The 56,255-nt window shown below is 74.1% G+C and carries 52 protein-coding genes (1 of these 52 running past the window's edge); 40 read left to right on the top strand and 12 right to left on the bottom strand.

The genetic code is table 11. From position 1 onward, the window contains the following. Together ACWGB8_RS05095 and ACWGB8_RS05090 are read left to right on the top strand one after the other, a co-directional pair. A protein-coding gene (locus ACWGB8_RS05095; RefSeq protein ID WP_452210375.1) for an alpha/beta fold hydrolase crosses the window boundary here: on the top strand, positions 1–2,242 show its 3' portion. It extends 527 nt beyond the left edge of the window; the window shows 2,242 of its 2,769 coding nt (coding positions 528–2,769); its start codon lies beyond the left edge, outside the window; it ends in the stop codon at positions 2,240–2,242. Beyond that, positions 2,239–3,096 carry an ABC transporter permease gene (locus ACWGB8_RS05090; protein WP_452210373.1) on the top strand — a complete coding sequence of 286 codons (858 nt, stop codon included), beginning with the start codon at positions 2,239–2,241 and terminating at the stop codon, positions 3,094–3,096. Before ACWGB8_RS05095 ends, ACWGB8_RS05090 begins: the two co-directional genes overlap by 4 nt. A gap of 40 nt (positions 3,097–3,136) precedes the next feature. Here the strand turns inward: ACWGB8_RS05090 and ACWGB8_RS05085 are convergent, their stop codons facing one another. After that, positions 3,137–4,795 (bottom strand): alkaline phosphatase D family protein, encoded by a 1,659-nt coding sequence (locus ACWGB8_RS05085; protein WP_452210428.1) that lies wholly within the window; start codon positions 4,793–4,795, stop codon positions 3,137–3,139. Between the two features lie 255 nt (positions 4,796–5,050). Here ACWGB8_RS05085 and ACWGB8_RS05080 point away from each other — a divergent pair, with 255 nt between their 5' ends. Then, the gene (locus ACWGB8_RS05080; RefSeq protein WP_452210371.1) at positions 5,051–5,632 is read left to right on the top strand and encodes a dienelactone hydrolase family protein; all 582 of its coding nucleotides are present in this window, start codon (positions 5,051–5,053) and stop codon (positions 5,630–5,632) included. Positions 5,633–5,672: 40 nt separating this feature from the next. Here ACWGB8_RS05080 and ACWGB8_RS05075 read toward each other — a convergent pair whose 3' ends face one another. Beyond that, complete coding sequence (locus ACWGB8_RS05075; protein ID WP_452210369.1) at positions 5,673–6,845, bottom strand: winged helix DNA-binding domain-containing protein; 1,173 nt, start codon at positions 6,843–6,845, stop codon at positions 5,673–5,675. A gap of 148 nt (positions 6,846–6,993) precedes the next feature. Between ACWGB8_RS05075 and ACWGB8_RS05070 the strand changes: the two genes are divergently transcribed. Beyond that, complete coding sequence (locus ACWGB8_RS05070) at positions 6,994–7,854, top strand: hypothetical protein (protein ID WP_452210367.1); 861 nt, start codon at positions 6,994–6,996, stop codon at positions 7,852–7,854. 19 nt (positions 7,855–7,873) lie between these two features. On the opposite strand, the gene ACWGB8_RS05065 is transcribed toward ACWGB8_RS05070, so the two are convergent. After that, complete coding sequence (locus ACWGB8_RS05065; protein ID WP_452210365.1) at positions 7,874–9,214, bottom strand: DUF2252 domain-containing protein; 1,341 nt, start codon at positions 9,212–9,214, stop codon at positions 7,874–7,876. 176 nt (positions 9,215–9,390) lie between these two features. On the opposite strand from ACWGB8_RS05065, the gene dnaE reads away from it, so the two are divergent. Beyond that, positions 9,391–12,924, top strand: coding sequence for a DNA polymerase III subunit alpha (gene dnaE, locus ACWGB8_RS05060; protein WP_452210363.1), 3,534 nt, complete (start codon positions 9,391–9,393; stop codon positions 12,922–12,924). Positions 12,925–13,027: 103 nt separating this feature from the next. Here dnaE and ACWGB8_RS05055 read toward each other — a convergent pair whose 3' ends face one another. Next, the gene (locus tag ACWGB8_RS05055; RefSeq protein WP_452210362.1) at positions 13,028–13,915 is read right to left on the bottom strand and encodes a LysR family transcriptional regulator; all 888 of its coding nucleotides are present in this window, start codon (positions 13,913–13,915) and stop codon (positions 13,028–13,030) included. A gap of 71 nt (positions 13,916–13,986) precedes the next feature. Between ACWGB8_RS05055 and ACWGB8_RS05050 the strand changes: the two genes are divergently transcribed. The 6 genes from ACWGB8_RS05050 (at position 13,987) to ACWGB8_RS05025 (ending at position 20,325) form a co-directional block, all read left to right on the top strand. Further along, on the top strand, positions 13,987–14,877 hold the full coding sequence (locus ACWGB8_RS05050; RefSeq protein WP_452210360.1) for a dihydrodipicolinate synthase family protein: 891 nt from the start codon (positions 13,987–13,989) through the stop codon (positions 14,875–14,877). A 112-nt stretch (positions 14,878–14,989) separates the two neighbouring features. Beyond that, the gene (locus ACWGB8_RS05045) at positions 14,990–16,018 is read left to right on the top strand and encodes an aspartate-semialdehyde dehydrogenase (protein WP_452210358.1); all 1,029 of its coding nucleotides are present in this window, start codon (positions 14,990–14,992) and stop codon (positions 16,016–16,018) included. 244 nt (positions 16,019–16,262) lie between these two features. Beyond that, complete coding sequence (locus ACWGB8_RS05040; RefSeq protein WP_452210356.1) at positions 16,263–17,477, top strand: NYN domain-containing protein; 1,215 nt, start codon at positions 16,263–16,265, stop codon at positions 17,475–17,477. 70 nt (positions 17,478–17,547) lie between these two features. Next, positions 17,548–18,546 (top strand): ABC transporter ATP-binding protein, encoded by a 999-nt coding sequence (locus tag ACWGB8_RS05035; RefSeq protein ID WP_452210355.1) that lies wholly within the window; start codon positions 17,548–17,550, stop codon positions 18,544–18,546. 52 nt (positions 18,547–18,598) lie between these two features. After that, entirely contained in the window at positions 18,599–19,414 is an 816-nt protein-coding gene (locus tag ACWGB8_RS05030) for an ABC transporter permease (protein WP_452210353.1), read from the top strand. A 74-nt stretch (positions 19,415–19,488) separates the two neighbouring features. Next, positions 19,489–20,325: a hypothetical protein gene (locus tag ACWGB8_RS05025; RefSeq protein ID WP_452210351.1), complete on the top strand. Its 837-nt coding sequence runs from the start codon at positions 19,489–19,491 to the stop codon at positions 20,323–20,325. On the opposite strand, the gene ybaK is transcribed toward ACWGB8_RS05025, so the two are convergent. From ybaK to ACWGB8_RS05010, 3 genes are all read right to left on the bottom strand, one after another. Further along, positions 20,326–20,820, bottom strand: a complete 495-nt coding sequence (ybaK, locus tag ACWGB8_RS05020; RefSeq protein ID WP_452210349.1) for a Cys-tRNA(Pro) deacylase — start codon at positions 20,818–20,820, stop codon at positions 20,326–20,328. A gap of 62 nt (positions 20,821–20,882) precedes the next feature. Continuing rightward, positions 20,883–21,611 (bottom strand): LON peptidase substrate-binding domain-containing protein, encoded by a 729-nt coding sequence (locus ACWGB8_RS05015; protein ID WP_452210348.1) that lies wholly within the window; start codon positions 21,609–21,611, stop codon positions 20,883–20,885. Between the two features lie 45 nt (positions 21,612–21,656). Next, positions 21,657–23,285, bottom strand: a complete 1,629-nt coding sequence (locus tag ACWGB8_RS05010) for an oxidoreductase (RefSeq protein WP_452210346.1) — start codon at positions 23,283–23,285, stop codon at positions 21,657–21,659. A gap of 98 nt (positions 23,286–23,383) precedes the next feature. Between ACWGB8_RS05010 and hisD the strand changes: the two genes are divergently transcribed. The 8 genes from hisD to hisF are packed head-to-tail and all read left to right on the top strand — an operon-like array spanning position 23,384 to position 29,133. Beyond that, on the top strand, positions 23,384–24,691 hold the full coding sequence (gene hisD, locus ACWGB8_RS05005) for a histidinol dehydrogenase (protein ID WP_452210344.1): 1,308 nt from the start codon (positions 23,384–23,386) through the stop codon (positions 24,689–24,691). Further along, positions 24,688–25,788 (top strand): histidinol-phosphate transaminase, encoded by a 1,101-nt coding sequence (locus ACWGB8_RS05000; RefSeq protein ID WP_452210342.1) that lies wholly within the window; start codon positions 24,688–24,690, stop codon positions 25,786–25,788. The genes hisD and ACWGB8_RS05000 overlap by 4 nt, the downstream gene beginning before the upstream one ends. A 6-nt stretch (positions 25,789–25,794) precedes the next feature. Beyond that, a complete protein-coding gene (gene hisB, locus ACWGB8_RS04995) occupies positions 25,795–26,388 on the top strand; it encodes an imidazoleglycerol-phosphate dehydratase HisB (protein ID WP_452210340.1) in 594 nt (197 codons plus the stop codon). Beyond that, positions 26,388–26,531 carry a hypothetical protein gene (locus tag ACWGB8_RS04990; RefSeq protein ID WP_452210338.1) on the top strand — a complete coding sequence of 48 codons (144 nt, stop codon included), beginning with the start codon at positions 26,388–26,390 and terminating at the stop codon, positions 26,529–26,531. Before hisB ends, ACWGB8_RS04990 begins: the two co-directional genes overlap by 1 nt. A 13-nt stretch (positions 26,532–26,544) precedes the next feature. Beyond that, the gene (gene hisH / locus ACWGB8_RS04985; protein WP_452210336.1) at positions 26,545–27,180 is read left to right on the top strand and encodes an imidazole glycerol phosphate synthase subunit HisH; all 636 of its coding nucleotides are present in this window, start codon (positions 26,545–26,547) and stop codon (positions 27,178–27,180) included. Between the two features lie 23 nt (positions 27,181–27,203). Next, positions 27,204–27,929, top strand: coding sequence for a bifunctional 1-(5-phosphoribosyl)-5-((5-phosphoribosylamino)methylideneamino)imidazole-4-carboxamide isomerase/phosphoribosylanthranilate isomerase PriA (gene priA / locus ACWGB8_RS04980; protein WP_452210335.1), 726 nt, complete (start codon positions 27,204–27,206; stop codon positions 27,927–27,929). Further along, on the top strand, positions 27,926–28,366 hold the full coding sequence (locus tag ACWGB8_RS04975; protein WP_452210333.1) for a Rid family hydrolase: 441 nt from the start codon (positions 27,926–27,928) through the stop codon (positions 28,364–28,366). The genes priA and ACWGB8_RS04975 overlap by 4 nt, the downstream gene beginning before the upstream one ends. After that, entirely contained in the window at positions 28,363–29,133 is a 771-nt protein-coding gene (gene hisF / locus ACWGB8_RS04970) for an imidazole glycerol phosphate synthase subunit HisF (RefSeq protein WP_452210332.1), read from the top strand. The genes ACWGB8_RS04975 and hisF overlap by 4 nt, the downstream gene beginning before the upstream one ends. A gap of 51 nt (positions 29,134–29,184) precedes the next feature. On the opposite strand, the gene ACWGB8_RS04965 is transcribed toward hisF, so the two are convergent. From ACWGB8_RS04965 to ACWGB8_RS04955, 3 genes are all read right to left on the bottom strand, one after another. Beyond that, positions 29,185–29,970 (bottom strand): VOC family protein, encoded by a 786-nt coding sequence (locus ACWGB8_RS04965; protein ID WP_452210331.1) that lies wholly within the window; start codon positions 29,968–29,970, stop codon positions 29,185–29,187. Positions 29,971–30,100: 130 nt separating this feature from the next. Next, complete coding sequence (locus tag ACWGB8_RS04960; protein ID WP_452210329.1) at positions 30,101–30,736, bottom strand: TIGR03085 family metal-binding protein; 636 nt, start codon at positions 30,734–30,736, stop codon at positions 30,101–30,103. Between the two features lie 64 nt (positions 30,737–30,800). Continuing rightward, positions 30,801–31,373, bottom strand: a complete 573-nt coding sequence (locus tag ACWGB8_RS04955) for a hypothetical protein (protein ID WP_452210328.1) — start codon at positions 31,371–31,373, stop codon at positions 30,801–30,803. 140 nt (positions 31,374–31,513) lie between these two features. On the opposite strand from ACWGB8_RS04955, the gene ACWGB8_RS04950 reads away from it, so the two are divergent. The 18 genes from ACWGB8_RS04950 (at position 31,514) to ACWGB8_RS04865 (ending at position 50,001) form a co-directional block, all read left to right on the top strand. Beyond that, positions 31,514–31,981 (top strand): hypothetical protein, encoded by a 468-nt coding sequence (locus tag ACWGB8_RS04950; protein ID WP_452210326.1) that lies wholly within the window; start codon positions 31,514–31,516, stop codon positions 31,979–31,981. An 88-nt stretch (positions 31,982–32,069) separates the two neighbouring features. Continuing rightward, complete coding sequence (gene hisI, locus ACWGB8_RS04945; RefSeq protein ID WP_452210325.1) at positions 32,070–32,441, top strand: phosphoribosyl-AMP cyclohydrolase; 372 nt, start codon at positions 32,070–32,072, stop codon at positions 32,439–32,441. 39 nt (positions 32,442–32,480) lie between these two features. After that, a complete protein-coding gene (locus ACWGB8_RS04940) occupies positions 32,481–34,001 on the top strand; it encodes an anthranilate synthase component I (protein WP_452210323.1) in 1,521 nt (506 codons plus the stop codon). A gap of 33 nt (positions 34,002–34,034) precedes the next feature. Beyond that, positions 34,035–34,517 (top strand): hypothetical protein, encoded by a 483-nt coding sequence (locus ACWGB8_RS04935; RefSeq protein WP_452210321.1) that lies wholly within the window; start codon positions 34,035–34,037, stop codon positions 34,515–34,517. 32 nt (positions 34,518–34,549) lie between these two features. Next, the gene (locus ACWGB8_RS04930) at positions 34,550–35,212 is read left to right on the top strand and encodes a TIGR02234 family membrane protein (RefSeq protein ID WP_452210319.1); all 663 of its coding nucleotides are present in this window, start codon (positions 34,550–34,552) and stop codon (positions 35,210–35,212) included. Positions 35,213–35,357: 145 nt separating this feature from the next. Then, positions 35,358–35,603, top strand: coding sequence for an HGxxPAAW family protein (locus ACWGB8_RS04925; RefSeq protein ID WP_452210318.1), 246 nt, complete (start codon positions 35,358–35,360; stop codon positions 35,601–35,603). A 107-nt stretch (positions 35,604–35,710) separates the two neighbouring features. Further along, positions 35,711–36,151 (top strand): DUF2752 domain-containing protein, encoded by a 441-nt coding sequence (locus ACWGB8_RS04920; protein ID WP_452210316.1) that lies wholly within the window; start codon positions 35,711–35,713, stop codon positions 36,149–36,151. Between the two features lie 249 nt (positions 36,152–36,400). Beyond that, positions 36,401–37,207, top strand: coding sequence for an indole-3-glycerol phosphate synthase TrpC (gene trpC, locus ACWGB8_RS04915; RefSeq protein ID WP_452210315.1), 807 nt, complete (start codon positions 36,401–36,403; stop codon positions 37,205–37,207). Between the two features lie 10 nt (positions 37,208–37,217). Then, positions 37,218–37,370 (top strand): tryptophan biosynthesis modulator TrpM, encoded by a 153-nt coding sequence (trpM, locus tag ACWGB8_RS04910; protein WP_452210313.1) that lies wholly within the window; start codon positions 37,218–37,220, stop codon positions 37,368–37,370. 47 nt (positions 37,371–37,417) lie between these two features. Beyond that, on the top strand, positions 37,418–38,656 hold the full coding sequence (gene trpB / locus ACWGB8_RS04905) for a tryptophan synthase subunit beta (RefSeq protein WP_452210426.1): 1,239 nt from the start codon (positions 37,418–37,420) through the stop codon (positions 38,654–38,656). 2 nt (positions 38,657–38,658) lie between these two features. Next, entirely contained in the window at positions 38,659–39,468 is an 810-nt protein-coding gene (trpA, locus tag ACWGB8_RS04900; protein WP_452210311.1) for a tryptophan synthase subunit alpha, read from the top strand. A gap of 202 nt (positions 39,469–39,670) precedes the next feature. After that, positions 39,671–39,946 carry a hypothetical protein gene (locus ACWGB8_RS04895; protein ID WP_452210309.1) on the top strand — a complete coding sequence of 92 codons (276 nt, stop codon included), beginning with the start codon at positions 39,671–39,673 and terminating at the stop codon, positions 39,944–39,946. A 125-nt stretch (positions 39,947–40,071) separates the two neighbouring features. Next, positions 40,072–40,560, top strand: coding sequence for a MauE/DoxX family redox-associated membrane protein (locus ACWGB8_RS04890; protein ID WP_452210307.1), 489 nt, complete (start codon positions 40,072–40,074; stop codon positions 40,558–40,560). A 50-nt stretch (positions 40,561–40,610) separates the two neighbouring features. Then, positions 40,611–41,486, top strand: a complete 876-nt coding sequence (locus tag ACWGB8_RS04885; protein ID WP_452210305.1) for a DsbA family protein — start codon at positions 40,611–40,613, stop codon at positions 41,484–41,486. A gap of 168 nt (positions 41,487–41,654) precedes the next feature. After that, positions 41,655–42,599 carry a prolipoprotein diacylglyceryl transferase gene (gene lgt, locus ACWGB8_RS04880; RefSeq protein ID WP_452210303.1) on the top strand — a complete coding sequence of 315 codons (945 nt, stop codon included), beginning with the start codon at positions 41,655–41,657 and terminating at the stop codon, positions 42,597–42,599. A 248-nt stretch (positions 42,600–42,847) separates the two neighbouring features. Next, complete coding sequence (locus tag ACWGB8_RS04875) at positions 42,848–43,540, top strand: VIT1/CCC1 transporter family protein (protein ID WP_452210425.1); 693 nt, start codon at positions 42,848–42,850, stop codon at positions 43,538–43,540. A gap of 406 nt (positions 43,541–43,946) precedes the next feature. Further along, positions 43,947–48,548 carry a glutamate synthase large subunit gene (gene gltB, locus ACWGB8_RS04870; RefSeq protein ID WP_452210423.1) on the top strand — a complete coding sequence of 1,534 codons (4,602 nt, stop codon included), beginning with the start codon at positions 43,947–43,949 and terminating at the stop codon, positions 48,546–48,548. Then, the gene (locus ACWGB8_RS04865; RefSeq protein WP_452210301.1) at positions 48,541–50,001 is read left to right on the top strand and encodes a glutamate synthase subunit beta; all 1,461 of its coding nucleotides are present in this window, start codon (positions 48,541–48,543) and stop codon (positions 49,999–50,001) included. Before gltB ends, ACWGB8_RS04865 begins: the two co-directional genes overlap by 8 nt. Positions 50,002–50,171: 170 nt before the next feature. Here the strand turns inward: ACWGB8_RS04865 and ACWGB8_RS04860 are convergent, their stop codons facing one another. Further along, entirely contained in the window at positions 50,172–51,146 is a 975-nt protein-coding gene (locus ACWGB8_RS04860) for an ArsR/SmtB family transcription factor (protein WP_452210299.1), read from the bottom strand. A 98-nt stretch (positions 51,147–51,244) separates the two neighbouring features. Here ACWGB8_RS04860 and ACWGB8_RS04855 point away from each other — a divergent pair, with 98 nt between their 5' ends. The 3 genes from ACWGB8_RS04855 (at position 51,245) to ACWGB8_RS04845 (ending at position 55,005) form a co-directional block, all read left to right on the top strand. Then, positions 51,245–52,507, top strand: coding sequence for an MFS transporter (locus tag ACWGB8_RS04855; protein WP_452210298.1), 1,263 nt, complete (start codon positions 51,245–51,247; stop codon positions 52,505–52,507). A gap of 78 nt (positions 52,508–52,585) precedes the next feature. Next, entirely contained in the window at positions 52,586–53,452 is an 867-nt protein-coding gene (locus ACWGB8_RS04850; protein WP_452210297.1) for a helix-turn-helix domain-containing protein, read from the top strand. Positions 53,453–53,547: 95 nt separating this feature from the next. Then, entirely contained in the window at positions 53,548–55,005 is a 1,458-nt protein-coding gene (locus tag ACWGB8_RS04845) for an aldehyde dehydrogenase family protein (protein ID WP_452210295.1), read from the top strand. An 80-nt stretch (positions 55,006–55,085) separates the two neighbouring features. Here ACWGB8_RS04845 and ACWGB8_RS04840 read toward each other — a convergent pair whose 3' ends face one another. Beyond that, positions 55,086–56,000 carry a hypothetical protein gene (locus ACWGB8_RS04840; protein ID WP_452210293.1) on the bottom strand — a complete coding sequence of 305 codons (915 nt, stop codon included), beginning with the start codon at positions 55,998–56,000 and terminating at the stop codon, positions 55,086–55,088. Positions 56,001–56,255 lie beyond the last annotated feature (255 nt).

Below are 56,255 nucleotides of genomic sequence, written 5' to 3'. Positions count from 1 at the left end.
CCACGACCCCCGGATCGACGCGGTGGCCACCCAGGTGACCTGGTGGAACCTGGCCGACGCGCTGTTCCCGCAGGGGGTGCGCGACTCGGGCGCCGCCGACGGGGTGTTCAAGAAGCTGTGGGCCGGGATCTTCTTCACCACCGGCTCGGCCGGCGACCTGGCCGCCCCCGCCGGCGGGCCCGCGAAGGAGCGCCGGCCGGACGAGCCGGTCGGCTGCGGGCGCTTCCTGGCGAGCCTCTGCGCGATGTACGACCGGGTCGCCACCAACGGGCACGCCGACCCGGAGGCGCTCGCTCTGCTGGAGCGCTCCAGCCCGTCCTCGGTGGCCGGGCGGCTGAAGACGCCGACCCTGGTCGTCCAGGGGCAGCAGGACTCGCTCTTCCCGCTCGACCACGGCGACGCCATCGCCCGCGCGGTGGCGGCCAACGGCGCGCCGGTCGCGGTGGACTGGTTCGCCGGCGGGCACGACGGCGGCACCGACACCAGCGAGCGGGTCGACGCCCGGATCACCGGCTGGTTCGACCGGTACCTGAAGCACGGCGGCGCCGACACCGGACCGGCGTTCCGGGTCACCCGCACCGGCGGGCTGGACTCCACCGGCTTCCAGGCCGTGCTGCGCGGCGCCTCCGCCGACGCCTACCCCGGGCTCGGCGGCACCGGCAGCCGTACGGTCGAGCTGGCCGGCGCCGAGCAGTCCTTCGCCAACCCGCCCGGCGGGGCCCCGCCCAACATCTCGGCACTGCCCGGCATCGGCGGCGCGCTCAGCCAGGCGTCCTCGCTCGGCGTGGGCCTCTCGATGGACTTCCCCGGCCAGTACGCGGGCTTCGACTCCGCGCCGCTGGACACCCCGCTGCACCTCACCGGGCAGCCCTCGGTGGCCGTCAGGGTCCGCGCCGACCGGCCGGACGCGGTGCTCTTCGCCAAGCTCTACGACCTCGGGCCGGACGGCAAGCAGAGCCTGCCGCAGCAGCTGGTCGCCCCGCTGCGGGTGACCGGCGCGGACGGCCCCGAGGGGCGGACCGTCACCGTGGCGCTGCCCGCGGTCGACCACACCTTCCCGGCCGGGCACCGGCTGCGCCTGGTGCTGGCGAGCACCGACCTCGGGTACGCCTCGCCGGCCGAGCCCGCCGACTACACGGTGGCGGTGGCCGGACCGGTGACCCTGCCGACCGTGGACGCCCTGGTCACCGAGGCCGCGCCGCTGCCCGCCCGGACGTGGCTGCTGCCGCTGCTGGGCCTCGCGGTGGCGGCCGGCCTGCTGCTGGCCGGCCGCCGGCGGCGGGTGCGCGGACCGGCCTTCGACCCGGCGCTCGCCGAGGTGCCGCTGCAGATCACCGGGCTGAGCAAGCGCTACCGGGGCGCCGCCGACCGGTACGCCGTCCGGGAGCTGGGCTTCCGGGTGGAGCGCGGGCAGGTGCTCGGCCTGCTCGGGCCCAACGGCGCCGGCAAGACCACCACGCTGCGGATGCTGATGGGCCTGATCCGGCCGGACGCCGGGGAGATCCGGATCTTCGGGCACGCGGTGCGGGCGGGTGCGCCGGTGCTCTCCCGGGTCGGCGCCTTCGTCGAGGGCGCGGGCTTCCTGCCGCACCTGACCGGCCGGGCCAACCTGCAGCTGTACTGGCAGGCCACCGGCCGCCCCGCGGAGGACTCGCACCTGGACGAGGCGCTCGCGATCGCCGACCTCGGCGAGGCGCTGGACCGCGCGGTGCGCACCTACTCGCAGGGCATGCGCCAGCGGCTGGCGATCGCCCAGGCCATGCTGGGGATGCCGGACCTGCTGATCCTGGACGAGCCGACCAACGGGCTCGACCCGCCGCAGATCCGCGAGATGCGCGAGGTGATGATCCGGTACGCGGCCGCCGGACGGACCGTCATCGTCTCCAGCCACCTGCTCTCCGAGGTCGAGCAGAGCTGCACCGACCTGGTGGTGATGGACCGCGGCCGGCTGGTCACCACCGGCGCGGTGGCCGAGATCGTCGGTGCGGGCGACCTGCTGTTCGTCGGCACGGCCGACTCGTACGGCGCCGAGGAGCTGGCCGCCGCGGCGGACAAGGCGGCCGGGCTGCCCGGCGTCGGGTCGGCGGAGGCCGTGGACGGCGGGCTGCTGGTGCGGCTCGACGGGCTGGCGGCGGACCGGCTGATCGCCGAACTGGTGCGCCTGGGCGTGCCGGTCCGGCAGGCCGGGCCGCACCGCCGGCTGGAGGACGCGTTCCTGTCACTGATCGGAGGTCCGGCGTGAGTGCCGTGCTGTCGCCCGACCACGCCGCGGGCTACGCGCCCGGGCGGACGCTGCCGCTGCGGATCGAGGCGGTGCGCCAACTGAAGCGCCGACGCACCCTGGTGGTCGGCGGGGCGCTGGCCGCCCTGCCGTTCCTCATCCTGGCGGCGTTCCAGATCGGCGGCAGCCCCGGGCGGGAGGGCCGGACCAGCTTCATCGAGCTGGCCACCGCCTCCGGGCTGAACTTCGCCACCACCATGCTCTTCATGGGGACCGGCTTCCTGCTGGTGATCCCGGTCGCGCTGTTCTGCGGGGACACCGTGGCCTCCGAGGCGAGCTGGTCCTCGCTGCGCTACCTGCTGGCCGCGCCGGTGCCCCGGGCCCGGCTGCTGGCCCGCAAGTTCGCGGTCGGGCTGGCCTTCTCGGCGGCGGCGATCGTGCTGCTGCCGGCCGTCGGCCTGGTGGTGGGCACCGTCGCGTACGGCTGGGGCGACCTCAAGCTGCCGGCCGGGGCGACCCTGCCGGCCGGCGAGGCGCTGCCCCGGCTGGCGGTCGCGGTGGCGTTCGTCTTCCTGAGCCAGCTGGTGATCGCGGCGCTGGCGTTCTGGCTCTCCACGGCGACCGACGCGCCGCTCGGAGCCGTCGGCGGGGCGGTGTTCGCCTCGATCGTCACCGGGGTGCTGGACGCCGTCACCGCGCTCGGCGACCTGCGCGCCTGGCTGCCCGCGCACTGGCAGTACTCCTGGGCGGACGCCCTGCAGCCGCAGCCCGAGTGGGGCGGCATGCTGCAGGGCGTCTCGCTGTCCTTCTCCTACGCCGTGGTGCTGCTGGCGCTGGCCTTCCGGGGGTTCGCCCGCAAGGACGTGGTGTCCTGAGGGCGGGCCCGGCGGGCCGGGCCGGGCCTACTCCGCGGGCCTACTTCACCGGGGCGTCGGCCCGCTCGATCTGCTGCGTGCCGGACTTGGTCCGGTACGAGCGGGCCCACTTGCTGGTGGCGTCCTTTCGGGTGCGGTCGGAGATGACGTAGTAGTCCATCTGGGTCCGGGCCGGGGTGATGTCCAGGACGCCGTAGCCGTGCGAGTCCAGGTCGATCCACTTGATGTGCGGGTTGGCGGTCCGCAGGGCGGCGGTGGCGGCCAGCGACACCGTCTGCGGCGCGACCTTGAGGATGTCGTCGATGTTGTCGGAGGTCACCGAGGTGACCACGAACTCGGTCGCCAGGCTGTCGGAGAGCGGGTAGGTGGCGGCCTCCTCCGGCACCTCTGCGGCCCAGGCCGAGTGGATGTCGCCGGTCAGGAAGACGGTGTTGCGGATGCCCTGCGACTTGAGGTGGCCGAGGATCTCGCGGCGGTCCTTGGTGTAGCCGTCCCACTGGTCGGTGTTGACGGCCAGGCCCTCCTCGGGCAGGCCGAGCATCTTGGACAGCGGGCGCAGCAGGTAGCCGGGCAGCGAGAAGAGGGCGACCGGGGAGATCATCACCTCGTTGCCGATCAGCTTCCAGGTGGTGTCGGAGGCCGACAGTCCGGCCTTCAGCCAGTCGAGCTGGGCCCGGCCGGTGAGGGTGCGGTCCGCCGAGTCGACGTCCCCGTTGCCGGTCTTGACCTGCTGCGAGCGGAACGAGCGCAGGTCGAGCAGGTGCAGGTCGGCCAGCTTGCCGTAGCGCAGGCGGCGGAAGGTGGTGCCGGCGATCGACGGGCGGACCGGCATCCACTCGAAGTAGGCCTGCTTGGCGGCGGCCATCCGGGCGGCCCAGTCGCCCTCGGTGCCGGGGGTGTGGTTGCCGGCGCCGCCGGACCAGGCGTCGTCGGCGAACTCGTGGTCGTCCCAGACGGCGATCACCGGGAGCTGGGCGTGCAGGGTCTGCAGGTCCTCGTCCGTCTTGTACCGGCCGTGCCGGATCCGGTAGTCGGCGAGGGTGGTGATCTCGTGGGCCGGGGCGTGCGGGCGCACGACCGAGCCGCGGGCGCAGTACTCGCCGGTCTTGTACTCGTAGATGTAGTCGCCCAGGAAGAGCAGGGCGTCCAGGTCGCCGCGGGCCGCCAGGTGGCGGTAGGCGGAGAACCAGCCGGCCTCCCAGTTGGCGCAGGAGGCCACGCCGAAGCGCAGCCGGTCGACGGCGGCGTCGGTGGCCGGGGTGGTGCGGGTCCGGGCGACCGGCGAGGTGGTCGCGCCCGCGGTGAAGCGGTACCAGTACGAGGTGTCCGGGGCCAGGCCGCGGACGTCGGCCTTGACGGTGTGGTCGGTGGCGGCGGTCGCGGTGACCGTGCCGGAGGCGACCACGTCGGCGAAGCCCTTGTCGGTGGCGAGCTGCCAGAGCACCTCGGTGTCGGGGCCGGCGCCGGAGCCGGGGACGGCCTCCGGGGTGGGGGTCACCCGGGTCCAGAGCAGGATGCCGTCGGGCAGCGGGTCGCCGGAGGCGACGCCGTGGAGGAACTGCGGGGCCGATCCGGCAGCGGCGGCGGCCGGTCCGGCGAGGGTGAGCGGGAGGGCGGCGGCACCGGCGGCTATCGCGGTGGCCTTCAGCACCTGGCGGCGGGCGGGGCCGGCCGGGACGGCGGCCGGGGAATCGGTCATGTCATCGACAAGATCAGTCACGGCGGACAGGCTACCGGTCGGTAAGGGGGTGCTGTGTACGTTGAACTGACTGTTCGTCGAGGCGTTACCCCCGCCTTCCGGCGGGGATCGGGACCGGGGCGCCCTCCACCGGGCCGACCTGCGGCGTTGCGGCGGCGCGCAGGACGGGGAGCGGACGGGTGCGAGCGGGCGTTGTCGGTCCGGTGGGGGAGGATGGGGGGTTGACCGACCGTCCGCCGCTCCGAAGGGACCCCCGTGGCCCAGATCCTCCTCCTCCACTCCGTGTACGGCCTGCGCCCGGGGGTGCACGCCGCCGCCGACCGGCTGCGCGCGGCCGGCCACACCGTCCACACCCCCGACCTGTTCGACGGGCGGACCTTCGACGACGTCGAGGAGGGCATGGCGTACAAGGAGGAGCTCGGCTCGGACGAACTGCTCCGCCGCGCGGTCGCCGCGGCGGCCCCGCTGCTCACCCCCGGCAGCCCGCTGGTCTACGCCGGACTCTCGCTCGGGGCGGCGCTCGCCCAGAACCTCGCCCTCGCCGACGAGCACGCCCGCGGCCTGCTGCTCCTGCACGGCACCTCGGACCTGCGCGAGGACGCGGCCACCTCGATCGCCGTCCAGCTGCACATCGCCGACCCGGACCCGTTCGAGTCCGAGGACTGGCTGAACGCCTGGTACCTGAACATGCGCAAGGCCGGGGCCGACGTCGAGGTCCACCGCTACCGGGGGGCCGGGCACGTGTACACCGACCCGGACCTCGCCGACTACGACCGGGAGGCGGCCGAGCTGACCTGGACGCTGGCGCTGGAGTTCCTGGCGGAGCTGGACGGCTGACGCGCCGTCCGGCGGCCGCCCCCGGACGGCGGGAAGGGGCTCAGGCGTGCGGCCCGACCGCGACCCTGCCGATCGTCAGCTCCGGCCGGGCCTGCAGCACTTCGCCGACCCGGGTGGCCTGGTCGGCCAGCTCGTGCTGCCGGGCCCGGCTCAGGCGGGCCAGCGGCTCCACGGTGACCTCCAGCCGGCGGCCCGCCCGCCGGTGGTGCCAGACCCCGGCCACCGTGCCGTCGACCAGCAGCACCGGGAAGTTGCCGGCCTGGCCGCGGGAGAGCGCCCGGTCGGCGGCCGACCCGGGGAACAGCAGCTCACGGGGGTGGCAGCCGACGGTGTACGCGTCGAAGTAGGGCAGCAGGCGGACCCCGGTCGGGCCGCCCCCGGCCGGCGGCTCCGGGAGCTCGTCGCCGGCGTTCACCCAGGCCGGGGTCCCGTCGAGGTCGACCTGCCGGAGGTCGTCGGCGCAGCGCTCGAAGAGCTGCCGGGCCCAAACGGCGGGGGCGGCCAGCCAGCGGGCGACGTGCTCGGGGGTGGCCGGGCCGTAGGCGTGCAGGTAGCGGCGCAGCAGGGCGGCGCAGGCCGGGTCGGGGTCGGCGGGGGCGAAGCCCGGGACCAGCAGCCGCGGGGCGGTGTAGGTGGCCCGGCGGGCCCGGTCCGGGCCGAAGCAGAGGGCGCCCCGGGCCGCGGCGAGCGGGAGGGCCTGGCGCCAGCGCGGCCACATGCCCTGGAAGGCGGGCATCACCGGGTCGCCCGCCCACGGGCCGGTCGCGGCGACCACCTGCTCGCCCAGCTCCTCGGCGGTCAGCGGGGTGCCGGCCGCGGTCAGGGCCGCGTCGATCGCGGCGATCACCTGCTCGGTCTGCTCCCCGGTCATCCGCATCCGCTCGGGCACCGCCCCGCGGGCGGTCGGCACGGCGCCCAGCGCGCCGGTCCACAGGGCAAGACCGGCGGCGGGGAGCAGGTGCACGGTGCCGCGCGGGCCGAAGGTCTTCACCAGACTGCCGTCCCGGAGCGCCGCGCGGACGTCCTCCCGGGTGCCGGTCGCCGTCCGCAGTGCGAGGGACAGCTCGGCCGCGGACATCACCTGGGCGTGCGCCCCGCAGATCGCGCCGGCCACCTCGGCTGGTGCGGCGAACGCGGCGGGGGCGGCCAGCCTGTGCCGGGCGAGCCGGCGGGCGCAGACCTGCGCCCAGGTGAGGCGTGGCAGCTCGGTCATCGGGGGGGCACCTCCGCGCGGACGGGATCTCGGAAGGCCGACGGTAGTGCCGAAGGCGGCCAGGTGCTGTCCTACTGGGGGAGCCGGGGGAGCCGGGGGAGCCGGGGGAGCCGGGAGAGCCGTGCGGGCCGTGCGGGAGGATGGCGGCATGGTGGAGCGGACGTGGGACCACGCGCCGGCGGGCAGCCTGCCGGGCCTGCTGCAGCGCGGACGGGGGCTGGGCGCGCGGATGGCGGCCGAGGAGCCGGCCGCGGCCGAGCTGGTGTGCGGCTGCATCCGCTGGGAGTGGCGCTGGGACGAGCGGGTGGACCACCGGGCGCTGTACCTGGCGCGGCTGCTCCGGGACCTCGCGCTGCCGCTCGGCCCGGTGGCGGAGCTGCTGGCGGCCGGTGAGGGGCCGCGGCGGCGGGCCGCGGCCGTCCTGGGGCTGCTGGCGCTCGGCGGCGACGGGCCGGCGCAGGAGGCCCGCCGGGCGCTGGACGGGGTCGCCGGGAGCGGTGAGCACCCGGCCGGGGAGGCGGGGCGGCGCTCCCGCCGGACGCCGGTGCACCCGGTGCCCGCGGTGCGCCGTGATGCGGTCGGCACCCCGGCCGGCACCCCGGGCGACGAGCCGGACGGCGTCGGGCGGCTGGTCGCGGAGCTGGAGCGCTGCTGGGTGGCGCAGGAGTGGTGCGGGCCGGACGGGCCGGCCCGCGAGCTGGCGCGCCACGGGGCCGGGGCGGCGGGTGCGGTGTCGCTGCTGCGCCGGTTCTGGCTGTGGACGCCGCACTCGTCCGAGCGGGCGGCCTACCTGGAGGCGCTGGCGGCCGTCGGCCCGGCCGGGCTCGGCGAGGTGTACACCGAGTGCCTGTGGGACTGCGAGGCGCCCTCCCGGATGCTGGCCGTGCGGCGGGCGCCGGACACCCCGGAGGTACGGGAGCGGCTGGCGTACCTGCGGGACGACCCGCTGGAGGACCCCGCGGTGCGGGCCGCCGCCGGCGAGCGGTCGGCGGCGGCCCCCACCCGCTGAGGTGCGCGGGCGGGCCGGCTCACAGGCCGGGGATGCGCCCGTTGCGGAAGAGGTCCACGAAGATCTGGTGGTCCTGCCGGGCACGGGCCCCGTAGGCGTGCGCGAAGTCGACCAGCGTCCGGGTGAAGCCCGCCTCGTCGCGGGCGATCGCCTCGTCGATGGCGTGCTCGGTGGAGAACGGCACCAGGCTGTGGCCGCTGGAGGACTCGTCGGCGGCGGCGTGCATGACGGCGGTGGCGCGGCCGAGGTGGTCGATCACCGAGCGCAGGTCGGCGGGCTCGTTGAGGTCGGTCCAGTCGAGGTCGGTGGCGTACGGGGAGACCTCGGCGACGAGCTGGCCGCGGCCGTGCAGCGTGGTGTGGCCGAGCCACGGGTCGCTGTGGTCCTGGAGGGCGCGCTGGGAGATGACCGTGCGGTGGCCCTCGTGCTGGAAGTAGCCGGCGATGGCGGGGTCGGTGACGTGCCGGGAGACGGCCGGGGTCTGGCCCTGCTTCATGTAGATGACGACGTCGTTCTCCAGCGCGTCGGTGTGGCCCTCCAGCAGCAGGTTGTACGAGGGCAGCCCGGCGCTGCCGATGCCGATCCCGCGGCGGCCGACGACGTCCTTGACCCGCAGCGAGTCGGGGCGGGTGCGGGAGGCGGGCGGCAGGGTGGAGAGGTAGTCCTGGAAGGCGGTGAGCACCTCGGCCTTGGTGGGCTCGTCCAGCTCGACGGCCCCGCCGCCGGTGCGGAAGCGGCGCTCGTAGCCGTCGACCACGGTGTCGGCCTCCAGCAGGGCGACCCGGGTCTGCAGACGGGCCCGGCGCAGGGTGTCGAGGATCGGGCCCTGCGCGGTGTCGAGGGTGAAGGCGGCGGCGCGGCCCCCGTGGGCGAGGTGGGCGATCTCGCGGCGGTAGGCGGCGGCGAAGACGGTGACCAGCTCGGTGATGGTGTCGTCGGAGAGCGCCTTGGCGTAGCCGATCAGGGCGAGCGAGGCGGCGAGCCGCTGGACGTCCCAGGTGAAGGCGCCGACGTAGGCCTCGTCGAAGTCGTTGACGTTGAAGACCAGCCGGCCCTCGGCGTTGAGGTAGGTGCCGAAGTTCTCGGCGTGCAGGTCGCCGTGGATCCAGACCCGGCTGGTGCGCTCGTCCAGGTGGGTGGCGCCGTACCCGTCGTAGGGGGCGGTGGTGAGGTCGGCGTAGTAGAGGCCGGCGGTGCCCCGGTAGAAGGCGAAGGCGGAGGCGGCCATCTTCCGGAACTTCACCCGGAAGGCGGCCGGATCCCGGGCCAGCAGGGTGCCGAAGGACTCCTCGAAGACCCGGAGGATCGTCTCGGCGCGCTCGGGCTCGCGGAGGGCGGCGGTCAGCTGCTGGTCGGCCATGTGTCGGGTTCCCTCGGGACGGAGACGGTGGTTTCCGGAGGCTAGAGTAGGAGGGTGAACGCGTGAGAGCTGGTCCGGGCCCTGGCAGTGGCTCGGACCTCAATTGTTTGCACCCTCTCCCGTGACCTGCGCGTTCGCCGGCCAGCCAGACAGCACAAGCCTCCGGAGGCCCCGCCTTGAGCGACCAGCCGTTCGCGCATCTGCACGTCCACACCGAGTACTCGATGCTGGACGGTGCCGCCCGGCTGAAGCAGATGTTCAAGGAGGTCGAGCGGCTGGGGCAGACCCACGTCGCGATGACCGACCACGGCAACATGTACGGCGCCGCGGAGTTCCACAAGCAGGCCACCGGCGCCGGGCTCACCCCGGTGATCGGGATCGAGGCGTACGTCGCGCCCGAGTCGCGCTCCAACACCAAGCGCATCCTGTGGGGCCAGCCGCACCAGAAGAAGGACGACGTCTCGGCGTCCGGCGCGTACACCCACAAGACCATCTGGGCCCGGAACAAGGAGGGCCTGCACAACCTCTTCAAGCTGACCTCGCGCTCGTACTCCGAGGGCTGGCTCGTGAAGTGGCCCCGGATGGACAAGGAGCTGATCGCCGACCTGTCCGGCGGCCTGATGGCCACCACCGGCTGCCCGTCCGGCGAGGTGCAGACCCGGCTGCGGCTGGGCCACTTCGACGAGGCGCTGAAGTCCGCCGCCGACTACCAGGACATCTTCGGCAAGGAGAACTACTTCCTGGAGCTGATGGACCACGGCCTCGACATCGAGAAGCGGGTCCGCGACGGGCTGCTGGAGATCAGCAGGAAGCTGAACATCCCGCCGGTGGTCACCAACGACTCGCACTACACGACCGAGGCCGACGCCGGCGCGCACGACCTGCTGCTCTGCGTGCAGACCGGCAAGAACCTCTCCGACCCGGACCGCTTCCGCTTCGACGGCACCGGCTACTACATCAAGTCCGCCGCCGAGATGTACGCGCTGGACTCCTCGGACGCCTGGCAGGAGGGCTGCCGCAACAGCCAGCTGCTGGTCGCCTCCCGGGTCGACACCGAGGGCATGTTCGAGTTCCGCAACCTGATGCCGCGCTTCCCGATCCCGGAGGGCTTCGAGTCCGAGTCGGACTTCTTCAAGTCCAAGGTCTGGGAGGGCATGGACTGGCGCTTCCCGAACGGCTACGACGACGAGCACAAGAAGCTCGCCGAGTACGAGATGGACACCATCATCCAGATGGGGTTCCCGGCGTACTTCCTCGTGGTCGCCGACTTCATCATGTGGGCCAAGGGCCAGGGCATCGCGGTGGGCCCCGGCCGAGGCTCGGCGGCCGGCTCGCTGGTCGCGTACGCGATGGGCATCACCGACCTCGACCCGATCCCGCACGGGCTGATCTTCGAGCGCTTCCTCAACCCCGAGCGCATCTCCATGCCCGACGTCGACATCGACTTCGACGAGCGCCGGCGCGGCGACGTGATCCGCTACGTGACGGAGAAGTGGGGCTCCGACAAGGTCGCCATGATCGTCACCTACGGCACCATCAAGGCGAAGGCCGCCATCAAGGACTCCTCGCGGGTCCTCGGCTACCCGTACGCGATGGGCGACCGGATCACCAAGGCGATGCCGCCGGACGTCATGGGCAAGGGCATCCCGCTGTCCGGCATCACCGACTCCAGCCACCCGCGCTACAGCGAGGCCGGCGAGATCCGCGGGCTGTACGAGACCGACCCGGACGTCCGCAAGGTGATCGACACCGCGCGCGGCATCGAGGGCCTGATCCGCCAGCCCGGCGTGCACGCGGCCGGCGTCATCATGTCCGCCGAACCGCTGACCGACCACATCCCGGTCTGGACCCGGCACACCGACGGCGTCACCATCACGCAGTTCGACTACCCCACCTGCGAGGGCCTCGGCCTTCTCAAGATGGACTTCCTCGGCCTGCGCAACCTGACGATCATGGACGACGCCGTCAAGGCGATCGAGAAGAACAAGGGCGTCAAGATCAACCTTCTTGACCTGCCCCTCGACGACAAGCCCACCTACGAACTGCTGGCCCGCGGCGACACGCTCGGCGTCTTCCAGCTCGACGGCGGGCCGATGCGCTCGCTGCTGCGCCTGATGAAGCCCGACAACTTCGAGGACATCTCCGCCGTCCTCGCGCTGTACCGACCGGGCCCGATGGGCGTCAACTCGCACACCAACTACGCGCTGCGCAAGAACGGCCAGCAGGAGATCACCCCGATCCACCCGGAGCTGGAGAAGCCCCTGGAGGAGATCCTCAAGCCGACCTACGGCCTGATCGTCTACCAGGAGCAGGTGCAGAAGGCCGCGCAGATCCTGGCCGGCTACTCGCTCGGCCAGGCCGACCTGCTGCGCCGCGCGATGGGCAAGAAGAAGAAGGAGATCCTGGAGGCGGAGTTCGTCCCCTTCCGGAAGGGCTGCCGCGAGCACGGCTACTCCGACGCCGCGATCCAGGCGGTCTGGGACGTCCTGGTGCCGTTCTCCGGCTACGCGTTCAACAAGGCGCACACCGCCGGGTACGGGCTGGTCTCGTACTGGACGGCCTACCTCAAGGCCAACTACCCGGCCGAGTACATGTCCGGCCTGCTGACCTCGGTCAAGGACGACAAGGACAAGTCGGCGGTCTACCTCAACGAGGCCCGCAAGATGGGCATCAACGTCCTGCCGCCGGACGTCAACGAGTCGGACGCGGACTTCACCCCGCACGGCGACGACACCGTCCGCTTCGGCCTCACCGCCATCCGCAACGTCGGCGGCCCGGTCGTCGAGTCGATGATCCGCACCCGCAAGGCCAAGGGGAAGTTCAGCTCCTTCCCGGACTTCCTGGACAAGGTGGAGTCGGTGGTCTGCAACAAGCGGACCGTCGAATCCCTCATCAAGGCCGGCTCCTTCGACTCGCTCGGGCACACCCGCAAGGGCCTCACCGCCCAGTTCGAGCCGATGATCGACAACGTGGTCGGGGTCAAGCGCAAGGAGGCCGAGGGCCAGTTCGACCTGTTCGGCGGCGACTCGGTCGGCGACGAGCCGAGCTTCGGGCTGGACGTGGTCTTCTCCGAGGAGGAGTGGGAGAAGTCCTTCCTGCTCACCCAGGAGCGCGAGATGCTCGGCCTGTACGTCTCCTCGCACCCGCTGCACGGCATCGAGCACGTCCTCGCCGACAAGGCGGACTGCGCGGTCGCCGACCTCGCCGAACGTCCCGACGGCACCATCGTCACCATCGGCGGCATCATCTCGGGCCTCCAGCGCAAGATGACCAAGCAGGGCAACGCCTGGGCGATCGCCACCGTCGAGGACCTCGCCGGCTCCATCGACTGCATGTTCTTCCCCGCCAGCTACCAGCTGGTCTCCTCCCAACTCGTCGAGGACGCCGTGGTGTTCGTCCGCGGCAAGCTCGACAAGCGGGAGGACGTGCCGCGGCTGATGGGCATGGAGCTGTCCGTCCCGGACCTCTCCAACGCGCACGCCGAGGCGCCGATCGTCATCAACATCCCCAGCGGGCGGGTCACCCCGCCGCTGGTCGCCCGGCTCGGCGAGGTGCTGAGCAGCCACCGGGGCACCACCGAGGTGCGGCTGCGCCTGGAGGGCAACCGCCGCACCACCGTGCTCCGCCTCGACCGGCACCGGGTGAAGTCCGACCCGGCGCTGTTCGGCGACCTCAAGCAGTTGCTCGGACCGAGCTGCCTCGCGGGCTGACCCCCGCGGCGGCGGGGTCCCGGCCCGGACCCCGCCGCCTCAGACCCCGCCGCCTCGGCCCCCACCCTGCCGCCTCAGGACCGGCGCCTCGGACCGAGCCGCCTCAGACCCCGCCGCCGAGGCCCGGCGGCACCGCCGAGTGCAGGGCCGACACGAAGGCCGAGATCGCCGGGTGCGAGCCGGCCCCCGCCCGGAAGGCGGCCCGGGTGCGCCGGTACATCGGCAGCCGGGTGAGCACCACGCCCGGCGGCGGCCGGTCGGTGCCCAGGTGTGGCACCAGGGCCACCCCCTGACCGACCGCCACCAGGGCCAGCACGGTGGCGAAGTCGTCGATCTGGTGCCGGATCCGCGGGGTGAAGCCGGCGCTCTCGCAGGCCCGTACCGCCATCGTGTGACAGAGGGTGCCCGGCGGCGCCATGATCCACGGCTCGCCGCGCTGCTCGGCGACCGTGCCGGCGGCCCGCGCCGCCAGGTACATCGGCTCGGTGAACACCGGCCTGGTCACCGCGAGTCCGGGCTCGGGCTCGGCCGGCACCAGGTCGTACTCGTGCACCAGCGCCACGTCCAGCTCCCCGGCCCGCAGCGCCGCCGCCACCCCGGCCGGGTCGACCTCCGTCACCATCGGCTCCAACCCCGGCTGCCAGCCCGCGAGTTCGGATAGCGCCGCGGGGATGATCGAGCGGGCCGCCGACGGGTAGGTGCCGATCCGCAGCGGGCCCGCCAACCCCCTTCGGGCATGGGCCAGTTCGGCCCCGGCCTGCTCCAGGCGCTCCAGCACCGCCTCGGCGTGGCGGACCAGGTTCTGTCCGGCGGGGGTCAGAGCGACCCGGCGGCCGGTGCGCTCCAGCAGCGGCACCCCGGCCTCCTTCTCCAGCACGGAGAGCTGCTGGGAGACCGCCGAAGGGCTGAAGGACAGCGCCTCGGCGACGGCGGCGATGGTGCCCAGGTGGGCCAGTTCGCGCAGCAGGCGCAGGCGTCGGACATCGAGCATCGGCCCAGCTTACGAGAAGCGTCGGAAACAGTAACTGGACCTGTGGCAAACGGGGCCGCAGGATCGTGGCCATGGAACTGAAGGGGATCTTCGTCCCGCTGGTCACGCCGTTCGCCGCCGACGGCTCGCTCGCCGCGGACGCGTTGGAGAAGCTCGCGCACGAGGTGCTCGCCGCCGGCGCCGCCGGCCTCGTCGCCCTCGGCACCACCGGCGAACCGGCCGTCCTCGACGAGGCCGAGAAGCGGACCGTCGTCGACGTCTGCGTCGCGGCCTGCGCCGAGCACAGCGCCCGGCTGATCGTCGGCGCCGGCGCCGGTGGCACCCGCGACACCGCCGCGGCCCTCGCCGCGCTGGGCGCCCGGGTGCCGCAGGCCGCCGCCGCCCTGGTGACGGTGCCGTCGTTCGTCCGGCCCGGCGAGGCCGGCACCGTGGCGCACTTCCGCCGGCTCGCCGAGGAGAGCCCGCTGCCGCTGGTCGTCTACCACATTCCGTACCGCACCGGGCAGCCGCTCTCCACCGCCGCGCTGCTCGAACTGGCCGCCGTGCCGGGCGTGGTGGGCGTCAAGTACGCCACCGGCGGGCTCGACACCACGGCCGTCGAACTGCTCGCGCAGGCGCCCGCCGACTTCGCCGTGCTCGCCGGGGAGGACGCCTTCCTGTCGGGGATGATGGCGCTCGGCGCGCCCGGCGGCATCCTCGCCTCCGCCCACCTCGCCACCGCCCGCTTCGCCGAGCTCGCCGCCGCCTGGGAGGCCGGCGACGCGCCCCGCGCCCGGGCCCTCGGCCACCGGCTCACCGCGCTCGCGGGCGCCGCCTTCGCCGCGCCCAACCCGGCGGTCACCAAGGGCGTCCTGCACGCCCTGGGCCGCATCCCCACGCCGGACGTCCGGCTGCCGCTGCTGCCGGCCGGCGCCCCGGAGGTCGCCGCCGCGCTGGCCCTCACAACAGGTCTGGACCAGTAGAGCGGTCCACGAGGTGCCCACACCGTGGAATACCAGGTCGCCTCAACGCCGTGACAAGGCATGATGGGCAGCGTGCGGCTGTGAACAGCAACATCGAAGAGGAGTAGTCGGAATGAAGATCGGCATTGTCGGTGCCACCGGCCAGGTCGGCGGCGTCGTCCGCGAGATCCTGGCCGAGCGCAACTTCCCCGTCGAGCAGCTGCGGCTGTTCGCCTCGGCCCGCTCGGCCGGACGCACGCTGCCGTGGCAGGGCACCGAGGTCACCGTCGAGGACGCGGCCACGGCCGACTACGCCGGCCTGGACATCGTGATCTTCTCCGCCGGTGGCGCCACCTCCAAGGCCCTCGCCCCCAAGGCCGCCGCGGCCGGCGCCGTCGTGATCGACAACTCCTCCGCCTGGCGCCGCGACCCCGAGGTCCCGCTGGTCGTCTCCGAGGTCAACCCCGAGGCGATCGCCGACCGCCCCAAGGGCATCATCGCCAACCCGAACTGCACCACCATGGCCGCCATGCCGGTGCTGCGCCCGCTGCACGAGGAGGCCGGCCTCGCCGCCCTCGTCGTCGCCACCTACCAGGCCGTCTCCGGCAGCGGCGTGGCCGGCGTGGCCGAGCTGCAGGACCAGGCCGCCAAGGTCGTGGACGGCGCCTCCGCGCTCGCCCACAGCGGCTCCGCGATCGAGTTCCCCGAGCCCAAGGTCTACCAGCGGCCGATCGCCTTCAACGTGGTGCCGCTGGCCGGCTCCGTCGTCGACGACGGCTCCAACGAGACCGACGAGGAGCAGAAGCTCCGCCACGAGAGCCGCAAGATCCTCGGCATCCCCGAGCTCAAGGTCGCCGGCACCTGCGTGCGCGTCCCCGTCTTCTCCGGCCACTCGCTGCAGATCAACGCCCGCTTCGAGCGCCCGATCAGCCCCGAGCGCGCGGTCGAGCTGCTCACCGGCGCCCCCGGCGTCGAGCTCAGCGAGATCCCCACCCCGCTCCAGGCGGCCGGCGCCGACCCGAGCTTCGTGGGCCGCATCCGGGCCGACGAGACCGTCGAGCACGGCCTCTCGCTGTTCGTCTCCAACGACAACCTGCGCAAGGGCGCCGCCCTCAACGCGGTCCAGCTCGCCGAACTGGTCGCCGCCGAACTGCGCGGCTGACCCCGCACCCCCGTCCGGGCCCGCCCGCCGCACACCCGCGGCAGGCGGGCCCGCGCCGTTCCCGGGCCGTGCCCGGACCGCGGCATCCGCCGAGGTTCGCCGGGCGAACCAGGGGTAAAGGTGACCCAACGATCGGGCGGACGGCACCCCCACGCCCCCGCCCGGGCGCTCCGGGCGGACCGCCCACCCGGCACCGCCGACCGGCGGCGCCGTACCCGGGGGCGAGCGGAGAAGAGGTGCGGACGTGGACCGCTGTGTCGTACTCGTGGACGCCGGATATCTGCTGGGCGCCGCCGCCAGCCTGCTCGCCGGCGACCCGTCCCGCTCCCGGGTGACCGTCGACCACACCGCGCTGATCACCGCCCTGCGCGAACGCGCCGAGGCCGAGACCGGTCTGCCGCTGCTGCGCATCTACTGGTTCGACGCCGCCCCCGACCGCCGCCCGATGCCCGAGCACCGGAGGCTGCGGGTGCTGCCGCGGGTGACCGTCCGGCTCGGCGCGCTCACCCGGGCCGAGGGCCGCTGGGTGCAGAAGGGCGTCGACGCGGCCATGCACGCCGAACTCTCCGAACTCGCCCGCAACCGGGCCTGCGCCGACGTCGTGCTGATCACCGGCGACGGCGACCTGCTGCCCGGCATGATGTCCGCCAAGGAGCACGGCGTGGTCGTCCATCTCTGGGCGCTGCAGGCCGCCGACGGCGACTTCAACCAGTCCGAGGACCTCGTCGGCGAGGCCGACGAGCGCCGGGTGCTCGACCGGGAGTGGATCGAGGGCTCCTTCAGCCTGCGCGAGGCCCCCACCGCCTTCCCCGCCCCCGGCCCGCGCCACGAGATCGCCAAGCTCCTCGCCGCCCCGCCCGCCCAGCCCGCCGCGGCCCCCGCCGTCCGGCCGGCGGCCGGCGCGCCCGCCCCCGTCGTCGCCACCGTGCCGGGCCCTGCCGTCCGCCCGGCGCCGGCCACCGCGCTCAAGGTCGTCCCCACCCCCAAGGACCTCGCCGGCCGCACCGCCGCCCTGCAGCCCGCCGCCTCCGCCAACGGCGGACCGGTCCTGCGCTGGTCCTCCGACCGGGGCTGGGTCGACCGGCCCGCGCCCGAGACCGCCACCGCCGGCGACGCCCTGCCCACCCTCGCCCAGCTCACCACCGCCGAGCAGCGCTGGGCCGACCGTGAGGAGGACATCACCAGCATCGGCGGCGACGCCCACGAGGTCGGCCAGGTGTTCGCCCGCCGCTGGAGCGAACGGCTCGGCGACCCCGAACGGCTCACCGCCCTCTGGCCCGACTACCCGCGCATCCCGCACCGGGTCGACGGCGAACTCCTCCGCTACGCCGCCCGCTTCGGCCTGCTCGCGCACAAGGACGACCAGATCGACGAGCACGACCGCTACGCCATCCGGGCGGGCTTCTGGAAGGAACTGGCCACCCGGGTGCCCGGCGGCGACCTGGTCGTGGACGACTGACCGGCCGCGGCCGCGGGGGAACGGGCCCCCTTGTCCGGTTCCGCCGTTCCACCGCGTAGAGTCTTCGGACGTGAGCGAGACCGCAGGGCGGGCACCCCAGGACACCTCGCCGTGCTGTGCCGTACGCGACCTGGTCAAGACGTACCGCTCCGGGCGCGGCGCCGCCGCCACCGAGACCAGGGCCAACGACGGCATCACCCTGACCGTCCGGCAGGGCGAGGTCTTCGGCCTGCTCGGACCCAACGGCGCGGGCAAGTCCACCCTGGTCCGCCAGCTCACCGGCCTGCTGCGGCCCGACTCCGGCAGCATCGACCTGCTTGGCCACGACATCGTCCGCCACCCCGAACGGGCCGCCCGGCTGCTCGGCTACCTCGGCCAGGAGTCCACCGCGCTGGACGAGCTGACCGTCGCGCTCGCCGCCGAGACCACCGGACGGCTGCGCGGCCTCAGCCGCGCCCGGGCCCGCGCCGAGGCCGCCGACGTGCTCACCGAACTCGACCTCGGCGCGCTCGCCCACCGCCCGCTCGCCAAGCTCTCCGGAGGCCAGCGCCGGCTCGCCTGCGTCGCCGCCGCCCTGGTGGGGGAGCGGCCGCTGCTCGTCCTGGACGAGCCGACCACCGGCATGGACCCGATCGCCCGCCGGGCCGTCTGGTCCGCCGTCGACCGGCGCCGGCGCGACCTCGGCACCACCGTGCTGCTGGTCACCCACAACGTCATCGAGGCGGAGACCGTGCTCGACCGGGTCGCGGTGGTGGACGACGGCCGGGTGATCGCCTGCGACACGCCAGGCGGCCTCAAGGCGCTGGTCGACGGCGACGTCCGGCTCGACCTGGTCTGGCGCACCGAGGCGCCGGTCGAGGTGCCCGCCGTCGCCGCGCTGGCCGAGCGGGCCGAGCGCAGCGGCCGCCGCTGGACCGTGCGCACCAGCCCCGAGCAGGCCCGCGAACTGGTCGCCGCCGTCACCGCCGGCCCGGCCTTCGCGGCCCTCGACGACTTCACCCTGGCCACCCCGAGCCTTGAGGACGCCTACCTCAAGCTGGGCGGCCGCCACGGAGGACTGGCGAAGTGATCCTGCGAGAACGCTGTCCGGACCATGCTGCGGCGCCGGCCGGGGGTGCCCGGTGACGTTGCTCTCCGTACGGCCCAGGACGGCCGGGACGCCGTCGGCCGGCGGCCCCGCCCCGCTGGCGCCCGCCGCCCGGCTGCTGCCCGCCCTGGCGGCCGTCTACCGGGCGCAGCTGGCCCGGGCCCGGGTGGCGCGGATCCCGCTGCTGTTCGTGGCGACCTTCCAGTCGCTGGGCATCCTGGTGATGATGCGCGGGGTCGTGGAGCCGGGGGAGACCTCGGCCGCGCACTCGGTGGTGGCCGGTTCCAGCGTGTTGGTGGTGGCCTTCGTGGCGCTCAACCTGCTCGCCCAGTACTTCGGCCGGCTGCGGGCCACCGGCGGGCTCGACCACTACGCCACGCTGCCGGTGCCGGCCGCCTCGGTGGTGCTCGGGGCGGCCGCCGCGTACGCCTCGTTCACCCTGCCGGGCGCGCTGGTGACGGCGGCCGCCGGGGCGGTGCTGTTCGGGCTGCCGCTGGGCCACCTGTGGGTGCTGTTCGCCGTGGTGCCGCTGACCGGGGCCGCGCTCGCCGGGCTCGGCGCGGCCTGCGGGCTGCTCGCGCCCCGGCAGGAGATCGCCACCATGCTGGGCCAGCTCGGCATGTCGGCGGCGCTGCTGCTGGGCGTCCTGCCGGTGGACCACCTGCCGCAGCCGGTGATCTGGCTGCGCGACCTGCTGCCCTCCACGTACGGCGTGGACGCCTTCGCCCGGACCTTCGCGCCCGACCCCGACTGGCCGCTGGTCCTCGGCGACCTGGCGGTCTGCGCGGGCGTCGGCGTGGTGTCGCTGACCGCGGCCACCTGGGCGTACCGGCGGGCGACCACCCGCTGAGCGGCCCCCCGCGGATCCGGCGGACCGGCCCGCCCACCGGACACGCCCCGGCTCGAACGTGAAACGATGGCCGGGTGACCCTACCGAACACACCTCCGGATCAGCCCTCCCCGTCCGTCGGCGGGTCGCAGGGGCACGCCGCGGCCGGGGCGCCCGCCGACCGGGACCCCTTCGCGGCGCCGCTGCACCTGGGCCCGGAGCCGGCGGCCGGCAAGGAGCGCCGGGCGCCGGCGCCGGAGCTGCAGATCGGGGCGGCCACCGTGGTGGCCTGCGTGCTGCTGGGCCTGGCGATGGCCGCGCTGTGGGCGTGGCTGGCCCCGAAGGTGCCGCTGCAGGTGGACGGCAACCGGGTGCTGTACGCCGACCCTGAGGGCGAGCAGCGGGCCGGGGCCGACGCGGTCTTCGCGCTGCTCGGGCTGGGCGCGGGCGTGCTGACGGCGCTCGGGGCGTTCCTGGTGACCCGCCGCCGGGGCGGCGGCATCGCGGTCGCGGTGGGGCTGGCCGTCGGCGGCCTGCTCGGCTCGCTGGGCGCCCGGTGGCTCGGCGTGCGGCTCGGCCCGGACGCCGACCTGCTGGCCCAGGCCGCCAGGGCCGGGGACGGCGGGCGCTTCGAGGCCGACCTCGAACTCGGCGCGCAGGGGGCGCTGCTGGCCTGGCCGATGGCGGCGATGGTGGTGCTGCTGGCCCTGTCGGCGGCGTTCGGCAAGCGCGAGGAGGACCCGCCGCCGTACTGGGCGGGCCCCTACCCGGGCCAGGCGGCCCCCGAGCCTGCTCCCGGGACCGGCCTGCCGCCCGCGGCGCCGCAGCCGCACGACGCCGCCCCCGACCGCAAGCCCGTGCACCCGGCGCCGCAGCCGCACGAGGCCGCCCCGCAGGACCGGCACCCCGACACGCCTCGGGGCATGCCCTAGCTAGCGGCCGATCGCGGCGGTCCGGGCGCCGGTGAGGGCGACCAGGTCGGCCGGGGCGAGTTCGACCTCCAGGCCGCGGCGGCCCGCCGAGACGTAGACGGTCGGGTGGGCGAGCGCGCTGTCGTCCACCACGGTGCGCAGCGGGCGGCGCTGGCCGAGCGGCGAGATGCCGCCGCGGACGTAGCCGCTGCTGCGCTCGGCCGCCGCCGGGTCGGCCATCGCCGCCCGCTTGCCGCCGACCGCGGCGGCCAGCGCCTTGAGGTCCAGCTGCCCGGCGACCGGGACGACGCCTACGGTGAGGACCCCGTCGACGTCGGCGACCAGCGTCTTGAAGACCCGGTCGGCGGTGACGTCCAGGGCCTCGGCGGCCTCGCCGCCGTAGGAGGCGGCGGCCGGGTCGTGCTCGTACGCGTGGACGGTGAACGGGACGGCGGCGCTCTCCAAGGCGACCGTGGCGGGAGTGCCCTGGCCGCCCTTCTTGCTCTTCTTCGCCATCGGCGGCGGCTCCTGGGGTCGGTGGCCGGGCGGCTCCGGGGGACCGGGCCGCCCGGCCGGGGTCAGTTGGGGCTGAAGGACTGGCGGGTGAGGTCTGCGGCCGGCAGCGACGGCAGCCAGGACAGCACGGCGGTCTCCCGGCGCAGCAGCTCCAGCTCGGTGGTGAGCCGCTGCGCGGTGTCGGGGCAGGCCAGCAGCTGCTGCTTGACCGGCGTCTCGAAGACCGAGGCGGCGGCCACCAGGTAGGAGAGCACCTGCGGGTCGTCGGGCAGTTCCTGGCGGCCCACGGTGGTCGCCTCGCGGGCCCCGGCGAGCCGCTTCTGGTACGTCCGGAAGGCCCGCTCGACCACCGAGGCCAGCGCGCCGGAGCCCTCGCCGGGCCGCTCCTCGATCGGCTCGATCTCACCGGTGAGGTACGGCCCGGAGGTGTCCACCGAGCGCAGCGCGAACCGGGTGGTGCCGGTGGCCAGCAGTTCGTACCGGCCGTCGGGCTGCGGCTGGACGGAGGAGACGTCGGCCACACAGCCGATGTGGAAGAGCGCCTCCAGCGGGTCGCCGGTGCTGGTGCCGAGGCCGTCCAGCGGGCCGGCCGGGCCGTCCGCCGGGCGGACCGGGGCGACCTCGCGGCCGTCCCGGATGGCGAGCACCCCGAACCGGCGGGGCTGGTCCTCGGGGAGTTCGAGGAGGTCGGCGACCAGCCGGCGGTAGCGCTCCTCGAAGACGTTCAGGGGCATCACCAGGCCCGGGTAGAGCACGGTGTTCAACGGGAAGAGCGGCAGCCGTTCGGTCACGGCGCACAGCGTAGTCCCGTCGGGGGGTGCTCCGGTGGGGCGGAGTCAGTTGCGCTGCAGCAGCCGGGTGGCGCCGGCCGCGACGGTGGTGGCGAGGATCCACCCGACCAGGACCAGCCCGGTGGCCACCCACTGGGAGGTTCCGCCCGGGTTCCAGCCGCGCTGGCCGAGGTCGACGACCGGCAGCAGCTGGCCGAGCGCGTAGATGACCGGGTTCCAGTGCGGCTTCTCGTCCGCCTTCAGCGGGGCCGGCGGGTGCTCGGCGAAGTACAGGCTGCCGAGCGCCCAGGCGAGCAGCAGCCAGAGCGCGGCGCGGCCGGGGCGGAAGCCGTAGCCGACCGCGAGGTCCTGGACGCGGCCCCAGAGCCGGGCGGGCAGCGGCAGCGACTGGTGGCGGCGGCGCTGTTTGGCGTACTGCACCTCGCGGGCGTCGTCGTCGGCGCCGTCCCGGCGCAGCGCGGCGGCCAGCTGCTCGTACGACTCGGGCTGGAAGTCCACCGAGGAGCCCTCCAGCCAGGCGATCCGCTGGCGTATCGAGAACGGGGCGGCCGGGCGCAGGTTCTCGTAGGTGAAGCCGGTGAGGCCGAGGTGCTTGCCGCGCGGCCAGCTGTCGGGGGCGTCGACCAGGTTGCCGACCCGGGCGCGGGAGAGCGACATGGTGCCGGTCGGCGGGGTGGGGCAGGTGAAGCGCAGTTCGGGGGTCTGGATGCGGCGCAGCGAGAGCTCCTCGCCCGCCTCCAGGTGGAACTCGGCGCCGGTGATCAGGCAGGCGTTGTCGAACCGCCCGTCGGAGAGCCGCACCTGCCCGTACGCGCGGAACGGGGTGCTCGTGGTGCCGGGCGGGGCGACCTGGCCGTAGTTGGAGCCGTAGTAGGAGCCCGAGCCGAACCAGCCGCCGTCCGCCGAGGCGCTCAGGTACAGGGTGTGGCCCACGACCACCCGCGGCGCGTTCAGGCAGAGCCGGTTCTCCGGGACGCCGCGCAGCTGGGCGCCGCGCAGCGAGAGCCGGCCGCCGATCCGGGCCGAGCGCAGGCTGATCTCGCCGGTGGAGTCGAGCCGGTCGGCCTCGAAGTCCTGGTTGACGGCCAGGCCGTCGGCGGAGAGCGAGCGCCCGAACCGGTCGCCGCCGATGACGGCCTGGTTGAGCAGCAGGTCGGTGCCGATCCGGGCGTCGGTGAGCCGGATGCCGCCGGGTATCCGGCAGCGCGCGAGGTGCAGGTCGCCCTCGGTGGCCAGCCGGGACGCCTCGATCCGGGGGACCAGGCAGGTGACGAAGCGCACGGTGCTCGCCTGCGCCTCGGACATCAGGACCTTCTCGTCGAAGCGGCAGCCGTGCAGCTCCACGTAGACGTCGATCCGGCCGCCGGCCAGCCGCAGCGGCCCGGTGACCAGCGCGCCGGTCAGCTTGAGCGAGGCGACCCGGCCCGGGACGGCGTCCGGCCCGTCGAGCAGCAGCCGGGCGATCACCTCGGCGCGGACGGTGCGCTCCGGGCCCCAGTCCGCTGCGCCGAACGGGTCGTCCTCGCCGCCGTACAGCCGGCCGGCATTGCTGTCCGCCGACTCCGGGCCGGTGGCGCTCGCCCGCAGGTCGAGCACCCGGCCGTGCCGGAACGCCTCCCAGAGCCCGCGTTCGGCCGCCGTCCAGCCGTCCGGCGCCTGTGCCACCACTGCCATCCCCGAGTCCCCCGTCCCGCCCCGTGATCGTCTCGCCCTTCGTATCACGGACTGAAATGCGGGGCCGCCCGTTCCGGCCACTCCTTACACTGGGTGGCGTGATCTCTCGAATCGACCTGCGCGGCTCCGACACGGACCCGCGCGACGTCCTGCCCCGTGCCGAGTTCGACGTGGAAGCCGCCCTGGAGAAGGTGCGGCCGATCGCCGAGGACGTACGCCATCGCGGGGTCGAGGCGCTGATCGAGATCACCGAGCGCTTCGACGGGGTGCGGCTGGAGTCGACCCGGGTGCCGGCCGGGCAGCTGGCCGAGGCCCTGGAGACGCTGGACCCGAAGGTGCGCGCCGCGCTGGAGGAGTCGATCCGCCGCGCCCGCATCGTCCACGCCGACCAGCGCCGCGAGGGGCACACCACGCAGGTGGTGCCCGGCGGCACGGTCAGCCAGCGCTGGGTGCCGGTCGACCGGGTGGGCCTGTACGTGCCGGGCGGCCTGGCCGTCTACCCGTCCTCCGTCGTGATGAACGTGGTGCCCGCGCAGGAGGCCGGCGTCCGCGGCATCGCGGTGACCTCGCCGCCGCAGAAGGCCTTCGGCGGCCGGGTGCACCCGACCATCCTGGCGGCCTGCGCACTGCTCGGCGTCACCGAGGTGTACGCGGTCGGCGGTGCCCAGGCGGTCGCGATGTTCGCCCTCGGCACCGAGGAGTGCGCGCCGGTGAACATGGTCACCGGACCGGGCAACATCTACGTCGCCGCCGCCAAGAGGTTGTTCGCCGGCCGGATCGGCATCGACTCCGAGGCCGGTCCGACCGAGATCGCCGTCCTCGCCGACGACAGCGCCGACCCGGTGGACGTCGCCGCCGACCTGATCAGCCAGGCCGAGCACGGCCCAACCTCCGGCTCGGTGCTGGTCACCGACTCGGCGGAGCTGGCGGACGCGGTGGAGGCCGAGCTGAAGGTCCAGGTCGCCCGGACGAAGCACACCGAGCGGGTGGCCGAGGCGCTGGGCGGCCGGCAGTCCGGCATCATCCTGGTCGACGGCCTCGACCAGGGCCTGGCCGTGGTCGACGCGTACGCCGCCGAGCACCTGGAGATCCAGACCCGGGACGCCCACGCGGTCGCCGCCCGGGTCCGCAACGCGGGCGCGATCTTCATCGGCCGCTTCACCCCGGTCTCGCTGGGCGACTACGCGGCGGGCTCCAACCACGTGCTGCCGACCGGCGGCTGCGCCTGCCACTCCTCCGGCCTGTCCGTGCAGACCTTCCTGCGCGGCGTGCAGGTCGTCGAGTACGACCGCGAGGCGCTGGCCGGCATCGCCGCGCACGTGGTCAACCTGGCGGACGCCGAGGACCTGCCCGGCCACGGCGACGCGATCAAGGCCCGATTCGACTGGACGGTTCCCGGCACGTGACGAAGATCGACGACCTGCCCATCCGGGACGAGCTGCGCGGCCAGTCCCCGTACGGAGCGCCGCAGCTGGACGTGCCCGTCCAGCTCAACACCAACGAGAACCCCTACCCGCTGCCCGAGGAGCTGGTCGCCCGGATCGCCGAGCGCGTCGCCGAGGCGGCCCGCAGCCTCAACCGCTACCCCGACCGGGACGCCGTCGAGCTGCGCGAGGGCCTGGCCGGCTACCTGACCCGGACCACCGGGCACCCGGTGGGCCGGGCGAACGTCTGGGCGGCCAACGGCTCCAACGAGGTGCTCCAGCAGCTGCTGCAGACCTTCGGCGGCCCCGGCCGCACCGCGCTCGGCTTCGAGCCCTCGTACTCCATGCACGCGCTGATCTCCCGGGGCACCGGCACCGGCTGGATCTCCGGCCCGCGCAACGCGGACTTCACCGTCGACCTCGACGCGGCCCGCGCGGCCATCGCCGAGCACCGCCCCGACGTGGTCTTCGTCTGCTCGCCCAACAACCCGACCGGCACGGCCGTCGCCGCCGACACCGTGCTGGCGCTGTACGAGGCCGCGCAGGCCGCGAAGCCCAGCCTGGTGGTCGTGGACGAGGCGTACGTCGAGTTCTCGCACCGCGAGTCGCTGCTCTCCCTGATCGAGGGCCGCCCCCACCTGGTGGTCACCCGCACGATGTCCAAGGCCTTCGGCGCGGCCGGCCTGCGCCTGGGCTACCTGGCCGCCGATCCGGCCGTCGTCGACGCGGTGCAGCTGGTCCGGCTGCCGTACCACCTGTCGGCCGTCACCCAGGCCACCGCGCTGGCCTGCCTGGAGCACACCGACACCCTGCTCGGCTACGTCGGCCGGCTCAAGGCCGAACGCGACCGGCTGGTCGACGCGCTGCGCGGGCTGGGCCTGGAGGTGACCGACTCGGACGCCAACTTCGTCCAGTTCGGCCGCTTCGCCGACACCCACGCCGTCTGGCAGGCCATCCTCGACCACGGCGTCCTCGTCCGGGACAACGGCGTCCCCGGGTGGCTGCGCGTCACCGCCGGCACGCCCGCCGAGAACGACGCCTTCCTGGACGCCGTCCGACTTGTGATCAAGGAGCTGTAACCCCGTATGTCCCGTATCGGACGCATCGAGCGCACCACCAAGGAGACCTCGGTCCTGGTCGAGATCAACCTCGACGGCACCGGCCGCACCGACATCTCCACGGGCGTCGGCTTCTACGACCACATGCTCGACCAGCTCGGCCGCCACGGTCTCTTCGACCTCACCGTCAAGACCGACGGCGACCTGCACATCGACACCCACCACACCATCGAGGACACCGCCCTCGCCCTCGGCGCCGCCTTCAAGCAGGCGCTCGGCGACAAGGTCGGCATCTTCCGCTTCGGCAACTGCACGGTGCCGCTGGACGAGTCGCTCGCCCAGGTCACCGTCGACCTCTCCGGCCGCCCCTACCTGGTGCACACCGAGCCGGAGAACATCGCGCCGATGATCGGCAGCTACGACACCACCATGACCCGGCACATCCTGGAGTCCTTCGTGGCCCAGGCGCAGGTCGCGCTGCACGTCCACGTCCCGTACGGACGCAACGCGCACCACATCGTGGAGTGCCAGTTCAAGGCGCTGGCCCGGGCCCTGCGCTACGCCGCCGAGCGCGACCCGCGCGCGGCCGGCATCCTCCCCTCGACCAAGGGCGCGCTCTGATGTCCACCGTGCTGATCTTCCTCGGCATCTTCTTCGCTACCGGCGTCTACTCCTTCTGGAAGCAGAAGAAGCCCCGGAGCGTCCTGATCCTGCTCGCCATCAGCTCGGCCATGTGCCTGGCCGCCGGCCTCATGCGCCTGTAAGGGGGAACCGCAGATGAGCAAGAACGTCGTGGTGCTCGACTACGGGTCGGGCAACCTCCGCTCCGCCCAGCGCGCCGTCGAGCGCACCGGGGCGAACGTCACCGTCACCTCCGACTTCCAGGCCGCGATGGACGCCGACGGCCTGCTGGTGCCCGGCGTCGGCGCCTACGAGGCGTGCATGCGCGGCCTGAAGGGCGTGCGCGGGGACTGGATCATCGGCCGCCGCCTGGCCGGGGGCCGCCCGGTCCTCGGCATCTGCGTCGGCATGCAGATCCTGTTCGAGAAGGGCGTCGAGCACGGGGTGGAGACCCCCGGCTGCGACGAGTGGCCCGGCACCGTCGAGCCGCTGCAGGCGCCGGTCATCCCGCACATGGGCTGGAACACCGTCGACACCCCCGAGGGCAGCCGGATGTTCGCCGGCCTCGACGCCGACACCCGCTTCTACTTCGTGCACTCCTACGCGGTCCGCCGCTGGGAGCTGGAGATCCACAGCGCCCGGCTGAACGCCCCGCTGGTCACCTGGGCCACCCACGGGGAGCCCTTCGTCGCCGCCGTCGAGAACGGGCCGCTCTGGGCCACCCAGTTCCACCCCGAGAAGTCCGGCGACGCCGGCGCCGCCCTGCTGACCAACTGGGTCGACACCCTCTGACTCCCCGAAGGTTGAGTACGACAATGAGCCGCCTCGAACTGCTGCCCGCCGTCGACGTCCGCGACGGTCAGGCCGTCCGCCTGGTCAAGGGCGCCTCAGGCACCGAGACCTCCTTCGGCGAGCCGCTCGCCGCCGCCCTGGCCTGGCAGCGGGCCGGCGCCGAGTGGCTGCACCTGGTCGATCTCGACGCCGCCTTCGGCACCGGCAGCAACCGCGACCTGGTCCGCGAGGTGACCGAGACCCTCGACATCAAGGTCGAGCTGTCCGGCGGCATCCGGGACGACGCCTCGCTCGCCGCGGCCCTCGCCACCGGCTGCACCCGGGTCAACCTCGGCACCGCCGCCCTGGAGAGCCCCGAGTGGGTCGCCAAGGCCATCGCCGAGCACGGCGACCGGATCGCGGTCGGCCTGGACGTCGTCGGCACCACCCTGCGCGGACGCGGCTGGACCAGCGAGGGCGGCCAGCTCTTCGACGTCCTGGCCCGCCTGGACGCCGAGGGCTGCGCCCGCTACGTCGTCACAGACGTCAACCGCGACGGCACCCTCACCGGCCCCAACCTCCAGCTGCTGCGCGACGTCTGCGCCGCCACCGACCGCCCCGTCGTCGCCTCCGGCGGCGTCTCCTCGCTCGACGACCTGCGGGCCATCGCCACGCTCGTCGGCGAGGGAGTCGAGGGCGCGATCGTCGGCAAGGCACTCTACGAGCAGAAGTTCACGCTCGAAGAGGCCCTGGAGGCGGTTTCCGGATGACGGAGCGTCGGATCGTACGCGGCAGGGTGGCGGGACTCGCCCCCTGGGAGGACGAGTTCGGCTCGGCGCGGGCGGTCGCCGCCGGCGACCACGTCCACGTGGCGGGCTGCACCGCCCTGGTGGACGGCCGGATCGAGGGCGAGGGCGACCCGTACCAGCAGGCCCTCGCCGCCTTCGACGCCGGCCTCGACGCCCTCGCCGCGTACGGTCTGACCGCGGACGACGTGGTCCGCACCCGGATGTACCTCACCCACGTCCGCGACACCGAGGCGGTGGGACGTGCCCACCGCGCCCGCTTCGCCGACGTCCGCCCGGCCGCCACGGTGCTCGTGGTAGCCGGCCTGATCGACTCCCGGATCGTGGTCGAGGTCGAGCTCGACGCCCACCGCGCCGGACTCGCAAGCACCGTGGAAGCTCTGGAAGGCCAACAGCCGTGACCCTCGCCGTACGTGTCATCCCCTGCCTGGACGTCGACGCGGGCCGGGTGGTCAAGGGCGTCAACTTCCAGAACCTGCGCGACGCCGGCGACCCCGTCGAGATGGCCAAGCTCTACGACGCCGAGGGCGCCGACGAGCTGACCTTCCTCGACATCACCGCCTCCTCCGGCGACCGCGAGACCACCTACGACGTGGTCCGCCGCACCGCCGAGCAGGTCTTCATCCCGCTCACCGTCGGCGGCGGCATCCGCGCCGTCGAGGACGTCGACAAGCTGCTGCGGGCCGGCGCCGACAAGGTCGGCGTCAACACCGCCGCGATCGCCCGCCCCGAACTGGTCCGCGAGATCGCCCGGCGCTTCGGCCGCCAGGTGCTCGTCCTCTCGGTGGACGCCCGGCGCTGCCCCGAGGGCACCGAGACGCCGTCCGGCTTCGAGGTCACCACGCACGGCGGGCGGCGCGGCACCGGCCTCGACGCCGTCGAGTGGGCCGGCCGGGCCGCCGAGCTCGGCGCGGGCGAGATCCTGCTCAACTCGATGGACGCCGACGGCACCAAGGACGGCTACGACCTCGACATGCTCCGGGCCGTCCGCAAGGCCGTCGCAGTGCCGGTGATCGCCTCCGGCGGGGCAGGGAAGCTCGACGACTTCGCCCCCGCCGTCGAGGCGGGCGCCGACGCCGTCCTCGCCGCCAGCGTCTTCCACTTCGGGGACCTGCGGATCGGCGAGGTCAAGGACGCGCTGCGCGGGGCCGGGCACCCCGTCCGCTGAACCGCCGCGGTCCGCGCCCCCGCCGCGTGCGGGGGCGCGGACCGGACGCGCTCAGGACTGCTCGGGGTCGCCCTTGATCAGCGCGAACGGGGCGCCGAACGGGTCCGCCAGCACCGCGATCCGGCCGACCCGCGGCACGTCCGCCCCGGGCATCAGCACCTGCCCGCCGGCCTGCGCGGCCCGGGTGACCAGCGCGTCCACGTCCGCCGCCGCGAAGTACGGCAGCCAGGCCGCCTGCTCGGCGTCGTCCATCACCGGGGCGATCCCGCCGAAGCTGGCCTCCCGCCGGTCCTCGCCCTCCGCGGTGGCCAGCACCAGGTAGGTCATGCCGGGCGCGTCGAAGTCCTCGTCGCGCCACCCGAACAGCCCGCGGTAGAAGGCGAGCGCCGCCTGCTGGTCGGGGGTGTGCAGCTCCGCCCAGACGAAGGCGTTGTCGTCGCGGACCACGTCCAGCCCCTTCACCTGCCCGGGCTGCCAGATCGCGAACTGCGCGCCCTGCGGATCGGTCAGCTGCGCCATCCGCCCGGCGTCGAACACGTCGCCCGGCTCCACCCGGACGCCGCCGCCGGCCCGCTCGGCGGACCGGGCGGTGGCATCCGCGTCGGGCGTGCTGAAGTACGTCGTCCAGGCGGACCGGGCGCCGTCCTCGGTCAGCCGGCCGATCGCCCCGACGGTCCGGCCGTCCAGCTGCAGGAAGCCGTAGTCGCCGGCCTCGGGCCCGGCGGACGCGAAGGTCCAGCCGAACACCGCGCCGTAGAAGGCGGCGGCACCGGCCGGGTCGGGGCTGCCGAGGTCGATCCAGCAGGGGGCGCCGGTGAGGAAGTCGGTGGGGGGCATGCGGTGGGTGCTCCTTCGACGGGGAGTGGCCCGGTGGCCCCCGCGGGGTGCGGGGGCGCGGCCACTTGAGAGTGTGCGTCGGGGCACCGGCATCCGCAGGCGGGGCGCGCGGCGACCCGCCCCGGACGGGTCAGGGCAGCGGCAGGACGTGCCGCAGCGCGGCGACGGCGTCCGGCGGGCCGTCGACCACCACGTCGGTCCTGGCGCCGCGCCCGTAGACGAACAGCACCAGCTCGCCCGGCTCCCCGGTGACCCGGACGACCGGCGCCCCGGCCGGACCCGCCGTCGCGCTCCGGCCGTCCGGGTGACACAGCTCCAGCCGGACGGGGGACTTGCGGCCCTCCAACCGGGCGATCATCGGCAGCCGCCGCCACAGCGCCTCGGCCCGCCCGGCCGGCAGCGCCAGCGGCTGCCGGTCGGCGCCGGCCCGGCGGACGTCCTCCGCGTGGACGTAGTACTCCACGGTGTTCGCCGCCTCGTCGGCGCCCGGCAGCGCGAACGGCGACAGCCCCGGCGGGCCGGAGCGGAACAGCCGCAGCAGCTCCTCGTACGGGCGCTGCGCGTAGGAGGACTGCACCCGGGCCGTCCAGCCGGCCAGCGGGGCCACCCGGATGCCCGCGGCGGCGTCCGGTCGGCGTTCGCGCAGCACCAGGTGCGCGGCGAGGTCCCGGGTGGTCCACCCGGAGCACAGGGTCGGGGCGTCCGGTCCGGCGGCGCGCAGCAGTTCGGTCAGCCGGTGGCGCTCCGCAAGGGCATGGTTCGACATGGAGGTCAGCGTACGACCCGTCACGCGGCCCGGCGCAGGGCCCTCGGCGGACGAACGCACGGCCTCAGCGGATCGGCGCGGTCAGCTTGGCGCCGCCCTGGCGGTTGCTCGACGTGACGGTGCAGCTGAAGTCCCGCCAGCCCTCCCGGTAGGCCGTCATGGCCGGGCCCACCGGAAAGCCGTACCAGGTGCCCCCGTCCTGGCGGCCCTGTGCGGCCGCCACCGCGTCCTTGCAGCCGTCCCGCATCGCCCGCCCGATCTGCGCCTCCGTGGTCAGCCCGTCCGGCAGCAGCGGCGCGGCGATCGCCTCGCCGTCGTGCGGCCCGTCGCACGGGCGGGGCTCCGGCTTGGTGATCACCTTGCTCAGCTGCGGGTGGTCGAAGCACTCGCCGGGCCCGAAGTGCGGGTACGGCACCACCCGGGTCGGCGTCGGGGTCGGGGAGGGCGCCGGGGCCGGACTGCTCGCGGTGGGGGAGGGCGGCGGCGGGGCCGCGGCGGTCCGCTTCTCCGGCCAGAGCAGCACCGTGGCCACCACCCCGACCAGCACGGCCAGCACGGCGGCGACGGCGAGCACCAGCCCGCGCGGGGGACGGGACGCCGCTGCGGCGCCGGACGGCTGCTGCTCCTCGGAGGTCATGGTCACGAGAATGGCCCACCCGGGCGCCCCCCGGCAGGCGGTTGGCGCAACTCGTCCCCGCCGCCCGGGCGCCCCCCGCGGCCCGCCCGGTCAGGTCGGATAGGCTCGGAGCGGCACGACACGATCCCAGGAGTCTTCGGATGCGCGTCGGAATCACCGGTCACCAGGGTCTGTCGGGTGGCATCACCGAGATGCTGGTCCGCGGCGACCTCTGGCAGCTGGTCACCACCTTCGGCCCGTACGAGCTGGTCGGCGTGAGCTGCCTCGACGAGGGCCCGGACACCTGGTTCGCCCGCTCCGTCCTGGAGCACGGCGGCAAGCTGGAGGTCGTCGTCCCGGCCGGGGCGCCGGTCGTCGGCCGCGCGGACGACCGCCACCGGCCGGCCCGGCTGGCCCTGATGAACGAGGCGAACGCCGTCCACCGGCTCGCCCCGGTCGAGCACGGCGGCCTCGGCGACGACACCGGCCGGGCCCTGGTCGGCATGATCGACGAACTGATCGCGGTCTGGGACGGCGAACCCGGCAGCGAACCCGCCCGGGTCGCCGCCCTCGCCGAACGGGCCGGCCTCTACGTCCACCGCATCTGGCCGGCCGGCTGCACCCGCTGAACCGGGCTCGGCCGGGCCGTCCGACCGGCGGCGATCACGGGTCGGACGGCGGGCCGGGGGCCCGGTCGGCCCTGACACAATGGGCCCCATGTCCACCTCACCCGCCGCTCCCGGCAGCACCGCCCTCGACCCCGGGATCGCCGCCCGGCTGAAGCGCACCGCCGACGGCCTCCTGCCCGCCATCGCCCAGCAGTACGACACCGGCGAGGTGCTGATGCTCGGCTGGATGGACGACGAGGCGCTGCACCGCACCCTCACCACCGGCCGCTGCACCTACTGGAGCCGCAGCCGGCAGGAGTACTGGGTCAAGGGCGACACCTCGGGCCACGTCCAGCAGGTCAGGTCGGTGGCCCTGGACTGCGACGGCGACACCCTGCTCGTCCGGGTCGACCAGACCGGCGCCGCCTGCCACACCGGCGACCGCACCTGCTTCGACGCCGACGTGCTGCCGCTCGGCTGACCCACCCCACCCCACGACTCCAGAACGGTGCCCGCCTCCATGGACCTCGACGCCTTCCGCAAGCTCGCCGTCGACACCCGGGTCATCCCGGTCACCCGCAGGCTCCTCGCGGACGGCCTCACCCCCATCGGCCTCTACCGCAGCCTCGCGGCCGAGCGCCCCGGCACCTTCCTGCTGGAGTCCGCCGAACAGGGCCGCAGCTGGTCGCGCTACTCCTTCGTCGGCGTGCGCAGCGCCGCCGCCCTCACCGCCGACGCCGACGGCAACGCCCGCTGGCACGGCACCCCGCCCGTCGGCATCCCCACCACCGGCGACCCGCTGGAGGTGCTGCGCGCCGCGCTCACCGCGCTGCACACCCCCCGGCACACCGACGACGGGCTGCCCCCGCTCACCGGCGGCCTGGTCGGCTACCTCGGCTACGACATCGTCCGCCGGCTGGAGAGGCTGCCCGACCTCAACCCGGACGACCTGCGGCTCCCCGAGCTGACCATGCTGCTCGCCACCGACCTCGCGGTGCTCGACCACGCCGACGGCACGGTGCTGCTGATCGCCAACGCCGTCAACCACAACGACCTCGCCAGCGGCGTCGACGAGGCGTACGCGGACGCGGTGGCCCGGCTCGACGCCATGGAGACCGACCTGCTCAAGCCGGTCGACCCCGGGCTCGCCACCTTCACCCCCACCGCGCCCGCCGACGTCCACTCGCCGTTCGGCGGCGAGCCCTACCGGGCCGCCGTCGAGGAGATCAAGGAGCGGATCCGGGCCGGCGAGGCCTTCCAGGTGGTGCCCTCGCAGCGCTTCGAGGCGCCCTGCCCGGCCTCCGCGCTGGACGTCTACCGGGTGCTGCGCACCACCAACCCCAGCCCGTACATGTACCTGTTCCGCTTCCCCGGGCCGGACGGCACCGCCGAGGGCGGCTTCGACGTGGTCGGCTCCAGCCCCGAGGCGCTGGTCAAGGTCACCGACGGCGAGGCGATGCTGCACCCGATCGCCGGCACCCGGCACCGCGGCGCCACCCCGCACGAGGACTCCGAGCTCGCCGCCGAACTCCTCGCCGACCCCAAGGAGCGGGCCGAGCACCTGATGCTCGTCGACCTCGGGCGCAACGACCTCGGCCGGGTCTGCGAACCGGGCAGCGTCGAGGTGGTCGACTTCATGCAGATCGAGCGCTACAGCCACGTCATGCACATCGTCTCGACCGTCACCGGCCGGGTGGCCCGCGGCCGGACCGCCTTCGACGTGCTGACCGCGTGCTTCCCGGCCGGCACCCTCTCCGGCGCCCCCAAGCCGCGCGCCATGCGCATCATCGAGGAGCTGGAGCCCACCCGCCGCGGCCTGTACGGCGGCTGCGTCGGCTACCTGGACTTCGCCGGGGACTCCGACACCGCCATCGCCATCCGCACCGCGGTGCTGCGCGACGGCACCGCGTACGTGCAGGCCGGCGCCGGCGTGGTCGCCGACTCCGACCCGCACGGCGAGGACACCGAGTGCCGCAACAAGGCCGCCGCCGTCCTGCGCGCCGTCGCCACGGCGAATACGCTGCGCAGGCCGGTGGTGTGAGCCGCCGGGCCCCACGCGGACGGAGGAGCCGGGATGCCGGACGGGCAGCGGCGGGGGATCGTCCTCGCCATCAGCACCCAGGTGCAGGACCAGCTCGGCGGTCACGGGCGGGTGCTCCCGGGCGACGAGGCGGCGGGGCTCCTCCCGTCGGGCCTCCTCCCCGCGGGTGACACCCCCGACCTGGTCATCCTGCCGCCCGCGGGCGGCCCCGACACCCCCGGGGAGCCCGGGGACTCCGGGCGCGGCGGCGGCCCGCTGGCCGTGCTGGACGTCGCCCCCCGGGCCCCGCGGGACGCCGCCGCGGTCCACCGCCACCGCGCCCTCGCGGGCGCCGGCGTCCCGCTGTACGTGGTGGTCGACCCCGCCGAGGAGGTCTGCACGGTGCACAGCCGCCCGCTGCCGGACGGCGGCTACCGGGAGGCCGAGCGGGTGCCGTTCGGGAACGACGTCTTCCTGCCGCTGGCCGACCGCACCCTGGTGCTGCGCACCGACGGGCTCCCGGCCGACCCGGGGTAGGGGCCGCGCCGCGCGTCGGGGATAGTGGACGGGTGAGCGCTCTCCCCCCGCCCCGTACCGAAGCCGCCCCCGCCGCCGCGCCGGCCTCCGCCGCAGTCGCCGCGAAGGGCGGTCGGCGCACGCTCGTCCTGATGCTGCTGCTGACCGCGCTCGGGGCCGTCCTGCTGCTCACCGCGGCCGGCCGGGTCTGGGCCGAGGGCCGGGTGGCCGGGTCGCAGGGCGGGACGCTGGAGGTCTCCGCGACCGGCAGCCGGATCTCCGAGCTGCCGGGCGGGCTGGCCCTGGTCGCACTGGCGGCGGCGGTCGCGGTCTTCGCGGTGCGCGGCGCCGGCCGGCTCGCGGTCGGCGTGCTGACCCTGCTGGCCGGCCTCGGCGCGGCGGCGGGGGCCGCCGCCGGCGCCTTCGACAGCGACGCCCTGCACGCCGAGGCGGCCCGCAAGCTCGCGCTGACCGGCACCCGGGCCACCGAGGTCGGGCACACCGCCTGGCCCTGGGCGGCGCTGGCCGGCGGCCTGCTGCTGGCCCTCGCGGGGCTGCTGACCGTGCGGTACGGGCGGAGCTGGCCGACCATGGGCAGCCGCTACGACGCGCCGACCGGTGCCGCGCCCGCCCGCCGGGGGGCCGCGGGCGCCGCCGAGACCCCGGCCGACCTGTGGAAGGCCCTGGACCGCGGCGAGGACCCGACCGCCCGCTGAGCGCCCGCCGCCCCGTACGGGTGTGACCGGTTCGACCCACCACCCCCTTTGGGGTACCGGTGTGTGGCCCGGCACAATGGACCACGTCAACCCGGCAGGCCCGCGCAGGCCCGGCCGGGATCCGGAGAACCAAGGAGCAGCACACATGTCGGCAGCAGCACACGGCCACAACCCCGCCGCCTGGACCGGCGTGACCATCTCCTTCGTGGGCTTCATGGTCGCCGGTGTCGCGATGATCCTCCCCTCCGTGCCGCTGGTGCTGGCCGGCCTCGGAATCGTCGTGGTCGCGGGCGTGGTGGGCAAGGCCATGTCGATGGCCGGCATGGGCAAGCAGCCCAGCCCGTACGTCGAGACCGCCGAGGACCGCGCCGCCGTCACCGCCGGCGTCTGATCCGGACGGCCGCGACCGCGCGGCCCGGAGCTCCACCAACGGCGGGCGAAACGCCCGCCGTTGCGTTTTGCCCGCCGGCCGTCGGCGCAGGGAGCACAATCGGGGGCGTGAACGCCGCTCCCGCCGCCTCCGCCCGGCCGTCCGTCCTGCGCCGACTGGGCGCCCCGCTGGCCGCGGCGGCGGCCGTCGCGATCCCGTCGGGGTACATCGCCGTGGTGGACCCCAACGCCCCGGGCCACTACCCCGACTGCCCGTTCCTGGCGGCCACCGGCTGGTGGTGCCCCGGCTGCGGCGGACTGCGCTGCGTGCACGCGCTCACCCACGGGGACCTGTCCACGGCGCTGCACGACAACGCCTTCGCGGTGCTGGCGTTCACCGTCCTGGCGGTGCTCTGGGTGCGCTGGACCTGGGCCGCCCTGCGCGGCGTGCCGGCCCCCCGCCCGTCCTTCGACCTGCGGCAGACGGTGCTGGTGGCGCTGCTGCTGCTGGTCTTCACGATCGTGCGCAACCTGCCGATCGGCGCCGGGCTGGCCCCGCCGCTGCTCTGAGCCGCGCCCGCCGGCCCCCGGCCCCGGGGAGCTCCGCAGGCCACCGGGGGTCCGGTCCGCGAGACGCGCGCCGGGTGGATGCGCTGCGCGCTCCCCGGTGCCGATACCATCGAAGAGCCGACGGGGGAGCCGGAGCACAGCATCGTCACCGGTCCGCGTGAACTCTTCACCGTCGGCCGGACCGGACTGCCAGGCCGGAGGACCCGGTCCTCCGGCGCCTAGCCAGTAGAAATGATGGGGGCGCTCAGCGTGAGTGTGCTCGACGAGATCATCGATGGGGTCCGTGAGGACCTCGCCGAGCGGCAGGCCCGGGTCTCCCTGGACGAGCTCAAGGAGCTCGCCGCCAAGGCCCCGGACGCCAAGGACGGCGTGGCCGCGCTCAAGGGCGACGGCGTACGGGTGATCTGCGAGGTCAAGCGCTCCAGCCCGTCCAAGGGCGCGCTGGCCGCGATCGCCGATCCGGCAGCCCTCGCCCTCGACTACGCGGCCGGCGGTGCCGCCGCGATCAGCGTGCTGACCGAGCAGCGCCGCTTCGGCGGCTCGCTGGCCGACCTGGACGCCGTCCGGGCGGCGGTGGACACGCCCGTCCTGCGCAAGGACTTCATCGTCACCGCGTACCAGCTGTGGGAGGCCCGCGCGCACGGCGCCGACCTCGCCCTGCTGATCGTCGCCGCCCTCGACCAGCCGGCCCTGGTGTCGCTGATCGAGCGCGCCGAGTCGATCGGCCTGACCCCGCTGGTCGAGGTCCACGACGAGGAGGAGATCGCCCGTGCGGTCGACGCCGGTGCGAAGATCATCGGGGTGAACGCCCGGAACCTGAAGACCCTGGAGGTCGACCGCGACACCTTCGGCAACGTGGTCCACGCGATCCCGGCCGGGATCGTCAAGGTCGCCGAGTCGGGTGTGCGCGGCCCGCTGGACGTCATCCAGTACGCCAACCTCGGCGCCGACGCGGTGCTGGTCGGCGAGTCGCTGGTGACCGGCAAGGACCCGCGCGCCGCGGTCGCCGACCTGGTCGCGGCGGGTGCCCACCCGGCCCTGCGGAACAAGGGCTGACCGAACCGACATGTCCCTCGCCACCCGTCTCGCCCCCGGCTGCCGCCCGCGCGGCTGCCGCGCGCCCGCACGCCGGGTGCTCGGGCGGCGGGTGCGGTACGTGATCGGCTGCGAGCCGGGCCAGGTGCAGGGCCGGCGATGGCGCAGGACGCACGGCCGGTAGCCGGCCGCTCCGACGTCACTGCCGTCATCACCACGAAGGACTTCACCATGTCCGAGAAGGACCACCTGTCCGGCGCCGAAGTGCCGGACGCCCGCGGTTACTTCGGCGCCTACGGGGGCCGCTTCATCCCGGAGGCGCTGGTCGCCGCCGTCGAGCAGGTCGCCGAGGAGTACGAGAAGGCCAAGGCCGATCCGGCCTTCGCCGCCGAGCTCGACGCCCTGCTCAAGGACTACACCGGCCGGCCCAGCCCGCTGACCGACGTCCGCCGCTTCTCCGCCGAGGCCGGCGGGGCGCGCATCCTGCTCAAGCGCGAGGACCTCAACCACACCGGCTCGCACAAGATCAACAACGTGCTGGGCCAGGCCCTGCTCACCCGCCGGATGGGCAAGACCCGGATCATCGCCGAGACCGGCGCCGGCCAGCACGGCGTGGCCACCGCCACGGCCTGCGCCCTGTTCGGCTTCGACTGCACCGTCTACATGGGCGAGGTCGACACGCAGCGCCAGGCGCTGAACGTCGCCCGGATGCGGATGCTCGGCGCCGAGGTGATCGCCGTGAAGTCCGGCAGCCGCACCCTCAAGGACGCCATCAACGAGGCGTTCCGCGACTGGGTCGCCAACGTCGACTCCACGCACTACCTGTTCGGCACCGTCGCCGGCCCGCACCCCTTCCCGATGATGGTCCGCGACTTCCACCGGGTGATCGGCATCGAGGCCCGGCAGCAGGTGCTCGACCGCACCGGCCGGCTGCCCGACGCCGTCGTCGCCTGCGTCGGCGGCGGCTCCAACGCGATGGGCATCTTCCACGAGTTCATCCCGGACGCCGGCGTGCGCCTGATCGGCTGCGAGGCGGCCGGCGAGGGCGCCGAGACCCCCCGGCACGCCGCCACCCTCACCAAGGGCGACCCCGGGGTGCTGCACGGCTCGCGCACCTACGTCCTGCAGGACGAGGACGGCCAGACCATCGAGTCGCACTCCATCTCGGCCGGCCTCGACTACCCCGGCGTCGGCCCCGAGCACGCCTGGCTGAAGGACACCGGCCGGGCCGAGTACCGTCCGGTCACCGACGACGCCGCCATGCAGGCGCTGCGCCTGCTCTCCCGCACCGAGGGCATCATCCCGGCCATCGAGAGCGCCCACGCGCTGGCCGGCGCCCTGGAGCTGGGCCGCGAGCTCGGACCGGAGGCCACCGTCCTGGTCTCGCTCTCCGGGCGCGGCGACAAGGACATGCACACCGCCGCGCAGTACTTCGGCCTGTACGACGACGCCGCCGACGGGGGTAACTGACCATGGCTTCCAAGCTCAGCGAGGTCCTGGCCGCAGCCGGGGCGGAGAACCGCGCCGCGCTGATCGGCTACCTGCCGGCCGGCTTCCCCACCGTCGACGGCGGCATCCGCGCCGTCAACGCGCTGATCGAGGGCGGCTGCGACGTCGTCGAGATCGGCCTGCCGCACTCCGACCCGGTGCTGGACGGCCCGACCATCCAGACCGCCGACGACATCGCCCTGCGGGCCGGCGTGCGGATCACCGACGTGCTGCGCACCGTCCGGGAGGTCGCCGGGGCGCACCCCGGGGCCGCGGTGCTGGTCATGACGTACTGGAACCCGGTCGAGCGCTACGGCACCGCGCGCTTCGCCGCCGACCTGGCCGCCGCGGGCGGCGCGGGCTGCATCCTGCCGGACCTGCCGGTGGAGGAGTCCGGGGACTGGCGCAAGGCCGCGGAGGAGCACGGGCTCGACACCGTGTTCGTGGTCGCGCCGAGCAGCAAGGACAAGCGCCTGGCCGAGGTCACCGCGGCCGGCAGCGGCTTCGTGTACGCCGCCGCGGTCATGGGCGTGACCGGCACCCGGACCCAGGTCGGCTCGCTCGCCCACGACCTGGTCGCCCGCACCCGGGCCACCACCGACCTGCCGGTCTGCGTCGGTCTCGGCGTGTCCACCGCGGACCAGGCCGCCGAGGTGGCCGGCTTCGCGGACGGCGTGATCGTCGGCTCGGCCTTCGTCCAGCGGATCCTGGACGCCGACGGGGACGAGGACGCCGCGCTCGCGGCCGTCCGCGCCCTGGCTGGCGAGCTGGCGGAGGGTGTCCGCCGCCGCTGACCCGCACCCGCTCCTCCTGACGGCCCGTCGCCCCCCGTGGGGCGGCGGGCCGTTCGGCGTCCGGCGCGGGCCCGTCCGGCGAACCCGAACGGGTGAACAGTGGGCGCTCCACGCATCAGCTGCGGTTGACCGGCGTTGAGTGGAGGGACGGGTGCACGAACGAGGTGCGCGGGGGGTGTCAAGCGATCGAAGGGGTCTGCCGGTGCCGTGTCTCCAACGAGCCGTCCTGCTGCGGGCCGCCGCGGCGGTGCTGGTGCTGGGCGCCGCCGTCGGGGCGGACCACACCGTGGTCGGGGAGGCGCTGGCCAGACGGGGCGCCGCGGATCGGGCCGAGCGGGAGGCGCACGTGTGCGCGCAGGCGGAGCGGGCGCAGGCCGTCGCGCGGGCCCTGGCGAGGGCGGGCCGCTCGCACCCGCAGGGGCGGCCGGAGCTGCCCGGGGCGGTGCGTCCGCAGGGCTGCGATCCGTACGCCCGGTAGCCGGAAATCGGACAGAAGCCGATAAGGCATCACTCTTTCGGCTTAATTCCTGAATATGGAGGAACCGCCCTTCATCCCTTACGGTTCATCAGCAAGTGAAGGTGTTTCCCGAGGGGGTTTCCTCTATGGCGGCCGGCCCGGCGGTGCCGCGCGGCGGCGTGGCGTGGACGGAATGGATCGGTACGGCGGCGCGGCTCGGCCTCGCGGTGGTCTGGGCCTGGGCCGGTCTGGCCAAGATCTCCGATCCCGCGGCGGCGGCCCAGGCCGTGCGCGCGTACGAGATCCTGCCCGAGTCCCTGGTCGAGCCGATCGGCCACGCGCTGCCCTTCGTGGAGGTGGCGCTCGCCGTGCTGCTGGTGATCGGGCTGGGCGTGCGGCTGGTGGCCGTCGTCTCCGCGCTGCTGCTGCTCGCGTTCATCGCGGGCATCGCCTCCGCGTGGGCCCGCGGCATCTCGATCGACTGCGGCTGCTTCGGCGGCGGCGGGGCGGTGGACGAGTCGGAGACCAAGTACCTGCAGGAGATCCTGCGTGACACCGGCTTCCTCCTGCTGGCCGGCTGGCTGGTCTGGCGCCCCCGCACCAAGTTCTCGGTCGACGGCTGGCTGGCGCGCTGACCGGCAGGACCGACCCCGATCCCACCCCCGACCCAGGATGTCCCAGGCAGATGAGTGAGAAGAACCGAGAAGGCAAGCGCACCGCCCGCGAGCGGATGCGGGAGGCACGGGCGGCCGAGGAGGCCCGCGGCCGGCGCCGGAAGAAGCTGATCGTCGGCGGTGTGGTGCTGGCGGTCATCGCCGTCGCCGTGGTCACCGGTGTCGTGGTGCAGAACGAGCGCTCCCAGCCGGACACGCCGACCGCCGCCCCGGCCGGCACCATCGGCGACAAGAACCTCGTCATCCCGGTCGGAGCGGCGAACGCGCCCTCCACCCTCACCATCTACGAGGACCCGCGCTGCCCGGCCTGCGCCATCTTCGAGAAGGAGTTCGCCGAGACCATCGGCCGCCTGGAGGACGAGGGCAAGGTCTACGGCAACTACCACATCGTCTCGTTCATCGACCGCGCGGTCGGCGGCAAGGGCTCCAAGTACGGGGCCAACGCCCTCGCCTGCGCCCAGGACGCCGGGCACTTCCGGGCCTACCACGACGTGCTCTACCGCAACCAGCCGGCCGAGACCGACGACGCCTTCGGCAACAAGGCCACCCTGATCGACCTCGCCAAGCAGGTACCCGGCCTGGACACCCCGGCCTTCGAGGCCTGCGTCAACGACAACAGGTACAGCGGGTGGGTCTCGGCGGTCCAGCAGGACTTCGACAAGTCCAGCTACAAGTCGACGCCCACCGTGCTGCTCAACGGCCAGCCGGTCTACCCCAAGAACGGCGCCGAGGAGATCACCCCGGAGAACCTGGTGAAGTGGGTCGACGCCGCCAACCAGGGCAAGCCGCTCGGCACCCCCGGCAGCCCGGCCGCGCCCTCGCCCGGCCAGAGCAGCCCGGTGCAGACGACCCGGCCCGCCGGCTCGGCCACCCCGACCGCCGGCTGAGCCCGCCCCGGGCCGTCGCCCCCCGGGCCCCCGTCGCCCCCTCCCCGTCCGGAGGGGGCGACGGCTCCGTGCCGACCCGGCCCGGTCGGGCGGCCGCCGGGATGTTCGGGATCTGTGACCCGGCGGGGGCCCGGGCCGGGCGCCGGACCATGTAGCGTCGGTGCTGCCATGGATATCGCCTACATTCCCAGCCCGTCGCGCGGGGTCCTCGAACTCGGACCCGTACCGCTGCGCGCCTATGCCTTCTGCATCATCCTCGGTGTGATCGTCGCGGTCTGGCTCGGCAGCAAGCGCTGGGTCGCCCGGGGCGGTGGCAAGCACACGGTCGGCGACATCGCCGTCTGGGCCGTGCCGTTCGGCCTGGTCGGCGGCCGGCTCTACCACGTGATCACCGATCACCAGCTGTACTTCGCCGAGGGCAGGAACCCCTGGAACGCCTTCAAGATCTGGGAGGGCGGCCTCGGCATCTGGGGTGCCATCGCCCTGGGTGCGGTCGGCGCCTGGATCGGGGCCCGCCGCCGGGGGGTGCCGCTGCCCGCGTACGCCGACGCCATCGCCCCCGGCATCGCGCTGGCGCAGGCGATCGGCCGCTGGGGGAACTGGTTCAACCAGGAGCTCTACGGGCGGGAGACCGACCTGCCGTGGGGCCTGGAGATCGACCGGACCCTGCCGACCGGCGAGGTGATCACGGGGATCTACCACCCGACCTTCCTCTACGAGTCGCTCTGGTGCGTCGGCGTCGCGCTGCTGGTCATCTGGGCCGACCGCCGCTTCACCCTGGGCCACGGCCGGGCCTTCGCGCTGTACGTGGCCGGCTACACCGTGGGCCGCTTCTGGACCGAGTACCTGCGCATCGACGACGCGCACCACGTGCTCGGCCTGCGGCTCAACAACTGGGTCGCCCTGCTGGTCTTCCTCGGCGCCGTGGCCTACCTGGTGATCGTCGGGAAGAAGCGCCCGGGCCGCGAGGACCCGGCGACCATCGACCCCTCCGCGCACCCGGCCCCGGGCACCGGAGCCGATTCCGACGGTTCCGACGACTCCGACGGTTCCGGGGACGACTCCGAGGGCGCCGCCACCGTGGTCGACGACGACGCCGACCACCTCACCTGACCTGCGCGAACCCGCGCCTCCGGCCGTCCCCGCCCCTCCGGCGGAGGGCGGCCGGAGCCGTGTTCGGACAGCCTTGGCTTGCTGGAAACGCCCCGCCCGACCGCACTACGGTCGAATCGGGACCGCCCCGGACCGGCGTCGACGCCGCCGCCGGAACCGGGTCGGCGCCGAGGAAGAGGACCGGACACGGGGAGGACGAGAGCGTGAGCACGACCGTACGGGAACCCGAGACCGCGGACGCCCCGAGGATCCCCGCCGCGGGCCACCACCGGGACGTCAACGGGGGCTGGCTGCGGCCCGCCGTGTTCGGCGCGATGGACGGGCTGGTGTCCAACTTCGCGCTGATGACCGGCGTGGTCGGCGGCGCGGCCTCCGGCGGCACGGTGGTGCTGACCGGGCTGGCCGGCCTGGCCGCCGGCGCCTGCTCGATGGCGGCCGGCGAGTACACCTCGGTGGCCTCCCAGCGCGAGCTGGTGCAGGCCGAGATCGAGGCCGAACGCCTGGAGCTGCACCGCAACCCGCGCGGCGAGCTGGCCGAGCTGGCCCAGCTGTACGTGGACCGCGGGGTGGAGCCGGCGCTCGCCCGCGAGGTGGCCCGGCAGCTCTCCGGGGACCCGGAGCGCACCCTGGCGGTGCACGCCCGGGAGGAGCTCGGGGTGGACCCCGCCGACCTGCCCTCGCCGCTGGTGGCCGCCGCCTCCTCGTTCGGCTGCTTCGCGGCCGGTGCGCTGCTGCCGCTGCTGCCGTACCTGCTGGGGGCGGATTCGCTGCTGCCGGCGCTGCTGGTGGCGCTCGCCGGGCTCTTCGCCTGCGGGGCGCTGGTGGCCCGGGTGACGGCGCGCAGCTGGTGGTACAGCGGACTGCGGCAGCTGCTGCTGGGCGGTGCGGCGGCCGGCGTGACGTACCTGCTGGGGGCGCTGATCGGCGGGACTGTGGGATGACACGGACGACTGCATGAGTATGCCCGTCAATGCGTGACGTTCCGCACATGGGCATCGGATCCGGCCTGGCCTAGTCTCAGTATTCGAGCTCGCCGCCCGCTGATTCGCATCCGCGGGATCCGTCCCGGGAAGGATTCGCAGGCGACCAAGATCGGCGCGTGTAGCCAGGGGATTTCGCCCCTGTTTCGGGCGGCCGACCGGCGGGCACAATCGGGGGACGTGCACTGTGGCACGTCCTCCCACTCCCTTGACCTGCGGGTCTGTCCGGCATCTGGACGGCATATCCCGCTTCCCGGGAACTTGGGCATCATGTAACTTGCACGAAATCGCATCAGGGCCAGCGTCGTCCCTACTGCACCGCACCTGCTGAATGACGACGACGGGAGAGCCGATGCTGTCTGCATCCATGCACTCCGCCAACGAGCCCCAGGCCGGCGGCCACCGCCCGCCCTACGCGCTCGTTCCGGATGCGCGACCTGCTGCTCAGGGCCTGTACGACCCGCGAAACGAGCACGACGCCTGCGGCGTCGGTTTCGTCGCCACGCTGACCGGCATCGCCGACCACACCGTCGTCGAGCAGGCGCTCACCGTCCTGCGCAACCTGGAGCACCGCGGTGCCACCGGCGCCGAGCCGGACTCCGGCGACGGCGCGGGCATCCTCACCCAGATCCCGGACGCCTTCCTGCGCAGCAAGGTCTCCTTCGAGCTCCCCGCCGCCGGCTCCTACGCGGTCGGCATCGGCTTCCTGCCCGACGAGGACGCGGCCGAGGCCGGCGCCGTCGCGCAGATCGAGGCCATCGCCGCCGAGGAGGGCCTGACCGTCCTCGGCTGGCGCGAGGTGCCGGTCACCCCCGACCTGCTCGGCGCCACCGCCCGCAGCGTGATGCCGCGCTTCCGGCAGCTGTTCGTCGGCCACCCCGGGAAGACCGGCATCGAGCTCGACCGGGTCGCCTTCGTGGTCCGCAAGCGCTCCGAGCGCGAGGCCGGCGTGTACTTCCCGTCGCTCTCCGCCCGCACCATCGTCTACAAGGGCATGCTGACCACCGGCCAGCTGGAGCCCTTCTTCCCCGACCTGTCGGACCGGCTCTACGCCTCCGCGCTCGGCCTGGTGCACTCGCGCTTCTCCACCAACACCTTCCCGAGCTGGCCGCTCGCCCACCCGTACCGCTTCGTCGCGCACAACGGCGAGATCAACACGGTCAAGGGCAACCGGAACTGGATGACCGCCCGGGAGTCCCAGCTCGCCACCGACCTGATCCCCGCGAACAGGAACGGGCAGGGTCTCGACCGGATCTTCCCGATCTGCACCCCGGACCACTCCGACTCGGCCTCCTTCGACGAGGTCCTGGAGCTGCTCCACCTCGGCGGCCGTTCGCTGCCGCACTCGGTGCTGATGATGATCCCGGAGGCGTGGGAGAACCACGCCACCATGGACCCGGCCCGCCGCGCGTTCTACCAGTACCACTCCAACCTGATGGAGCCCTGGGACGGCCCGGCCTGCGTCACCTTCACCGACGGCACCCAGATCGGCGCCGTGCTGGACCGCAACGGCCTGCGCCCCGCCCGCTACTGGATCACCGAGGACGGCCTGGTCGTCCTCTCCTCCGAGGTCGGCGTCCTCGACATCGACCAGGAGAAGGTCGCCAAGAAGGGCCGGCTGCAGCCCGGCAAGATGTTCCTCGTCGACACCGCGGAGCACCGCATCGTCGAGGACGAGGAGATCAAGGCCGCGCTGGCCGCCGAGCACCCCTACGCGGACTGGGTCGCCGCCGGGCAGATCCAGCTCGCCAAGCTGCCCGAGCGCGAGCACATCGCGCACACCCACGCCTCGGTCACCCGCCGCCAGCAGACCTTCGGGTACACCGAGGAGGAGCTGCGCGTCATCCTCGCGCCGATGGCCAGGACCGGCGGCGAGGCGCTCGGCTCGATGGGCACCGACAGCCCGATCGCCGCGCTCTCCGAGAAGCCGCGCCTGCTGTTCGACTACTTCGTGCAGCTCTTCGCGCAGGTCACCAACCCGCCGCTGGACGCCATCCGCGAGGAGCTCGTCACCTCGCTGCTGTCCAACCTCGGGCCCGAGGGCAACCTGCTGGCCGCCGACGCCGCCTCCTGCCGCTCGGTCGGCATCACCTTCCCGGTGATCGACAACGACGAGCTCGCCAAGCTCATCCACATCAACGCCGACGGCGACCAGCCCGGCCTGAAGGCCGTCACGCTCTCCGGCCTCTACAAGGTCGCCACCGGCGGCGACGGCCTGGCCGCCCGCCTCGGTGCGATCGCCGCCGAGGCCGACGCCGCGATCGCCGACGGCGCGCGGATCATCGTGCTCTCCGACCGGCACTCCGACGCCGAGCACGCCCCGATCCCCTCGCTGCTGCTCACCTCCGCGGTCCACCACCACCTCATCCGCACCAAGCAGCGCACCCGGGTGTCGCTGCTGGTCGAGGCCGGTGACGTCCGCGAGGTGCACCACGTCGCGCTGCTGATCGGCTACGGCGCCGGCGCGGTCAACCCGTACCTGGCGATGGAGTCGGTCGAGGACCTGGTCGCCCAGGGCACCTTCCTGACCGGCGTCGAGCCGGAGAAGGCGATCAAGCACCTGATCAAGGCGCTCGGCAAGGGCGTCCTGAAGGTCATGTCCAAGATGGGCATCTCGACCGTCGCCTCCTACCGCGGCGCCCAGGTCTTCGAGGCCATCGGCCTCTCCCAGGGCCTGGTCGACACCTACTTCGCCGGCACCACCACCAAGCTCGGCGGCATCGGCCTGGACGAGATCGCCAAGGAGGTGGCCGCCCGCCACGCCAAGGCCTACCCGGCCTCCGGCATCCCCGCCGCGCACCGCGCGCTGGAGATCGGCGGCGAGTACCAGTGGCGCCGCGAGGGCGAGCCGCACCTGTTCGACCCGGACACGGTGTTCCGCCTGCAGCACTCCACCCGCAACCGCCGGTACGACATCTTCAAGCAGTACACGGACCGGGTGAACGAGCAGTCCGAGCGCCTGATGACGCTGCGCGGCCTGTTCAAGCTGGACGGCCTCGGCCGCACCCCGGTGCCGGTCGAGGAGGTCGAGCCGGTCTCCGAGATCGTCAAGCGCTTCTCCACCGGCGCCATGTCGTACGGCTCCATCTCCCGCGAGGCGCACGAGACCCTCGCCATCGCGATGAACCGCCTCGGCGGCAAGTCCAACACCGGTGAGGGCGGCGAGGACCCGGACCGCCTGTACGACCCGGAGCGCCGCTCGGCGATCAAGCAGGTCGCCTCGGGCCGCTTCGGCGTCACCTCCGAGTACCTGGTCAACGCGGACGACATCCAGATCAAGATGGCCCAGGGCGCCAAGCCCGGCGAGGGCGGCCAGCTGCCCGGCCACAAGGTCTACCCGTGGGTCGCCAAGACCCGGCACTCCACCCCGGGCGTCGGCCTGATCTCCCCGCCGCCGCACCACGACATCTACTCCATCGAGGACCTCGCCCAGCTGATCCACGACCTCAAGAACGCCAACCCGGCGGCGAGGATCCACGTGAAGCTGGTCTCCGAGGTCGGGGTCGGCACCGTCGCGGCCGGCGTCTCCAAGGCGCACGCGGACGTCGTGCTGGTCTCCGGCCACGACGGCGGCACCGGTGCCTCCCCGCTCACCTCGCTCAAGCACGCGGGCGGCCCGTGGGAGCTCGGCCTCGCCGAGACCCAGCAGACCCTGCTGCTCAACGGCCTGCGCGACCGCATCGTGGTGCAGACCGACGGCCAGCTGAAGACCGGCCGCGACGTCGTCATCGCCGCGCTGCTCGGCGCCGAGGAGTTCGGCTTCGCCACCGCCCCGCTGGTGGTCTCCGGCTGCATCATGATGCGCGTCTGCCACCTGGACACCTGCCCGGTCGGCGTCGCCACCCAGAACCCGGTGCTGCGCGACCGCTTCTCCGGTAAGCCCGAGTTCGTGGTGAACTTCTTCGAGTTCATCGCGGAGGAGGTCCGGGAGATCCTGGCCGAGCTGGGCTTCCGCTCCATCGAGGAGGCCGTCGGCCACGCCGAGCACATCGACGCCGAGGCCGCCGTCGACCACTGGAAGGCCGCGGGCCTCGACCTGGCCCCGCTCTTCCACGTCCCCGAGCTGCCCGAGGGCGCCGCCCGGCACTGCACCACCACGCAGGACCACGCGCTCGACAAGGCCCTGGACAACCAGCTCATCGACCTGGCCCAGGACGCGCTGGTCAACGGCGACGCCGTCCGCATCCAGCTGCCGATCCGCAACGTCAACCGCACGGTCGGCACCATGCTCGGCCACGAGGTGACCAAGCGCTACCGCGGCGAGGGCCTGCCCGAGGGCACCATCGACGTGGCCTTCACCGGCTCGGCCGGCCAGTCCTTCGGCGCCTTCGTGCCGCGCGGCATCACGCTGCGCCTGGAGGGCGACGCCAACGACTACGTCGGCAAGGGCCTGTCCGGCGGTGTGGTGGTGGTCCGCCCGGCGCGCGACGCCGCCGCCATCGGCAACGACGCCCAGAACCACGTGATCGCCGGCAACACCATCGGGTACGGTGCCACCAGCGGCCGGATCCACCTCCGGGGCAAGGCCGGCGAGCGCTTCGCCGTCCGCAACTCCGGTGCCACCCTGGTCGTGGAGGGCGTGGGCGACCACGGCCTGGAGTACATGACCGGTGGCCGGGTCGTCGTCCTCGGCGAGACCGGACGCAACCTCGCGGCGGGCATGTCCGGCGGTATCGCCTACGTGCTGGACCTGCGGCCCGCGAACGTGAACAGCGGCATGGTGGGCATCGAGGCCCCCAGCGCCGCCGACCGCGAATGGCTGCGCGAGACCGTGCAGCAGCACTACGAGGAGACCGGCTCCACCGTCGCCGCCGAGCTCCTGGCCGACTGGGGCAGCGGGGTCTCCCGCTTCTCCACGATCATGCCGACCGACTACAAGGCTGTGCTCGCCGCCAAGGACGCCGCTGAGCGCGACGGACTCTCCGAGTCCGAGACCACTCGCAAGATGATGGAGGCGGCACATGGCTGACCCCAAGGGCTTCCTGACCACGCCCAAGCAGCTGGCGGAGCGCCGCCCGGTCGACGTCCGGCTCCGTGACTGGAACGAGGTCTACGCCGAGCGCAGCCTCCTGCCGATCATCACCAAGCAGGCCGGCCGCTGCATGGACTGCGGCATCCCGTTCTGCCACAACGGCTGCCCGCTCGGGAACCTCATCCCCGAGTGGAACGACCTGGCCTACCGGGACGACTGGTCCGGCGCCATCGAGCGGCTGCACGCCACCAACAACTTCCCGGAGTTCACCGGGCGGCTCTGCCCGGCCCCGTGCGAGTCGGCGTGCGTCCTCGGCATCAACCAGGACGCGGTGACCATCAAGAACGTCGAGGTCACCATCATCGACAAGGCATGGGACAACGGCGGGGTCACCCCGCAGGTCCCCGAGCGCCTCTCCGGCAAGACCGTGGCCGTCGTCGGCTCCGGCCCGGCCGGCCTCGCGGTCGCCCAGCAGCTCACCCGCGCCGGGCACACCGTGGTGGTGTACGAGCGCGCCGACCGCATCGGCGGCCTGCTGCGCTACGGCATCCCCGAGTTCAAGATGGAGAAGCGGCACATCAACCGCCGCATCGAGCAGATGCGCGCGGAGGGCACCCGCTTCCGCACCGGCGTCCACGTCGGCGAGGACATCACCGGGCAGCAGCTGCGCGAGCGCTTCGACGCGGTCGTGGTCGCCGCCGGGGCCACCACGGCCCGCGACCTGCCGGTGCCCGGGCGCGAGCTCAAGGGCGTCCACCAGGCCATGGAGTACCTGCCGCTGGCCAACAAGGTGCAGGAGGGCGACTTCGTCGACGCCCCGATCAGCGCCAAGGGCAAGCACGTGGTCGTGATCGGCGGCGGCGACACCGGCGCGGACTGCGTCGGCACCGCCCACCGCCAGGGCGCGGCCTCGGTCACCCAGCTGGAGATCATGCCGCGGCCGAGCGAGTCCCGCCCCGGCCACCAGCCCTGGCCGACCATGCCGATGACCTACAAGGTCACCTCGGCCCACGAGGAGGGCGGCGAGCGGATCTACTCCGTGAACACCACCCGCTTCAGCGGCGACGAGGACGGCAACGTGCAGGAACTGCACCTCGTCGAGGTGGAGTTCAAGGACGGCCGCTTCGAGCCGGTGCCCGGCACCGAGAAGGCCATCCCGGCGCAGCTGGTCACCCTGGCCATGGGCTTCACCGGTACCGACGTGCAGAACGGCCTGGTCGAGCAGCTCGGCGTCGAGCTGGACGCCCGCGGCAACGTCGGCCGGGACGCCCGCTTCGCGACCAACGTGGACGGCGTGTACGTCTGCGGTGACGCCGGCCGCGGCCAGTCGCTGATCGTCTGGGCCATCGCGGAGGGCCGCTCGGCCGCCGCCGCGGTCGACAAGTACCTGGGCGGCAAGACCCCGCTGCCCGCCCCGATCCGCCCGACGGACCGTCCGCTGACGGTCTGACCCGCACCGCCGGGCCCTCCGGGGCCCGGCACCCCGTGAACGCCCGGCGCCGCATCGCCGGGAGCACGAGCCGCTGCCCCCGCCAGCGTCGCCGGGCCCATGCGGTTGTACGGCGCCTGCCCTCTCCCCGACCAGTTGGGGGCAGGCGCCGCTGTCGTGCCCGCGCCCGCTCAGCCGCCCAGCAGGAGTTCGGCGGCCTCGGTGCGGGCGTACAGCACGGTGCGGCCGGTGCGGTGGCGGGCGGCCAGGCCGGCCCCGTGCAGCGCCGTCAGGTGGTGCGAGACGTTCGCCGCCGACAGGCCGGTGCGGGCGGCGAGTTCGGTGGTGGAGGCGGGCGCGTCGAGTTCGGCCAGCAGCCGGGCCCGGGTGCCGCCGACGACCCGGGCCAGCCCCGCGGGGGCGGTGGCGGCGGAGGACTCCCAGAGCGTCGCCACCCCGCGCGGCGGGTAGACCAGCCCGGGCTGCCCGGTGTCGTCGGCCTGCCAGAGCGCGCCCGGCCAGATGAACGCCGCGGGCACCAGGACCAGCCCGCGCCCGCCCTCCAGCCGCCGTTCGATGTCGTACCGGCGCTGGGCCACCGTCATCCGGCCGTCCCGCCAGGCGACCTTGGGGTGCAGCCCCTCGAAGAGCGCGCCCGGACCCCCGGCGGCCATCCGCCGGGCCCGGTGCAGGATCTCGCCCTCCACCAGCCGCTCGATCCGCCCCCAGTACGGCTCCAGGGCGGCCCGCCAGTACGCCCGGATCTCGTCGGCCAACCGGGCCAGCCCCTCCGGAGGATCGTCCCGCAGCCGCGCCACCAGGGGCGGCAGCCGCCCGTCCAGGTGGCGGAGCTCGGCCCGGACGGTGTCGGGCGGGGTCGCGGTCAGCACGGCCAGCTCCGGTTCCAGGCCGGCGGCGGTGGCGTAGGGGATCGCGGTCAGGAAGTCCGGCAGGTGCCAGGCGGGCATCGGCACCAGCTCGGACAGCAGCGGGTACCGCACGCCCTCCTCGGCCAGCCGCCGCCTGGTCCGGTGCACCCAGGGGAGGTGGACGGCCTTGGCGCCCGGGTCCTTCAGCGTCTGGACGCTCGCCACCACCTCCAGCAGGCGCGAGGTGGCGAAGCGGGTGGCCGCCAGGTCCTGGGCGGAGAAGTCCAGCGTCAGCACGGGGGCCTCCGGCGCGTCGGGGACGCGCTGGTCGGGTCGACGATTCGACGGCAGTCGAATCTCTGGGCAGGAATGATCATCACCCGGAGGCTCGTGCCATGACCACCGCAACACTCTCCCCGCTCCGCGACCGCCTCGGACTGCCGGACACCGTCGGCCGCCACCGGCTGGTCGGGGCCCACCTGATCGACAGCCTCGGCACCGGGCTGGTCCTCGCCTTCACCCTGGTCTACTTCGCCCGCACCACCGGCCTCGGCATCGCCGCGATCGGCGCGGCCGTCACCACCGCCCGGCTGCTCGCGCTGCCCACCGCGATCGGCGTCGGCCCGCTGATCGACCGGTACGGCGCCCGCGCGGTGGCCGCCGCCGGCAACGTGCTCTCCGCCCTGGCCTTCGGCGGCTACCTGCTCGCCCGGCAGCCCTGGCAGATCGTGCTGGTCTGCCTGCTCACCCAGGTCGGCCACGTCGCGTACTGGACCTCCAGCACCGGCCTGGTGGTGCTGGCGGCCGGGGCGGGCGAACGGACCCGCTGGTTCGCGCTGGTGCAGACGCTGCGCAACACCGGGATGGGCCTGGGCGGGGCGCTGGGCGCCGTCCTGGTGGCCGACGGCACCGGGGGGCTGCGGCTCCTTGTGGTGCTGAACGCCGTCAGCTACGCGGTCGCGGCGTTCCTGCTGGCGACCTGGCGGCCCACGGCGGCCGCGCCCGAGGAGGCGGCCGAGGGGCCGGCCGAGGAGGCGGCCGCACCGGAACGGGCCGAGCGGGCGGGGGAGCGCGGCGGGTACCGGGCCGTGCTGCGCGACCGCCGCTACCTGCTGCTGGTCGCGATCAACCTGGTCTTCGTCTTCGGCTCGATGATCCTCAGCATGCTGCTCGCCGTCTACCTCACCGAGGGCCTGCACCGCGAGGCCTGGCTGGCCGGCTCGCTGCTGGTGCTCAACGGGGTGCAGGTGGCGCTCACCGGGAACGTGGTGGCCGGGCGGCTGGAGCGGTTCCGCGCCACCCGGGTGGTCGCCGCCGCCTCGCTCGTCAACGCCGTCGCCTTCGGCCTGTTCGCGCTCGTCGCCGCCGCCCCCGGCTGGGCCGTCCTGGCCGGACTGTACGCCGCGATGTTCCTCTACAACCTCGCCGAGACCATGGCCACCCCCTTCCGCGAGGAGCTCAGCGTCTCGCTCGCCGACCCCGCCCGGCGGGGCCGCTACCTCGCCGTCTACCAGCTCTCCTGGAACGTGGGCCAGGCCGTCGCGCCCGCCCTGCTCACCCTGCTGCTCACCCGCGGGGCCGCCCTGCCCTGGCTCTTCCTCCTGCTGATCAGCGTGCTCGCGGTGCCCGGCCTGCTCCGGCTGGAACGGCTGGGCTGACGGACTGTTGTTTGTCGGTGGCAGGTGGCAGACTGCGGCCGACGGCCGGGGGGCTGCGCGAGAGGCGGAGGGTGCGCGATGAGCACGACCCAGTCAGGTGGCGGCGCCACCATACGGCGCCTGCTGCTGGGTTCCCAGCTGCGCCGGCTGAGGGAGGCCCGGGGGGTGAGCCGGGAGGAGGCGGGGTACTCGATCCGCGCCTCCGAGTCCAAGATCAGCCGGATGGAGCTGGGCCGGGTCGGCTTCAAGGAGCGCGACGTCGCCGACCTGCTGACGCTCTACGGGGTCGAGGGCGAGCGGGAGCGGGCGGCCCTCCTCGACCTGGTCCGGGAGGCCAACGCGACCTCCTGGTGGCACGGTTACGGCGACGTGCTGCCGGGCTGGTTCCAGACCTACGTCGGCCTGGAGGAGGCCGCCGCCGAGATCCGCAGCTACGAGGTCCAGTTCGTCCACGGGCTGCTGCAGACCGCCGACTACGCGCGGGCGGTGATCCGGCTCGGCGGCCACCACGCGGCGGAGGACGAGGTCGCCCGGCGGGTGGAGGTCCGGCTGCGCCGCCAGGCGCTGCTGGACGGCGAGCGCGCCCCGCGGCTGCTCGCCGTCCTGGACGAGGCCGCGCTGCGCCGCCCGTGGTGCGGGCCGGAGGTGATGGCCGGTCAGATCGACCGGCTGCTGGAGCTGTCCGAGCTGCCCAACGTGGTGCTGCAGGTGATGCCGCTGGGCTTCGGCGGGCTGCGGGCGGAGGGCGGCGCGTTCTCGGTGCTGGCCTTCGCCGAGCCGGACCTGTCGGACGTCGTGTACCTGGAGCAGTTCACCAGCGCGCTCTACCTGGACAAGCCGGCCGAACTGGCGGAGTACTCCGCCGCGATGGACGGCCTGGTGGCCGACAGTCTGTCCCCCGGGAAGACACGGGAACTTCTCCACTCCGTACGCCAAGAGCTGTAGGGCATAAGTACGATGAGCGTCGATCAGATCGGGTTGACCGCATCGACGCCCTGATCCGATCGAAGTGTTCCCCGAACTGGCACGAGAGGGATCAGATGTCGTACTTCTCCGAGTTGGCGCTGCAGTACATCGACGGCGAGTGGCGCGACGGCAGCGGCTCCTGGGACATCGTCGACGTCGACCCGTACAGCGGCGACAAGCTCGCCACGATCACCGTCGCCACCGTCGACGAGGTGGACCGCGCCTACCGGGCCGCCGAACGGGCGCAGAAGGAGTGGGCGCAGACCAGCCCGTACGAGCGCCGGCTGGTCTTCGAGCGGGCGCTGCGGATCGTCGAGGAGCGCGAGCAGGAGATCACCGAGGCGATCGTCGCCGAACTCGGCGGCACCGCGCTCAAGGCCGGCTTCGAGCTCGCCCTCACCAAGGACATGCTGCGCGAGTCGATGGCCCTCGCCCTGCGCGCCGAGGGCAGCATCCTGCCCTCGCCGGTGCCCGGCAAGGAGAACCGCCTCTACCGGCTGCCGGTCGGCGTGGTCGGCGTCATCAGCCCGTTCAACTTCCCGCTGTTCCTGTCGCTGAAGGCGGTCGCGCCCGCGCTGGCCCTCGGCAACGGCGTGGTGCTCAAGCCGCACCAGGAGACCCCGATCGTCGGCGGCACGCTGATCGGCAGGATCTTCGAGGACGCGGGCCTGCCGGCGGGCCTGCTCAACGTGGTCGTCACCGACATCGCCGAGATCGGCGACGCCTTCATCGAGCACCCGGTGCCCCGGGTGATCTCCTTCACCGGCTCCGACAAGGTCGGCCGGCACGTCGCCACCGTCGCCGCCTCGCACTTCAAGCGCACGGTGCTGGAGCTCGGCGGCAACAGCGCGCTGATCGTCCTGGACGACGCCGACCTCGACTACGCCGTCGACGCGGCCGTCTTCAGCCGGTTCGCCCACCAGGGCCAGGTCTGCATGGCCGCCAACCGGGTGCTGGTGGACCGCAGCGTGGCGGAGGCGTTCACCGAGAAGTTCGTCGCCAAGGTCGCCTCGCTGCGGGTCGGCGACCCCAAGGACCCGGCCACCCAGATCGGCCCGCTGATCAACTCGGTGCAGGCCGACACCATCTCCGGCCAGGTCGACGCCGCGATCGCCGGCGGGGCCACCGCGCTGCTGCGCGGCGAGACGGTCGGCAGCCTGATGGCGCCGGTGGTCCTGGGCGACCTGCCCGCGGACGCGCCGATCCTGCAGCGCGAGCTGTTCGGCCCGGTCGTGCTGGTGGTGCCCTTCGACGGCGAGGACGAGGCGGTCCGGATCGCCAACGACACCCCGTTCGGCCTCAGCGGCGCCGTGCACACCGCCGACGTCGAGCGCGGGGTGCGGGTCGCCCGGCGGATCGAGACCGGCATGGTCCACGTCAACGACGGCACCATCGCCGACGAGCCGGTGGTCCCCTTCGGCGGCGAGAAGAACTCCGGCGTCGGGCGGCTGAACGGCGAGGCCACCGTGGACGCCTTCACCACCGTGAAGTGGATCTCCGTCCAGCACGGGCGCAGCCGCTTCCCGTTCTGACCTGCGCCGAACGGCCCGGCGCCCCGCGGACGCGGTGCCGCGGTGCCCGGACGCCCCCGTGGCGTACGGGCACCCGGCCGTCAGCCCGCGGCGTGCAGCCGGCGCAGGACGGCCATCAGCTCCTCGGGCGGCACCACGGAGAACGAGCGGGTCTCGTGGTCGATCCGGGTCAGCGAGGTCACCTCGCCCTTGCGCCACCAGTAGAGCCGGGGCGACAGGGGGCCCGGGTTGTCCTGGTGGGCGCCCAGGCCGAACCCCGCCAGGTCGTTGACCGCGTCCACCGCCTGCGGGCCCTCCAGCGGGTGGAAGACCAGGAAGTGCCGGCTCGGCACGGTGAACAGGGCGCCCTCCTCGGGCAGCTCGCGCCCGGTCACGGCGCGGGCCAGCTCGTCGAGGACCAGGGCCTTGCTGGCGACGAACATCGACTCGCCGGAGGCGATGTGCATGGCCGCGCCGTTCTGCCCGTGCGCGACGGCGTACTCGACCGGCTCGCGGACCAGGTTGGCCCGCCCGGCGGCGCGCAGCCGCTCCAGGCCCACCTCGGCGACCGCCTGGTCGTCCAGCATCCGCACGGCGTCGGGGAGGTCCAGCGCCAGCGCCTCCTGCAGCCCCGGGGCCACCGGCCGGACGTAGCTGAAGGACGGCGCCGCCTCGGGCGGGAAGGCGTCCTCGGGCAGCAGCCGCAGGAAGGCCGTGCGCAGGACGCCGTCCGCGCCCTGCGGGGTCGCGTCCTCGGCGCCGTCCAGGGCGCGGAAGTGGTGCTCCACCAGGCGGGGCCAGTCGCGCGGGTCCGCGCGTCGGCACAGCTCGGCGAGGTTGTACAGCGAGCGGGTGCCCTGCGGGGCGCGCAGGGTGTCGCCCTCGACGACGACCTGCGGACCGAGGCCGGCGTGGTAGTGGCGGACCAGCTCGCGCAGGTGGTCGGCCTGGGCGGTGGTCAGGGCGGTGAGGTGCGGGTCGTGCTGCGGTGCGGCCTTGGACCGGAAGAACTTCATGGGGACCGACTCTAAGCCCTGTCCGGCAGATCTTGCCGGGCGCACGACGCCGGGCATCCCGGCTGGACGCACCCCCGAATCGCCCAAGTACGTCCAGTACGAGGACGATCCGGGCGCACGCCCAGCCGGGCGCCCAACACCGCGCGCTGATCCGGCAAGATCGACCGGACAGGGCTTGGAACGGCCGCCGCCGCCGGCCTGACGGCGGGTCGGGCGGCGGGCGGTCCGGGCCGCCGCTGCCGCCCTCCCGGGCAC

The sequence above is a fragment of the Kitasatospora sp. NPDC054939 genome (assembly GCF_053610105.1).
Note: the sequence above shows the minus strand (reverse complement) of the source record. Positions and strands in the feature narration are given on the sequence as shown.

What these genes read in the sequence shown, in the direction of transcription:
- ACWGB8_RS05085 (WP_452210428.1), bottom strand. Translation starts at nt 4,795, where the DNA reads ATGACCGATTCCCCGGCCGCCGTCCCGGCCGGCCCCGCCCGCCGCCAG.
- ACWGB8_RS05075 (WP_452210369.1), bottom strand. Translation starts at nt 6,845, where the DNA reads ATGACCGAGCTGCCACGCCTCACCTGGGCGCAGGTCTGCGCCCGCCGG.
- ACWGB8_RS05070 (WP_452210367.1), top strand. Translation starts at nt 6,994, where the DNA reads ATGGTGGAGCGGACGTGGGACCACGCGCCGGCGGGCAGCCTGCCGGGC.
- ACWGB8_RS05065 (WP_452210365.1), bottom strand. Translation starts at nt 9,214, where the DNA reads ATGGCCGACCAGCAGCTGACCGCCGCCCTCCGCGAGCCCGAGCGCGCC.
- ACWGB8_RS05055 (WP_452210362.1), bottom strand. Translation starts at nt 13,915, where the DNA reads ATGCTCGATGTCCGACGCCTGCGCCTGCTGCGCGAACTGGCCCACCTG.
- ACWGB8_RS05050 (WP_452210360.1), top strand. Translation starts at nt 13,987, where the DNA reads ATGGAACTGAAGGGGATCTTCGTCCCGCTGGTCACGCCGTTCGCCGCC.
- ACWGB8_RS05045 (WP_452210358.1), top strand. Translation starts at nt 14,990, where the DNA reads ATGAAGATCGGCATTGTCGGTGCCACCGGCCAGGTCGGCGGCGTCGTC.
- ybaK (WP_452210349.1), bottom strand. Translation starts at nt 20,820, where the DNA reads ATGGCGAAGAAGAGCAAGAAGGGCGGCCAGGGCACTCCCGCCACGGTC.
- ACWGB8_RS05010 (WP_452210346.1), bottom strand. Translation starts at nt 23,285, where the DNA reads ATGGCAGTGGTGGCACAGGCGCCGGACGGCTGGACGGCGGCCGAACGC.
- hisB (WP_452210340.1), top strand. Translation starts at nt 25,795, where the DNA reads ATGTCCCGTATCGGACGCATCGAGCGCACCACCAAGGAGACCTCGGTC.
- ACWGB8_RS04990 (WP_452210338.1), top strand. Translation starts at nt 26,388, where the DNA reads ATGTCCACCGTGCTGATCTTCCTCGGCATCTTCTTCGCTACCGGCGTC.
- hisH (WP_452210336.1), top strand. Translation starts at nt 26,545, where the DNA reads ATGAGCAAGAACGTCGTGGTGCTCGACTACGGGTCGGGCAACCTCCGC.
- priA (WP_452210335.1), top strand. Translation starts at nt 27,204, where the DNA reads ATGAGCCGCCTCGAACTGCTGCCCGCCGTCGACGTCCGCGACGGTCAG.
- ACWGB8_RS04975 (WP_452210333.1), top strand. Translation starts at nt 27,926, where the DNA reads ATGACGGAGCGTCGGATCGTACGCGGCAGGGTGGCGGGACTCGCCCCC.
- ACWGB8_RS04965 (WP_452210331.1), bottom strand. Translation starts at nt 29,970, where the DNA reads ATGCCCCCCACCGACTTCCTCACCGGCGCCCCCTGCTGGATCGACCTC.
- ACWGB8_RS04960 (WP_452210329.1), bottom strand. Translation starts at nt 30,736, where the DNA reads ATGTCGAACCATGCCCTTGCGGAGCGCCACCGGCTGACCGAACTGCTG.
- ACWGB8_RS04955 (WP_452210328.1), bottom strand. Translation starts at nt 31,373, where the DNA reads ATGACCTCCGAGGAGCAGCAGCCGTCCGGCGCCGCAGCGGCGTCCCGT.
- ACWGB8_RS04950 (WP_452210326.1), top strand. Translation starts at nt 31,514, where the DNA reads ATGCGCGTCGGAATCACCGGTCACCAGGGTCTGTCGGGTGGCATCACC.
- hisI (WP_452210325.1), top strand. Translation starts at nt 32,070, where the DNA reads ATGTCCACCTCACCCGCCGCTCCCGGCAGCACCGCCCTCGACCCCGGG.
- ACWGB8_RS04940 (WP_452210323.1), top strand. Translation starts at nt 32,481, where the DNA reads ATGGACCTCGACGCCTTCCGCAAGCTCGCCGTCGACACCCGGGTCATC.
- ACWGB8_RS04935 (WP_452210321.1), top strand. Translation starts at nt 34,035, where the DNA reads ATGCCGGACGGGCAGCGGCGGGGGATCGTCCTCGCCATCAGCACCCAG.
- ACWGB8_RS04925 (WP_452210318.1), top strand. Translation starts at nt 35,358, where the DNA reads ATGTCGGCAGCAGCACACGGCCACAACCCCGCCGCCTGGACCGGCGTG.
- trpM (WP_452210313.1), top strand. Translation starts at nt 37,218, where the DNA reads ATGTCCCTCGCCACCCGTCTCGCCCCCGGCTGCCGCCCGCGCGGCTGC.
- trpB (WP_452210426.1), top strand. Translation starts at nt 37,418, where the DNA reads ATGTCCGAGAAGGACCACCTGTCCGGCGCCGAAGTGCCGGACGCCCGC.
- trpA (WP_452210311.1), top strand. Translation starts at nt 38,659, where the DNA reads ATGGCTTCCAAGCTCAGCGAGGTCCTGGCCGCAGCCGGGGCGGAGAAC.
- ACWGB8_RS04890 (WP_452210307.1), top strand. Translation starts at nt 40,072, where the DNA reads ATGGCGGCCGGCCCGGCGGTGCCGCGCGGCGGCGTGGCGTGGACGGAA.
- ACWGB8_RS04885 (WP_452210305.1), top strand. Translation starts at nt 40,611, where the DNA reads ATGAGTGAGAAGAACCGAGAAGGCAAGCGCACCGCCCGCGAGCGGATG.
- lgt (WP_452210303.1), top strand. Translation starts at nt 41,655, where the DNA reads ATGGATATCGCCTACATTCCCAGCCCGTCGCGCGGGGTCCTCGAACTC.
- gltB (WP_452210423.1), top strand. Translation starts at nt 43,947, where the DNA reads ATGCACTCCGCCAACGAGCCCCAGGCCGGCGGCCACCGCCCGCCCTAC.
- ACWGB8_RS04865 (WP_452210301.1), top strand. Translation starts at nt 48,541, where the DNA reads ATGGCTGACCCCAAGGGCTTCCTGACCACGCCCAAGCAGCTGGCGGAG.
- ACWGB8_RS04855 (WP_452210298.1), top strand. Translation starts at nt 51,245, where the DNA reads ATGACCACCGCAACACTCTCCCCGCTCCGCGACCGCCTCGGACTGCCG.
- ACWGB8_RS04850 (WP_452210297.1), top strand. Translation starts at nt 52,586, where the DNA reads ATGAGCACGACCCAGTCAGGTGGCGGCGCCACCATACGGCGCCTGCTG.
- ACWGB8_RS04845 (WP_452210295.1), top strand. Translation starts at nt 53,548, where the DNA reads ATGTCGTACTTCTCCGAGTTGGCGCTGCAGTACATCGACGGCGAGTGG.
- ACWGB8_RS04840 (WP_452210293.1), bottom strand. Translation starts at nt 56,000, where the DNA reads ATGAAGTTCTTCCGGTCCAAGGCCGCACCGCAGCACGACCCGCACCTC.